55 protein-coding genes and 1 tRNA gene (1 of these 56 cut by a window edge) are annotated in these 56,599 nt (G+C 58.9%); 33 read left to right on the top strand and 23 right to left on the bottom strand.

What is annotated here, in order from left to right; all coding sequences use genetic code 11:
• The 3 genes from MHM86_RS06110 to MHM86_RS06100 all read left to right on the top strand — a co-directional run.
• Positions 1-10, top strand: the end of a protein-coding gene (locus MHM86_RS06110; RefSeq protein WP_239197047.1) for a hypothetical protein. The gene continues 194 nt to the left of window position 1, outside the view; only the last 10 of its 204 coding nucleotides appear in the window; the start codon falls outside the window, past its left edge; the stop codon is at positions 8-10.
• Positions 11-150: 140 nt separating this feature from the next.
• Complete coding sequence (locus tag MHM86_RS06105) at positions 151-2,199, top strand: acetyl/propionyl/methylcrotonyl-CoA carboxylase subunit alpha (protein WP_239197045.1); 2,049 nt, start codon at positions 151-153, stop codon at positions 2,197-2,199.
• 186 nt (positions 2,200-2,385) lie between these two features.
• The gene (locus tag MHM86_RS06100; RefSeq protein ID WP_239197043.1) at positions 2,386-3,642 is read left to right on the top strand and encodes a hypothetical protein; all 1,257 of its coding nucleotides are present in this window, start codon (positions 2,386-2,388) and stop codon (positions 3,640-3,642) included.
• 19 nt (positions 3,643-3,661) lie between these two features.
• Here the strand turns inward: MHM86_RS06100 and MHM86_RS06095 are convergent, their stop codons facing one another.
• The gene (locus MHM86_RS06095) at positions 3,662-4,114 is read right to left on the bottom strand and encodes a DUF4174 domain-containing protein (RefSeq protein WP_239197041.1); all 453 of its coding nucleotides are present in this window, start codon (positions 4,112-4,114) and stop codon (positions 3,662-3,664) included.
• Positions 4,115-4,269: 155 nt separating this feature from the next.
• Here MHM86_RS06095 and scpA point away from each other — a divergent pair, with 155 nt between their 5' ends.
• The gene (scpA, locus tag MHM86_RS06090) at positions 4,270-6,399 is read left to right on the top strand and encodes a methylmalonyl-CoA mutase (RefSeq protein ID WP_239197039.1); all 2,130 of its coding nucleotides are present in this window, start codon (positions 4,270-4,272) and stop codon (positions 6,397-6,399) included.
• 301 nt (positions 6,400-6,700) lie between these two features.
• Here the strand turns inward: scpA and nhaA are convergent, their stop codons facing one another.
• Positions 6,701-7,900, bottom strand: a complete 1,200-nt coding sequence (gene nhaA / locus MHM86_RS06085) for a Na+/H+ antiporter NhaA (RefSeq protein ID WP_239197037.1) — start codon at positions 7,898-7,900, stop codon at positions 6,701-6,703.
• A gap of 92 nt (positions 7,901-7,992) precedes the next feature.
• Between nhaA and MHM86_RS06080 the strand changes: the two genes are divergently transcribed.
• The 5 genes from MHM86_RS06080 to MHM86_RS06060 all read left to right on the top strand — a co-directional run bounded on the left by MHM86_RS06080 (position 7,993) and on the right by MHM86_RS06060 (position 11,394).
• A complete protein-coding gene (locus MHM86_RS06080; protein ID WP_239197035.1) occupies positions 7,993-8,604 on the top strand; it encodes a VOC family protein in 612 nt (203 codons plus the stop codon).
• Positions 8,601-9,095, top strand: coding sequence for an N-acetyltransferase family protein (locus tag MHM86_RS06075; protein ID WP_370644066.1), 495 nt, complete (start codon positions 8,601-8,603; stop codon positions 9,093-9,095). The genes MHM86_RS06080 and MHM86_RS06075 overlap by 4 nt, the downstream gene beginning before the upstream one ends.
• 112 nt (positions 9,096-9,207) lie before the next feature.
• A complete protein-coding gene (locus MHM86_RS06070) occupies positions 9,208-9,900 on the top strand; it encodes a molecular chaperone DjiA (RefSeq protein WP_239197033.1) in 693 nt (230 codons plus the stop codon).
• Positions 9,900-10,916 (top strand): endonuclease/exonuclease/phosphatase family protein, encoded by a 1,017-nt coding sequence (locus MHM86_RS06065; RefSeq protein WP_239197031.1) that lies wholly within the window; start codon positions 9,900-9,902, stop codon positions 10,914-10,916. The genes MHM86_RS06070 and MHM86_RS06065 overlap by 1 nt, the downstream gene beginning before the upstream one ends.
• Positions 10,917-11,001: 85 nt before the next feature.
• Positions 11,002-11,394 (top strand): hypothetical protein, encoded by a 393-nt coding sequence (locus MHM86_RS06060; RefSeq protein WP_239197029.1) that lies wholly within the window; start codon positions 11,002-11,004, stop codon positions 11,392-11,394.
• A 23-nt stretch (positions 11,395-11,417) separates the two neighbouring features.
• On the opposite strand, the gene MHM86_RS06055 is transcribed toward MHM86_RS06060, so the two are convergent.
• From MHM86_RS06055 to MHM86_RS06040, 4 genes are all read right to left on the bottom strand, one after another.
• Positions 11,418-12,950 carry a Ppx/GppA family phosphatase gene (locus MHM86_RS06055; protein WP_239197740.1) on the bottom strand — a complete coding sequence of 511 codons (1,533 nt, stop codon included), beginning with the start codon at positions 12,948-12,950 and terminating at the stop codon, positions 11,418-11,420.
• Positions 12,951-13,107: 157 nt separating this feature from the next.
• Positions 13,108-15,282 (bottom strand): RNA degradosome polyphosphate kinase, encoded by a 2,175-nt coding sequence (locus tag MHM86_RS06050; RefSeq protein WP_239197027.1) that lies wholly within the window; start codon positions 15,280-15,282, stop codon positions 13,108-13,110.
• Positions 15,283-15,415: 133 nt separating this feature from the next.
• Positions 15,416-16,117 (bottom strand): DnaA ATPase domain-containing protein, encoded by a 702-nt coding sequence (locus MHM86_RS06045; protein WP_239197025.1) that lies wholly within the window; start codon positions 16,115-16,117, stop codon positions 15,416-15,418.
• On the bottom strand, positions 16,114-17,181 hold the full coding sequence (locus tag MHM86_RS06040) for an AI-2E family transporter (protein ID WP_239197023.1): 1,068 nt from the start codon (positions 17,179-17,181) through the stop codon (positions 16,114-16,116). Before MHM86_RS06040 ends, MHM86_RS06045 begins: the two co-directional genes overlap by 4 nt.
• 200 nt (positions 17,182-17,381) lie before the next feature.
• Between MHM86_RS06040 and proS the strand changes: the two genes are divergently transcribed.
• From proS to MHM86_RS06015, 5 genes are all read left to right on the top strand, one after another.
• The gene (proS, locus tag MHM86_RS06035) at positions 17,382-18,734 is read left to right on the top strand and encodes a proline--tRNA ligase (protein WP_239197021.1); all 1,353 of its coding nucleotides are present in this window, start codon (positions 17,382-17,384) and stop codon (positions 18,732-18,734) included.
• Positions 18,735-19,007: 273 nt separating this feature from the next.
• Complete coding sequence (locus MHM86_RS06030) at positions 19,008-20,297, top strand: lipoprotein-releasing ABC transporter permease subunit (RefSeq protein ID WP_239197019.1); 1,290 nt, start codon at positions 19,008-19,010, stop codon at positions 20,295-20,297.
• Positions 20,290-20,982 (top strand): ABC transporter ATP-binding protein, encoded by a 693-nt coding sequence (locus tag MHM86_RS06025; RefSeq protein WP_239197017.1) that lies wholly within the window; start codon positions 20,290-20,292, stop codon positions 20,980-20,982. Before MHM86_RS06030 ends, MHM86_RS06025 begins: the two co-directional genes overlap by 8 nt.
• A 93-nt stretch (positions 20,983-21,075) precedes the next feature.
• Positions 21,076-21,618 (top strand): AAA family ATPase, encoded by a 543-nt coding sequence (locus MHM86_RS06020; RefSeq protein WP_239197015.1) that lies wholly within the window; start codon positions 21,076-21,078, stop codon positions 21,616-21,618.
• Positions 21,619-21,701: 83 nt separating this feature from the next.
• A complete protein-coding gene (locus tag MHM86_RS06015) occupies positions 21,702-22,160 on the top strand; it encodes a c-type cytochrome (protein ID WP_239197013.1) in 459 nt (152 codons plus the stop codon).
• 7 nt (positions 22,161-22,167) lie between these two features.
• On the opposite strand, the gene MHM86_RS06010 is transcribed toward MHM86_RS06015, so the two are convergent.
• Together MHM86_RS06010 and MHM86_RS17035 are read right to left on the bottom strand one after the other, a co-directional pair.
• Positions 22,168-22,926: a hypothetical protein gene (locus MHM86_RS06010; protein WP_239197011.1), complete on the bottom strand. Its 759-nt coding sequence runs from the start codon at positions 22,924-22,926 to the stop codon at positions 22,168-22,170.
• A 279-nt stretch (positions 22,927-23,205) separates the two neighbouring features.
• On the bottom strand, positions 23,206-23,328 hold the full coding sequence (locus tag MHM86_RS17035; protein ID WP_255723062.1) for a hypothetical protein: 123 nt from the start codon (positions 23,326-23,328) through the stop codon (positions 23,206-23,208).
• A 178-nt stretch (positions 23,329-23,506) separates the two neighbouring features.
• Here MHM86_RS17035 and MHM86_RS06005 point away from each other — a divergent pair, with 178 nt between their 5' ends.
• The 3 genes from MHM86_RS06005 to MHM86_RS05995 are packed head-to-tail and all read left to right on the top strand — an operon-like array spanning position 23,507 to position 26,371.
• Positions 23,507-24,406: a BadF/BadG/BcrA/BcrD ATPase family protein gene (locus MHM86_RS06005; RefSeq protein ID WP_239197009.1), complete on the top strand. Its 900-nt coding sequence runs from the start codon at positions 23,507-23,509 to the stop codon at positions 24,404-24,406.
• Positions 24,403-25,551 (top strand): N-acetylglucosamine-6-phosphate deacetylase, encoded by a 1,149-nt coding sequence (gene nagA / locus MHM86_RS06000; protein WP_239197007.1) that lies wholly within the window; start codon positions 24,403-24,405, stop codon positions 25,549-25,551. The genes MHM86_RS06005 and nagA overlap by 4 nt, the downstream gene beginning before the upstream one ends.
• A 43-nt stretch (positions 25,552-25,594) precedes the next feature.
• Positions 25,595-26,371, top strand: a complete 777-nt coding sequence (locus MHM86_RS05995) for a helix-turn-helix domain-containing protein (RefSeq protein WP_239197005.1) — start codon at positions 25,595-25,597, stop codon at positions 26,369-26,371.
• 5 nt (positions 26,372-26,376) lie between these two features.
• Here the strand turns inward: MHM86_RS05995 and glpK are convergent, their stop codons facing one another.
• Entirely contained in the window at positions 26,377-27,888 is a 1,512-nt protein-coding gene (glpK, locus tag MHM86_RS05990) for a glycerol kinase GlpK (protein ID WP_239197003.1), read from the bottom strand.
• Between the two features lie 270 nt (positions 27,889-28,158).
• On the opposite strand from glpK, the gene MHM86_RS05985 reads away from it, so the two are divergent.
• Together MHM86_RS05985 and MHM86_RS05980 are read left to right on the top strand one after the other, a co-directional pair.
• On the top strand, positions 28,159-28,485 hold the full coding sequence (locus MHM86_RS05985; RefSeq protein ID WP_239197001.1) for a hypothetical protein: 327 nt from the start codon (positions 28,159-28,161) through the stop codon (positions 28,483-28,485).
• Positions 28,485-29,807, top strand: coding sequence for a methyl-accepting chemotaxis protein (locus MHM86_RS05980; protein ID WP_239196999.1), 1,323 nt, complete (start codon positions 28,485-28,487; stop codon positions 29,805-29,807). Before MHM86_RS05985 ends, MHM86_RS05980 begins: the two co-directional genes overlap by 1 nt.
• Before the next feature lie 80 nt (positions 29,808-29,887).
• Here the strand turns inward: MHM86_RS05980 and MHM86_RS05975 are convergent, their stop codons facing one another.
• Together MHM86_RS05975 and MHM86_RS05970 are read right to left on the bottom strand one after the other, a co-directional pair.
• Positions 29,888-30,400 (bottom strand): flavin reductase family protein, encoded by a 513-nt coding sequence (locus MHM86_RS05975; protein ID WP_239196997.1) that lies wholly within the window; start codon positions 30,398-30,400, stop codon positions 29,888-29,890.
• A gap of 265 nt (positions 30,401-30,665) precedes the next feature.
• Entirely contained in the window at positions 30,666-33,680 is a 3,015-nt protein-coding gene (locus MHM86_RS05970) for an aminotransferase class III-fold pyridoxal phosphate-dependent enzyme (RefSeq protein WP_239196995.1), read from the bottom strand.
• 246 nt (positions 33,681-33,926) lie between these two features.
• On the opposite strand from MHM86_RS05970, the gene MHM86_RS05965 reads away from it, so the two are divergent.
• Positions 33,927-35,120 (top strand): lytic murein transglycosylase, encoded by a 1,194-nt coding sequence (locus MHM86_RS05965; protein ID WP_239196993.1) that lies wholly within the window; start codon positions 33,927-33,929, stop codon positions 35,118-35,120.
• Between the two features lie 164 nt (positions 35,121-35,284).
• Here MHM86_RS05965 and MHM86_RS05960 read toward each other — a convergent pair whose 3' ends face one another.
• On the bottom strand, positions 35,285-37,615 hold the full coding sequence (locus MHM86_RS05960) for a molybdopterin cofactor-binding domain-containing protein (RefSeq protein WP_239196991.1): 2,331 nt from the start codon (positions 37,613-37,615) through the stop codon (positions 35,285-35,287).
• 3 nt (positions 37,616-37,618) lie between these two features.
• Positions 37,619-38,083, bottom strand: a complete 465-nt coding sequence (locus MHM86_RS05955) for a (2Fe-2S)-binding protein (RefSeq protein ID WP_239196989.1) — start codon at positions 38,081-38,083, stop codon at positions 37,619-37,621.
• A 204-nt stretch (positions 38,084-38,287) separates the two neighbouring features.
• On the opposite strand from MHM86_RS05955, the gene MHM86_RS05950 reads away from it, so the two are divergent.
• On the top strand, positions 38,288-38,857 hold the full coding sequence (locus tag MHM86_RS05950; protein WP_239196987.1) for a TetR/AcrR family transcriptional regulator: 570 nt from the start codon (positions 38,288-38,290) through the stop codon (positions 38,855-38,857).
• Positions 38,858-38,874: 17 nt separating this feature from the next.
• Here the strand turns inward: MHM86_RS05950 and MHM86_RS05945 are convergent, their stop codons facing one another.
• Together MHM86_RS05945 and MHM86_RS05940 are read right to left on the bottom strand one after the other, a co-directional pair.
• The gene (locus tag MHM86_RS05945) at positions 38,875-39,531 is read right to left on the bottom strand and encodes a ChrR family anti-sigma-E factor (protein WP_239196985.1); all 657 of its coding nucleotides are present in this window, start codon (positions 39,529-39,531) and stop codon (positions 38,875-38,877) included.
• Position 39,532: 1 nt separating this feature from the next.
• Entirely contained in the window at positions 39,533-40,048 is a 516-nt protein-coding gene (locus tag MHM86_RS05940; RefSeq protein ID WP_239197738.1) for a sigma-70 family RNA polymerase sigma factor, read from the bottom strand.
• Positions 40,049-40,371: 323 nt separating this feature from the next.
• On the opposite strand from MHM86_RS05940, the gene MHM86_RS05935 reads away from it, so the two are divergent.
• From MHM86_RS05935 to MHM86_RS05900, 8 genes are all read left to right on the top strand, one after another.
• Positions 40,372-41,706, top strand: a complete 1,335-nt coding sequence (locus MHM86_RS05935) for an NAD(P)/FAD-dependent oxidoreductase (RefSeq protein WP_239196983.1) — start codon at positions 40,372-40,374, stop codon at positions 41,704-41,706.
• Entirely contained in the window at positions 41,703-42,458 is a 756-nt protein-coding gene (locus MHM86_RS05930) for a DUF1365 domain-containing protein (RefSeq protein WP_239196981.1), read from the top strand. Before MHM86_RS05935 ends, MHM86_RS05930 begins: the two co-directional genes overlap by 4 nt.
• Entirely contained in the window at positions 42,458-43,615 is a 1,158-nt protein-coding gene (locus MHM86_RS05925; protein ID WP_239196979.1) for a cyclopropane-fatty-acyl-phospholipid synthase family protein, read from the top strand. Before MHM86_RS05930 ends, MHM86_RS05925 begins: the two co-directional genes overlap by 1 nt.
• On the top strand, positions 43,608-44,357 hold the full coding sequence (locus MHM86_RS05920; RefSeq protein WP_239196977.1) for an SDR family oxidoreductase: 750 nt from the start codon (positions 43,608-43,610) through the stop codon (positions 44,355-44,357). Before MHM86_RS05925 ends, MHM86_RS05920 begins: the two co-directional genes overlap by 8 nt.
• Before the next feature lie 47 nt (positions 44,358-44,404).
• Positions 44,405-44,803, top strand: coding sequence for a DUF2177 family protein (locus tag MHM86_RS05915; RefSeq protein ID WP_239196975.1), 399 nt, complete (start codon positions 44,405-44,407; stop codon positions 44,801-44,803).
• A 340-nt stretch (positions 44,804-45,143) separates the two neighbouring features.
• Positions 45,144-46,151 (top strand): glycine betaine ABC transporter substrate-binding protein, encoded by a 1,008-nt coding sequence (locus MHM86_RS05910; protein ID WP_239196973.1) that lies wholly within the window; start codon positions 45,144-45,146, stop codon positions 46,149-46,151.
• Between the two features lie 148 nt (positions 46,152-46,299).
• The gene (locus MHM86_RS05905) at positions 46,300-47,190 is read left to right on the top strand and encodes a proline/glycine betaine ABC transporter permease (protein WP_239196971.1); all 891 of its coding nucleotides are present in this window, start codon (positions 46,300-46,302) and stop codon (positions 47,188-47,190) included.
• 22 nt (positions 47,191-47,212) lie between these two features.
• Positions 47,213-48,238: a glycine betaine/L-proline ABC transporter ATP-binding protein gene (locus MHM86_RS05900; RefSeq protein ID WP_239197736.1), complete on the top strand. Its 1,026-nt coding sequence runs from the start codon at positions 47,213-47,215 to the stop codon at positions 48,236-48,238.
• A 617-nt stretch (positions 48,239-48,855) separates the two neighbouring features.
• Here the strand turns inward: MHM86_RS05900 and MHM86_RS05895 are convergent.
• Positions 48,856-49,365, bottom strand: a complete 510-nt coding sequence (locus tag MHM86_RS05895; protein WP_239196969.1) for an acyloxyacyl hydrolase — start codon at positions 49,363-49,365, stop codon at positions 48,856-48,858.
• A 292-nt stretch (positions 49,366-49,657) separates the two neighbouring features.
• On the opposite strand from MHM86_RS05895, the gene MHM86_RS05890 reads away from it, so the two are divergent.
• Positions 49,658-49,732: transfer RNA gene (locus MHM86_RS05890), tRNA-Phe, on the top strand.
• 28 nt (positions 49,733-49,760) lie between these two features.
• On the opposite strand, the gene MHM86_RS05885 is transcribed toward MHM86_RS05890, so the two are convergent.
• Positions 49,761-50,435 (bottom strand): tyrosine-type recombinase/integrase, encoded by a 675-nt coding sequence (locus MHM86_RS05885; RefSeq protein ID WP_239196967.1) that lies wholly within the window; start codon positions 50,433-50,435, stop codon positions 49,761-49,763.
• 201 nt (positions 50,436-50,636) lie between these two features.
• Between MHM86_RS05885 and MHM86_RS05880 the strand changes: the two genes are divergently transcribed.
• From MHM86_RS05880 to MHM86_RS05870, 3 genes are all read left to right on the top strand, one after another.
• Positions 50,637-51,778, top strand: a protein-coding gene (locus MHM86_RS05880; RefSeq protein ID WP_239196965.1) for an IS3 family transposase whose coding sequence is annotated in 2 segments (ribosomal slippage) — positions 50,637-50,886 and positions 50,886-51,778 — 1,143 coding nt in all. Because the reading frame shifts where the segments join, the coding sequence is not laid out codon by codon here.
• Positions 51,779-52,004: 226 nt separating this feature from the next.
• Positions 52,005-52,496 carry a hypothetical protein gene (locus MHM86_RS05875; protein ID WP_239196963.1) on the top strand — a complete coding sequence of 164 codons (492 nt, stop codon included), beginning with the start codon at positions 52,005-52,007 and terminating at the stop codon, positions 52,494-52,496.
• Positions 52,493-53,062 carry a contact-dependent growth inhibition system immunity protein gene (locus tag MHM86_RS05870; RefSeq protein ID WP_239196961.1) on the top strand — a complete coding sequence of 190 codons (570 nt, stop codon included), beginning with the start codon at positions 52,493-52,495 and terminating at the stop codon, positions 53,060-53,062. Before MHM86_RS05875 ends, MHM86_RS05870 begins: the two co-directional genes overlap by 4 nt.
• 256 nt (positions 53,063-53,318) lie before the next feature.
• Here MHM86_RS05870 and MHM86_RS05865 read toward each other — a convergent pair whose 3' ends face one another.
• The 6 genes from MHM86_RS05865 to MHM86_RS05840 form a co-directional block, all read right to left on the bottom strand.
• A complete protein-coding gene (locus tag MHM86_RS05865; RefSeq protein WP_239196959.1) occupies positions 53,319-53,540 on the bottom strand; it encodes a hypothetical protein in 222 nt (73 codons plus the stop codon).
• Positions 53,541-53,543: 3 nt separating this feature from the next.
• Positions 53,544-54,107: a hypothetical protein gene (locus MHM86_RS05860; RefSeq protein ID WP_239196957.1), complete on the bottom strand. Its 564-nt coding sequence runs from the start codon at positions 54,105-54,107 to the stop codon at positions 53,544-53,546.
• A gap of 322 nt (positions 54,108-54,429) precedes the next feature.
• Positions 54,430-54,822 (bottom strand): relaxase/mobilization nuclease domain-containing protein, encoded by a 393-nt coding sequence (locus tag MHM86_RS05855; RefSeq protein ID WP_239196955.1) that lies wholly within the window; start codon positions 54,820-54,822, stop codon positions 54,430-54,432.
• A gap of 98 nt (positions 54,823-54,920) precedes the next feature.
• Complete coding sequence (locus tag MHM86_RS05850) at positions 54,921-55,277, bottom strand: plasmid mobilization relaxosome protein MobC (RefSeq protein ID WP_239196953.1); 357 nt, start codon at positions 55,275-55,277, stop codon at positions 54,921-54,923.
• Positions 55,278-55,390: 113 nt separating this feature from the next.
• Positions 55,391-56,086 (bottom strand): helix-turn-helix domain-containing protein, encoded by a 696-nt coding sequence (locus MHM86_RS05845; RefSeq protein WP_239196951.1) that lies wholly within the window; start codon positions 56,084-56,086, stop codon positions 55,391-55,393.
• A 13-nt stretch (positions 56,087-56,099) separates the two neighbouring features.
• Positions 56,100-56,453 (bottom strand): hypothetical protein, encoded by a 354-nt coding sequence (locus MHM86_RS05840; RefSeq protein ID WP_239196949.1) that lies wholly within the window; start codon positions 56,451-56,453, stop codon positions 56,100-56,102.
• Positions 56,454-56,599: the final 146 nt, after the last annotated feature.

Below are 56,599 nucleotides of genomic sequence, written 5' to 3'. Positions count from 1 at the left end.
ACGCTGCTGATGCGGCGCTGACTGCTGTGCGGGCCCGTCCTGCGCAGCCTGTTGAATTGAACCCCATCGTGGCCCTGCGCTGCGGTGGGGTTTTTGTTGCCATGTGCCCGGACGCGTTGTGTGCGGGTGCCAATTTGGAAGGGACGAGAAATGTTCAATAAGATCCTGATCGCGAACCGGGGCGAAATCGCCTGCCGCGTTATCAAGACGGCCCGCAAGATGGGCATTCAGACCGTGGCCATCTATTCGGACGCCGATAAACAGGCGCTGCACGTGCAGATGGCGGATGAAGCTATCCACATCGGCCCGCCGCCGGCGAACCAATCCTATATTGTTATCGACAAGGTGATGGAGGCGATCCGCCAGTCGGGGGCGCAGGCGGTCCACCCGGGCTACGGCTTCTTGTCTGAGAACTCCAAATTTGCCGAGGCGCTGGAAGCCGAAGGTGTTGCCTTCGTCGGCCCGCCCAAAGGCGCGATTGAGGCGATGGGTGACAAAATCACCTCGAAGAAGATCGCCCAAGAGGCAGGCGTGTCCACCGTTCCAGGCTACATGGGCCTGATTGAGGACGCCGAAGAAGCGGTGAAAATCTCGAACGAGGTTGGCTATCCGGTGATGATCAAAGCCTCCGCCGGTGGCGGCGGTAAAGGCATGCGGATCGCATGGAACGACGACGAAGCGCGCGAAGGTTTCCAGTCGTCCAAGAACGAAGCGGCCAACAGTTTTGGCGATGACCGGATCTTTATCGAAAAATTTGTGACCCAGCCGCGCCACATCGAAATTCAGGTGCTGTGCGATGCGCACGGTAACGGCATCTACCTGAACGAACGCGAATGTTCGATCCAGCGCCGGAACCAGAAGGTTGTCGAAGAGGCGCCGTCGCCCTTCCTTGATGAGGCGACCCGTAAGGCAATGGGCGAACAGTCCGTCGCACTGGCCAAAGCCGTGGGTTATGCCAGCGCCGGTACTGTGGAATTCATCGTTGATGGCGATCGCAACTTCTACTTCCTCGAAATGAACACCCGTCTGCAGGTGGAACACCCTGTGACTGAGCTGATCACTGGTGTCGATCTGGTGGAACAAATGATCCGCGTCGCCAATGGCGAAGCGCTGACCATCAAGCAAGAAGACGTGCAGATTAATGGCTGGGCGATCGAAAACCGCGTTTACGCCGAAGATCCCTACCGTAACTTCCTGCCCTCGATCGGTCGTCTGACCCGCTACCGTCCGCCGGCGGAAATTGCTGCGGGCCCGATGCAGGACAACGGCAAATGGGCCGATGACGCCACCGTCGGCGAAGGCTTTGCCGTACGGAACGACACCGGCGTCTATGAGGGCGGCGAAATCTCGATGTATTATGACCCGATGATCGCAAAACTCTGCACCTGGGCGCCGACCCGTGGGGAGGCGATCGAGGCTATGCGCAACGCGCTGGACGGGTTCGAGCTGGAAGGTATCGGTCACAACCTACCGTTTGTCAGCGCCGTGATGGACCATCCGAAATTCATCAGCGGTGATATGACCACCGCCTTCATCGCCGAAGAGTACCCCGAAGGTTTCGAAGGTGTGGATCTGCCGGATGATGCGCTGAAACGCATTGCGGCCGCCTGCTCTGCGATGCACCGTGTTGCCGAAATCCGCCGCACTCGGGTATCGGGCCGTATGGACAACCATGAACGTCGCGTTGGCTCTGACTGGGTTGTGACTCTGCAAGGTGCCGAGTTCCCGGTGACGGTTCAGGCAGATCATGATGGGTCCACCGTGACCTTTGCCGATGGCAGCAGTCACCGTGTGGCCTCTGAATGGACCCCGGGCGATCAACTGGCCACTATCATGGTCGATGGTGAGACGTTGGTGCTGAAAGTTGGCAAGGTTTCGGGCGGGTTCCGCATCCGCAGCCGTGGTGCGGATCTGAAAGTCCATGTGCGCACCCCGCGTCAGGCGGAACTGGCCAAACTGATGCCGGAAAAACTGCCGCCGGATACCTCGAAAATGCTGCTCTGCCCAATGCCGGGCCTGATCGTGAAGGTTGACGTGGAAGTGGGCGACGAAGTGCAGGAAGGTCAGGCACTGTGCACCGTTGAGGCGATGAAGATGGAAAACATCCTGCGCGCCGAAAAGAAAGCCGTGGTCAGCAAGATTAACGCGGCGCCGGGCGACAGCCTTGCCGTGGATGATGTGATCATCGAGTTCGAGTGAGCCAGACAGCCACATATCACGTTTATGCTCAGGCGGCGTCCATCGCGGTACCGCCTGACGCAGGGCGCCATGGCAGGTTTTCCTGTCGTGACGTCCTGAGCGATCATCCTGATGATTATCTGGGTGACTATTCGTTCTCTTTTTGTTCTAACTTGAGGCCCGTGAATCACACGAAGGCCTCTTGCGATGACATATCTTGTCGATGTGCTGTTCTTCGATATGAACAGCTATTTTGCTTCTGTGGCACAGCAGGAAGAACCGACACTGATCGGGCGACCTGTTGGCGTGCTGACGACCGACGCGCCGGGCGCGGCCTGTATTGCTGCCAGCACCGAAGCCAAGCGCTGCGGCGTCCGGATGGGCACCCGTCAGGCCGAAGCGCGCGTATTGTGTCCCGACATTGTCTTTCGTCCCGCACGCCACGACGTTTGCGTGCGCTATCATCATGCGATCCGTGCGGCCGCCGAAGAGATCCTGCCGATCGAGGCAGCGCATTCGGTGGACGAATTTTCCTGTCAGCTGCGCGGCCCCCAGCGCGAGTTGGCACAGGCGTTGGAGATTGCGCAGCAGTTGCAGACCAATATTCTGCACCGGGTTGGGCCTGCGATGCGCAGTTCGGTGGGCGTCGCGCCCTCGCGCCTACTGGCCAAGATCGCGGCGGAATTGCAAAAGCCGATGGGCATCAACTGGCTACACCCGGCGGTGCTGCCGGAAAAGATCGGCCATCTGCAACTGTCCGATCTGCCGGGGATTTCCAAGGGCATGCAGCCACGGTTACAGGCGGCGGGGATCGTGACGGTGGCCGACCTCTATGCGCTGCCGCCCAAACACGCCCGCGCGATCTGGGGCAATGTAAATGGCGAACGGTTTCTGCGCGAATTGCGCGGGGAACAGGTGGTCTGGCCACGTGCACAGGGGCATTCACTGGGCCATGGTCAGGTGCTGAGCGGCGCCAATGCGACCCGATTGGGCGCGCGTCTGGTGGCGCGGCGCCTGCTGGTCAAAGCGGCGGCGCGATTGCGGCGTACGGGCGATTTTTGCGCAGGTCTATCACTGGGCGTGCGGATGCACAGCGGGGCGCGGTTTGGCCGCAAGGCGCGCTTTCCCTCAACGCAGGACAGTCTGGTGCTGCTGGGTCATCTGGATGGCATGTGGCAGGATCTGCCATGGTCGCGGGCGGGTTTGCAGCCAGTGCGCTCTGTCTCGGTCACTTTGGTGGAGAGGGCCAGCGCGGCACAGCACACGGCGGATTTGTTCGAGGGGCGTCAGGGCCCGGGCAAACGCACCCCGCGCGAGGATCTGTGCCATATGATCGACCGGCTCAATCAAAAATACGGACGCGACACCATACGGTTTGGCGAATTGCCTCCCTTTCATGTGCCTTACACGGGGGCCAAGATTGCCTTTGGTCGGGTGCCGGACCCCGAAGATTTTCACGAGTGATCGCCCCCCTCGCGGGGGATCACTCCTTGCCCAGCTCCACCCGTATCTCTTGTTGTCGGGTCGGCCATTTGTCGATGGAGCGCGTGATTTCGCGCACGGTCCATGGGGCTGGTTTGCGCAATTTGATGCCGCCGTCCTTGTCGATCAGCGCCAGCATAAAACCGCGTGGGCGCAGCTTCTTACGTAGGGTGGATTTTGCCTTTGGATCTGTGTCCGTCAGGATCACCACATCGCGCAGCAGCAATTCCTCCACATCGGCTTCCAGAAATCGCATCTGTTCCACGAATCGCGGATCCGCAGTGGCGTCGGCAAAAACGACGATGGGCCTTTTGACCCACAGAAAATCGTCCAGCGCCACCTCAGCGCTGTCGACGATAGGTAACTCTGGCGTTGCGGTCGCCTCCTGTGCCAATCCGGCGCTGGCGCCGAAGGGCAGGGATAAAACCGCAAGAATTCCAAATACGTGTCGCATCAAAGAAAAGCCTCCTGTCGATCAAGATATAGGCATCTCAGCGCTGATTGCGACCACGAAGCGTATGAAAACACCTGTGGCCCCATCATCTGGGACCACCTGCCACAGCCACTCGCATAGAGCGCCCCTCCTGGCGCAGACGAAAGGACGATAGCATGACCAACAGCAACGACGATTGGCGCAAACTCGCTGAAAAGGAACTCCGTGGGCGCCCGCTGGAGGATCTGACCTGGAAAACGCTGGAAGGCATCGACATCAAGCCGCTCTACACGGCTGAGGATACCAAGGATCTGCCCCATGTCGGCACCACTCCGGGGTTTGCCCCGTTCACCCGTGGCGTGAAGGCAACGATGTATGCGGGCCGTCCCTGGACCATTCGTCAGTACGCCGGTTTTTCGACCGCCGAGGAATCGAATGCCTTTTACCGCAAGAACCTTGCAGCCGGTCAGCAAGGTGTTTCTGTCGCCTTCGATCTGGCCACGCACCGTGGCTACGACAGCGACCACGAACGCGTTGTGGGGGATGTGGGCAAGGCAGGCGTTGCGATTGACAGCGTTGAGGATATGAAAATCCTCTTTGATGGCATTCCGCTGGACAAGGTGTCCGTGTCGATGACCATGAACGGCGCGGTGATCCCGATCCTTGCCAGCTTCATCGTTGCGGGTGAGGAACAGGGCCATGATCGCAGTCTTCTGGCTGGCACCATTCAGAACGACATTCTGAAAGAGTTCATGGTGCGCAACACCTACATCTACCCGCCAGAGCCGTCGATGCGGATCATTTCCGACATTATCGAATACACCTCGAACGAGATGCCGAAGTTCAACTCCATCTCGATTTCCGGCTATCACATGCAAGAGGCGGGCGCGAACCTGGTGCAGGAACTGGCCTACACCATCGCCGATGGCCGCGAATATGTGCGTGCGGCGATCAACGCAGGTATGGACGTGGACAAATTCGCAGGCCGTCTGTCGTTCTTCTTTGCCATCGGCATGAACTTTTTCATGGAGGCAGCAAAACTGCGTGCAGCGCGGACGCTGTGGTTCCGCGTGATGGAAGAGTTCGGCGCAAAATCCGAGCGTTCCAAAATGCTGCGCACCCACTGCCAGACTTCTGGCGTGTCGCTGCAGGAACAAGACCCCTATAACAACGTGATCCGCACTGCCTATGAAGCGATGTCTGCGGTTCTGGGCGGCACCCAGTCTTTGCACACCAACGCGCTGGACGAGGCAATCGCGCTGCCGACCGAATTTTCGGCCCGTATCGCCCGGAACACCCAGATCATCCTGCAGGAAGAAACCGGTGTCACCAATGTGGTCGATCCGCTGGCAGGGTCCTATTATGTCGAAAGCCTGACCGAAGAGCTGATCGAAAAAGCCTGGGATCTGATCCAAGAGGTTGAAGCGATGGGTGGTATGACCAAAGCCGTGGCCTCTGGCATGCCGAAACTGCGGATCGAGGAATCGGCGGCCAAACGTCAGGCGATGATCGACCGTGGCGAAGAGGTGATTGTGGGCGTGAACAAATACCGCCTCACCGAAGAAGACCCGATCGACATTCTGGATGTGGACAACGTGGCGGTGCGCGAAAGTCAGATCGCCCGTCTGAACCAGATCCGCGAAACCCGTGATGAGGTGGTTTGCACCGCCGCACTGGAAGCACTTACCACAGGCGCCAAAGAGGGCGGTAACCTGCTGGCACTGGCTGTCGAAGCAGCCCGCGCCCGCGCAACTGTTGGGGAAATCAGCATGGCAATGGAGAAGGAATTCGGCCGTCACCGCGCCGAAGTGAAGACCCTCGCCGGTGTTTACGGCGCGGCCTATGAGGGCGACGAAGGGTTCGCCAACATTCAGAAATCCATCGAGGCCTTCGCCGAAGAAGAGGGCCGCCGCCCGCGTCTGTTGGTGGTGAAAATGGGTCAGGACGGCCATGACCGCGGTGCGAAGGTGATCGCCACCGCCTTTGCTGACATCGGTTTTGACGTCGACGTTGGCCCGCTGTTCCAGACCCCCGCAGAAGCGGCGCAAGATGCGGTGGATAACGATGTACACGTCGTCGGCATCTCGTCTCAGGCGGCAGGTCACAAAACGCTGGCCCCTCAGCTGATCGAGGCGCTGAAGGAAAAAGACGCAGAGGATATCATCGTCATCTGCGGCGGCGTGATTCCGCAGCAGGACTATGACTTCCTGAAAAATGCAGGCGTTAAGGCGATCTTTGGTCCCGGCACCAACATCCCCGAAGCGGCGCAGGACATCCTGAACATCATCCGCGAAGCCCGTGCCTGATCAGGACCAAGCGATCCGCTAAGGAATTAGAAAGCCCCGGCAGCTGCGCGCTGTCGGGGCTTTTTAGTGTCAGAGTGTTGGCGCACCCGGCAGTTCCTCTGAGAAGATACGAGAAGCGAACAAGTGTCGTAGTCGCGCCCGCCCCATCAAACCGCAGGTTTGTCTTCGACAAAACGGAGCGGTTCGGGCGCTGCCAAGTCTTCGATTTGGCATTGTTTTCTTGCTCACGAGCAGCACACAAAAAAGGCGCCCACCTGCATCAGGGGGCGCCTTCTCTTAGGTCTCGCGATTGCGTCGGGGGTTAGGCGTTGGCCGCTTCACCCGTGGCTTCGGTTGCGTCTTCCGCTTCCTTGTTGCTGGCCACCCACAGGGCTGCCGCACCAAGGATCGCAGAGATGGCAGAGCCGGACAGAACGCCCATGCGCACCTGGTTCATCATCGCCGCATCCGAGAAGGAGAGCGAGCCGATGAACAGCGACATGGTAAAGCCGATACCGGCCAGACAGGCGACGCCGTAGATGTGCAGCCAGTTCGCGCCATGCGGCATGCGTGCCATGCCCGCCTTGACCATCAGGAAGGTCACGCCAAAGACGCCCACCTGTTTGCCCAGGATCAGACCCAGCGCGATGCCCAGCGGCAGCGGTGCGAACAGATCGGCAAAGGTCATGCCCTGCAGCACCACACCGGCGTTGGCAAAGGCAAAGACGGGGATGATCAGGTAAAGCACATAAGGTGTCAGCGCGTGTTCCAGCGAATGCAGCGGGCTCTTACCCCATTTGTCCTTCATTGGGATGCAGAAAGCGGTGATCACACCGGCCAGCGTCGCGTGAACGCCAGATTTCAGCACGAAGAACCACATCACCACACCCAAGAGGATCATCGGCGCCATACGGTGTGCACCCTTGAGGTTCAGCCAGATCAGCGCACCCAGCGGGATGAGCGACAGGTAGAGGTAGTCGATTTTCAGTTCAGCTGTGTAGAACAGCGCAATGATGATGATCGCGCCAAGGTCGTCCAGAATGGCAAGCGTCAGCAGGAAGACCTTGAGCGACGCCGGCGCGCGGCTGCCCATCAGCGCCAGAATACCCAGCGCAAAGGCGATATCAGTGGCCGCAGGGATCGCCCAGCCGGTGACCGAAGGCAGGCCCCAGTTCAGCGCCACAAAGATCAGTGCTGGCATCACCATGCCGCCCACTGCCGCCATGCCGGGTAGCACGACATCGGCGGGGTTCTTTAGTTTGCCCTCCATCATCTCGCGCTTCAGTTCAAGACCAATGAGGAAGAAGAAGATTGCCATCAACCCGTCGTTGATCCAAAGGATCAGCGGTTTCTTCAGGCCAACACCATCCAGTGTCACGGCGAAATAGGCACCCAGGAAATCTTCGTAGAATACGGATAGGGCCGAGTTGGCCACGATCAGCGCAGCCACCGCAGAGAGCATCAGAAGGATACCCCCTGAAGCTTCATGCCTGAAAAACTTGTCAATTGCCCGTAGAAGCATTTCGTTTCCTTTACTCTCTATCCGCGTTACCAATCAAACTGGGTACAAAATTGCCCTGTTCAATACCAACGACTTGGGAAGATAACTGTTTAATGTTGGTTTTAGATCATCTGGCCGTAGCGGCAAAGAGCCTTGAGGCCGGTTCGGCGTTTGTGGCGGAAAAATTGGGGCTGGACATGCAGCCTGGTGGTCGTCACGCTCGATTTGGTACGCACAATATGCTGATTGGTCTGGCTGATGGGCTGTATCTGGAGGTGATTGCCATTGATCCAGAGGCCGTGCCGCCAGAGGACGCGCGCTGGTTTGATCTGGATTGTTTTACCGGTGCGCCACGGCTGCACAACTGGATTTGCCGGGCCGAGGATATGAATACAGCTCTGGCACGCATGCCGGTTGGGGCAGGGCGGGTCGTAGATTTGGCGCGGGGGGATCTGTCCTGGCAGATGGCGGTGCCAGAGGATGGTAAGCTGCCTTATGACGAAATATGTCCGGCCCTGATCCAGTGGCAGGGGGCGCATCCGGCGTCGCGTCTGGTACAATCGGGGGCGCGACTGAAACGGTTGGAGGTGCTCCACCCAGAAGGTGCTGTGCTGGCGGCGACTTTAGCGCCTATGCTGAATGATCCCCGTGTGATGATCCGCACTGGCGATGCGCCCGCCATGCGCGCTTGTTTCGATGTGGCCGGACAGGAGCGGTGGCTGTGAACATTACGATCAGACCAGCGGCACCGAAGGACGCAGCCGCGATTACAGCGATCTGGAATCGGATTATTACAGAGACCACAGTGACCTTCACCACGGATCTGAAAACCCCCGACGGCATTGCCGACGACATCAGCGCCCGGCAGGCTGCGGGGCAGGGGTATCTGGTGGCGGTTGAGGGGGATCAGCTAAGAGGCCTCGCCTGTTATGGCCCGTTTCGTGCGGGTCCGGGCTATGCGGACACGATGGAGCACACGATCTATCTGGCAGAGGGGGCGCAGGGACATGGTCTTGGCGCGCGGCTGCTGAGTGCGCTGGAGGATCACGCGCGCACGGCTCGCATCCGCTGCCTGATCGCTGCAATCAGTGGGGAAAACACCGGCGCGCAGCGGTTTCATGCGGCGCAGGGCTTCGCAGAGGTGGGCAGACTGCCACAGGTTGGGCAAAAATTCGGTCGCAGCCTTGATCTTGTGCTGATGCAGAAGCTTCTATAGGGCTGGCCCTCTTTTTGGTTCTGGCGCAGGGATTTTGCAGCTCAAGCAGTGTTGAGCATGCTGTGACAGAATTCCCCCTGACAGCCGCAGACCGGCAGGATAGACTGACCTCATGTCCATTTGGAAACGCATAGGCGACGCGCTCAGCGCATTGACCAGCGGCGAGCCGCTGAGTGAGATTTTCGACCGGCTGCGCACGCCGCCGGAACGCTCTGTCGCCTTTACCATTGCGGTGATTGCCCTGTCGGCGAAAATGGCAAAGGCCGATGGGCAGGTGACCCGTGATGAGGTCACTGCAATGCGGGAGGTGTTCCAGATCGCCCGCGAGGATGAGGCAGGGGCGGCGCGCGTTTTTAATCTGGCCCGCCGTGATGTGGCGGGGTTTGAGGATTACGCGCTACGGATCCGGCGGATGTTTGAAAACTCCGACGCTTGTCTGTGCGATCTGATGGAAGGGCTGTTTCATATTGCGATGGCAGATGGCACCTATCATCCGGCGGAAAACGATTTCCTTGAACAGGTGGCGCAGATTTTCGGGCTGGAAGATCATGATTTCCGCGCCCTGCGTGCCCGTTTTGTCCCTGATGCAGCGCCCGATCCCTACACGGTGCTGGGCGTGGCCCCTGATGCACCGGTGGCCGATATCCGCAAGGCATGGAAACAGCAGGTGCGTGACACCCATCCTGACGCGATGATGGCCCGCGGTGTGCCGCAGGAAATGATCCAGATGGCGGAAAAACGTCTGATTGACCTCAACAACGCCTGGGAAGAGATCACCCAACTGCGCGGTCCCGAAGCAGCCTGATGCGCATTGCCACCTATAATGTGGAATGGTTCAACGCCCTGTTTGACGACAAGGGTGCGCTGTTGGAGGACGGGCGTTGGTCCAAACGCCGCGATGTGACCCGTGCGCAGCAATTGCAGGCGCTGGGGCATGTGTTCGCGGCGATGGATGCCGATGCGATCATGGTGATCGAGGCACCGGATGACAGCCGCCACCGCAGCAGCGTGGTGGCTTTGCAGGCCTTTGCCGAACGGTTTGGGTTGCGGGCAGATCATGCGATCATCGGTTTTGCCAACCACACACAGCAGGAAATCGCGCTGCTTTATGATCCAAAAGTGTTGAGCGTGCGCCATGATCCACAGGCAACGCAGGATGCGCCGCGCTTTGATCAGACGCTGGCGATTGATCTGGATGTGGATGCCCGCGCTGATCAGGTGCAGTTTTCAAAACCACCGCTGGAACTGGCGCTGGAAACGGCAGGTGGTTTCGCCTTTCGCATGATCGGCGCCCATCTGAAATCCAAGGCCCCACATGGGGCAGTGGGGCGCGATGCGATCATGCGCGCGTCCATTGCCAATCGGCGCAAGCAGTTGGCGCAGGCGATCTGGTTGCGCCGTCGCGTGGAGGCCCTGCTAGCGGAAGGCACACCCTTGATGGTGATGGGGGATCTGAATGATGGCCCCGGGCTGGATGAGTATGAGGACCTTTTTGGTCGTTCCTCTGTCGAGATTGTGCTGGGGGCACAGGATCATGCCGGGGCTGAGATGTGTTTGTTTGACCCCCATGCCACTGGCGCGTTGCGCAATCGCTGGTCGCAGCCTGCCACATCACGCTTTTATCTGGCGCATGAAAAACGCTATCTGCAGGCGCTGCTGGATTATGTGATGATCTCGCCCGATCTGCGGGTCAAGCGACCTGAATGGCGGATTTGGCATCCGTTTGATGATGAGGCGTGCTTTGCCGATGTGCCCCTGAGGGAGGCGCTTTTGACGGCGTCCGATCACTTCCCTGTCGTGCTGGATATAGATCTGGCGTGATCTGACTAGGCAAATTTTGGCCCGTCTTGTCAGCCTAACCGCGCGAGGCCTCGGAATTATTCAGCGCAATCCTTATATTGGGCACATGCGACAGTTCCTGATCCCCACCGCCCTTTGCGCCCTGTTAACGGTTCCCGCCTTCGCTGAGGAGAGCGCAAAACCTGCGCCTGAAGAAGAAGACGGGTTCTCCCTGATGGAGGAAGGGGCGAAACTGTTCCTGAAAGGGATCATCGAAGAGATGGAACCGGCGATTGACGGCCTTAACGACCTGACCGCTGAAATGGAACCTGCATTGCGGCAAATGCTGGATGAAATGGGGCCTGCGTTGGCCGACTTGCTGGATCAGGTGGAGGATTTTACCCAATACCATCCGCCGGAAATCCTGCCCAATGGTGATATCATCTTGCGGCGCAAACTGCCTGAGGAGGCACCGGAAGCGGCGCCAGAGGCAGGCACAAATGAGGCGATCAACCTCTGATCTATACTTGGTTCTGGGTGTGCTTAGCGGATTTTCACCGTCACCTCAGTCTCCAATGCGCGGGCCAGTGAAGCAAGGCGCGACTGTGCCACTTCTCCGAACAGTGCTTCCGCATCGCGGCTGAGTTTCAGGTGCAGTTCTTTCTTTTTCGGGAACAGGGTCAATTCACCGATCTGCTGATCCGCGCGCGGCCACAACATCGCGCCCAGACGCATTGCTTTGCCCAGCACTTCGGCATCTTTGATGTCTTTCTCGCTCAGCAGCCCAAAAATATCCGGAAACCGGATGTCAGCGCCGCTGTTTTTGTAGCGGTTCATCAGTGCCAGCCCCAGAAACACCCGTTCCGAATGGCGCAACCCGCCAAGGTTGGCACGGGTCACGTTGTCAAAGCACAGTTCGGCCCGATAATCGGGATGGGCACGCCAGCTGACGTCATGCAAAAGGCACGCGGCCTTCACCAGACGTTTGCGTTCCCATTTCGCCGACTTAAACAGGGGCGAGACAAATTCATACAGCGTCTTGCCAAACCCCGGCAGGCGGGCATCCTTGGCCTCTGAAAAACGGGCCGCTTCGATCAGGGGATCACGGTCGCGCAGCTCATCCGACATTTGCTCATACAGCATGCCTTCGCGGATCCCGTAAGACGACACCGCGATGTCATGGGGTTTGAAGGTGCGGATCAGCCGTTTCAGCACCTCGCAGGCGATGGGAACCAGAATGATCCGCGCCTCGGAAATACCGCAGGAACGGCGCAGATCGTCAATGCTGTGCGCTTCGATATAGGCGATGGTGTCGCGCACGGATTTGGCAGTCATCCTATATTCATGCAGCACATGCAGCGGGTAGCCGCGCCGGACCATGTCAATCTTTGCGATCGCGCGCCATGAGCCGCCGACCAGAAACAGGCGGTTGGGTTGGGGGCCCATTTCCTGCGCCAGACCCTCCATCACCGCAGCAATATGAGCCTTGCGCCCTTTCTTACCCCCTTTCACATCGCGCAGTTTCAGCGGCCCGAGGGATGAGGTGACACGCTTGCCGACCTTGCCGTCGTTGATTTCCGCTAGCTCTAGGGACGAACCACCGATGTCACAAATCAGGCCATAGGCACCGGGCCAGCCCAGCAAAACGCCCTGCGCGGACAGACGCGCCTCTTCTTCACCATCAATCACGTGTACGGTGATGCCGGTCTCGCGCAGCACGTCGGCGACGAAATCGGGGCCATCGCTGGCCTCGCGCACTGCGGCGGTGGCGACGGCGGTCAGGGTGGAGGCGTTCATGCCTTCGGCCAGTTTCTGAAACCGGCGCATGGCGGCTAGGGCGCGTGTGCGCCCTTCGGGGTTCAGCTTGCCGGTTTCGGCCAGTCCTGCGCCGAGGGCGCACATGATTTTTTCGTTGTAAAAATAGGCAGGCGAGCGCGCCGCGCCGTCAAAAACAACCATCCGGACGGAGTTAGAACCAACGTCGATGACCCCAACACGGCTAAGTGCGCGGGACGAGGGATCATTGAACAACGGTCGGCCAAAAGGCCCCCAATCCTCACCAGCATCCCCGTGCATTTGCAGCGGGATGTTCCCGTTCTCGGCTGTCAGATCGGCGGGTGCTACCATGGCGATGTTCCTTCTTTCCAATACCTTGATGCCCCGCCAAGGCGGCGGGGTCAATCATTGGCTGCGGGGCAGGGAGCTGCGATCAATTGCCGCTCTCGCGACCGGATCAGTCGTCGGTATGGGTCAGTTTTGGCACATCTTTGGCACCGGCAGACCCACGGCCAGACAGCGACGGGTTTTCCATAAAGAACCGGTGGCAGTTAAAGTTGAATGCGCCCTCGAGACGTTCGGCGCGGGTGAAACTGCCGTCGGGCGCCATCACCCAGCTTTGTGCCACGTCGGCAAGGTTTGCCGCCATCACCTGACTGACAATCTGCGCCTTTACGGTGGGGTTGGTGATTTCCACCAGTGTTTCCACGCGGCGGTTCAGGTTGCGACCCATCCAATCGGCGGAGGACATGTAGACCTTGGCTTTTTTCGAGGGCAATCCGTAGCCATTGCCGAAACAGGCAATGCGCGAATGTTCAAGGAATCGGCCCACCACCGATTTCACCCGAATATTGTCGCTGAGGCCCTTGATGCCTGGACGCAGCCCGCAGATGCCACGGATGACGAGGGAGATTTTAACCCCTGCCTGACTGGCGCTGTAGAGCGCATCAATAATCTCTGGATCAATCAGCGAATTCATCTTCGCCCAAATTTCAGCCGGACGGCCTGCGCGGGCGTGTTCTGCCTCTTTCTCAAAACTCTCCAGCAGGCGCTGTTTCAGGCCTTTGGGCGAAATCGCGAGGTTCTCAAGCCCCTGGGGTTCCACATAACCCGACAGGTAGTTGAACACCTTTGTTGCATCACGGCCCAGATCCTCGTCACAGGTGAACAGGCTGAGGTCGGTGTAAATCCGCGCGGTGATGGGGTGGTAGTTGCCGGTGCCATAATGGGTGTAGGTGACCAGCTTGTCCCCCTCACGGCGTACCACGGTCGAGATTTTGGCGTGGGTTTTCAGGTCAACGAACCCATAGACCACGTGGGCGCCGGAGCGTTCCAGACGGCGGGATTGGTGGATGTTCGCCGCTTCGTCAAAACGCGCTTTCAACTCTACCAGTGCGGTGACGGATTTCCCATCCTCCGCCGCCTCGCACAGGGCCTCGACGATGGGGGAACGTTTGGACGTCCGGTAGAGCGTTTGTTTGATCGCTACCACATTGGGATCAGCGGCCGCCTGTTTCAGAAACCGTACCACCATATCGAAGGTTTCATAGGGATGGTGCAGCAGCATGTCCTTCTGCTTGATTGCGGCAAACATGTCGCCGTCGAAATCCTGCACCCGTTCGGGCACGCGCGGGGCAAAGCCTGACCATAACAGATCCGGGCGCTGATCCAGCACCAGTTCCTTGACATCGGCAATGCCGATCATGCCGTCAACTTCGACAATCTCGTCCGCATCGATGTGCAGCTCCTGCGTGATCACTGATTTCAGCATGGCAGGCGCACCGGAGGAGATTTTCATCCGCACCACTTCACCCCGGCGGCGGCGTTTCAGGGCGACCTCAAATTCGCGCACCAGATCTTCGGCCTCTTCCTCGACCTCCAGATCGCTGTCGCGCAGCACGCGGAAGGTGCAGTGGCCCTTGATTGTGTAACCGGGGAACAGTTTGTCAGCGAAGAGAAGCAGCAATTCCTCCAAAGGCAGGAAGCGATGCACGCCCTTGGCGCTGGGCAATTCCACAAACCGGCTGATCTGCGCGGGGATGGGCAAGAGGGTGATCCGCTGGCGTTTGTTAGGGCGGCGCTCCAACTGTAGCGCCAGCGAAAAGCCGGTGTTGGGAATAAAAGGAAACGGGTGTGCTGGATCCACCGCTAGCGGCGACAGCACGGGGAACACTTGGTTCAGGAACACATCCTCAAGGTATGTCATATCCGCGGCAGGCACGCCGGACTGGTCGAGGATGTGGATACCCTCATCTGCCAATTGTTGGCGCAGATCGTCAAAGATGCGCTGCTGGCTCATCATCAGGTTGCGGGCGTCCTCGTTGATCAGTTCCAGCTGTTGCCAGGGCGCCAAACCGTCGGCGGCAGGGGTGGTGTGGCCTTCGCGCTTCAACTCACGCAGGCCCGCGACACGCACGGTGTAAAATTCATCCAAGTTCGTGGCCGAGATCGACAGGAAGCGCACCCGCTCCAGCAGCGGGACCTTGGGATTGTCCGCCTCTTCCAGCACCCGCCAGTTAAAGCCCAGCCAGCTGAGTTCACGGTTATGGAACCGTTCGGGACCTGTGAGGTCCAGATCAGGCAGGGCGACAGGCGCGGCGAAGGGGGCATTGAGGAAATCGGCGTTCGACATGGGGTTCCGGCGGGCTCTTTTTGGGGGTGCCATGGGGCAGGGGATCTGACGCGCGCTTATGCGCCAGCTATGTAAAGGAATGGTGACGCTTGCGGGTGTTGCCACAGATGCGCGTTGGGGTAGGATCGCGTGATTAGGCGGAATTGTCCAGCAAATCAGGCAGTTCGCTTTCGCCCAGCACCTCTGCCGCCAGTTTGCGCGTCACTGGACGTTTGCGCTCCAATGCGGCGCGGTCCAGGGCCGCGACCAGATCGCGGGCGGCGTCAAAACTGCGGTCCATGCGGGCAACCAGATAGGTGATCACGTCAGGCGCTGGCATCAATTGGCGATCAGCAAACAGTTTGGTGATCACGGCGGCCAGCAATTGGTCATCGGGTTGATCCAGCGTCACGGACTGGGTGCCCTGCATTCGGCTTTGCAGATCGGGCAGGGTCAGCCCCCACAGATGCGCTGGTTTATCGGTGGTGACCAGTAGCGGAAACCCCTCGGCCAGTACCAGATTATGCAAGTGAAACAGTGCCTCTTCCAGCTCGCGGTCGCCAGCGATGTCCTGCACATCCTCAACCACCACAGGGCCCATGGCGACGGCGGGAATGGGGACATCGCCCAGATCAGTGGCCTTGAGGATCAGCGCGCCGGAGGTGGCGGCCCAGACGTGGCTCAGGTGTGTCTTGCCCGCGCCCTTGGGGCCGATGAGCGCCAGTTTGTGACCCGCCCAATCCTGCCAGCGTTCCAGTAGAACAACCGCCATCGCATTGGCGGGGGACACAAAAAAGTCCCCGCGCCCCAGTGCAGGACGCACGGGTAGATCAAAACTCAGCTGGCGATGGTTCACTCGTTATGCTTTCCGGCATGTCCTTGGTAGAGTCGCCCGCCTTTGTAATTGCCGATGGCAAAACGGGCAACCACACCAATGGCGGCGGCGACAGGAACCGCCACCAGCATACCGACAAACCCAAACAGCGTGCCAAAGACCGACAGGGCAAAAATCAGCCAGACCGGATGTAGACCCACGGATTGGCCGACAAGGTTCGGTGTGAGGATATTGCCCTCAATCACCTGGCCCAGAACGAAGATGCCGGCCACCAGACCAATGACCACCCAGTCGCCCCAGAACTGAAACAGCGCCAGACCGATGGCCAGAATGCCGCCGAACAGCGCACCGATATAGGGGATAAAGGTCAGACCACCAGCGACGAAGCCGACAACAAGACCGAACTGTAGCCCCACCACCATCAGCGCGATGGCGTAATAGGCGCCAAGGATCAGGCAGACAGTGCCCATGCCGCGAATGAAAGAGGCCAGCGTTTTGTCGATCTGACCGGCCAGCGTGCGAATGACCGGCGCATGATCGCGTGGCAGCATATCGTCAATCTTGGCCACCATATTGTCCCAATCCAGCAGCAGGTAAAACGCCACCACTGGCACGATGACCAAGAGCATCACCACATTGATGATCGACATCGCAGAGGAGAAGACAGCGTTCAGCAACTCACCGCCTCGGGCCTCAATCGTTTGACCGACCTGCATCAGCGACTGGTTCAGGGTGGAGTTTTCATCTAGCAGCTGCGGGAACCGTCCGGTGAGGAAGGCCCAGAGATCGTTAAACGCCTGCGGCGCCGCCTCAAACAGGGCCAGCGACTGATTGATCAGCGTTGGAACCACCAGAAATACCGACAGAACAAAGACCAACACCCCCACCAGCGAGATTAACACTGTCGCTAGGACACGGCTGGCGCCCAGATCCTCCAGCTTGTCGGCGACAGGGTCTAGGAAATAGGCAATCGCGCCCCCCAGCACAAACGGCAGGATCACATCCCCCAGGTACCAAAGTGCCAGCGCTGAAATGGCGGTGGCAACAGTCCAGTAACCAACTTGTTCTTTCACGGGCAGTGCCATCGGTGTCCCCTAATGTGGATATGCGGTGTAATCGCGTAAAATTCTGCCTTCCTATGTCGTTTGTTCGACGCCTTAGATCAAGGGGCTAGCGCCATTGTAGAGGTGGCACGGGGGTATAGGGCAAAGCAGGAATTGCAATTGTGCGGGTCCCATCCTAAACCCGTCCGCAAAACACGTTCTCTAATCCCAAGGGGTCGCCCATGCGTTTGTCGCGCTATTTCCTGCCCGTTCTGAAAGAAAACCCGTCCGAGGCGCAGATTGTCAGCCATCGCCTGATGCTGCGTGCCGGTATGATCAAACAGCAATCCGCCGGGATCTATTCCTGGCTGCCGCTTGGCTTCAAAGTGCTGCGTAAGATCGAAAATATCGTGCATCAGGAACAGGCCCGCGCGGGTCATATTCCGATGCAGATGCCGACGCTGCAATCCGCTGACCTGTGGCGCGAGTCGGGCCGCTATGACGGCTACGGCGAGGAAATGCTGCGCATGCAGGACCGCCATGGCCGCGACATGCTGTTTTCGCCCACCGCTGAGGAGTTGTTCACCGACGTGTTCCGCGCCCATGTGAACAGCTACAAGGATCTGCCGCTGACCCTGTATCAGATCCAGTGGAAATTCCGCGATGAGATCCGTCCGCGTTTCGGCGTGATGCGGGGGCGTGAGTTCTACATGAAAGACGGCTACACCTTCGACCTGACCAAGGAAGACGCGCTGCACGCCTATAACCGTCACCTTGTCAGCTACCTGCGCACCTATGAGCGTATGGGCCTGCAGGCGATCCCGATGCGTGCTGACAGCGGTCCGATCGGTGGTGACAACACACATGAATTCCTTGTTCTGGCTGAAACGGGCGAATCCGAGGTTTTCTATGACCGTGAAATCACCGATCTGAAATTCGGTGACCGCGCAATTGATTATGACAACGTCGACCAGTGTCAGGCGGTTCTGGAAGAGTTCACCTCGCGCTACGCCCGCACGGATGAAACCCACGACGAAGCCCTGTTCAACGAGGTGCCCGAAGAGCGCCGCCGTGTGGCCCGTGGGATCGAAGTTGGCCAGATCTTCTACTTCGGCACCAAGTATTCCGAGGCAATGGGCGCCACTGTGCAAGGTCCCGATGGCAAACCGGGTGAGGTGCACATGGGCAGCCACGGTATCGGTGTGTCGCGCCTGCTGGGGGCGATCATCGAGGCGAGCCATGATGAAAACGGCATCATCTGGCCCGAAGGCGTGACGCCGTTCCACGTGGGCATCGTCAACCTGAAACAAGGTGATGACGAGGCAGACGCCGCCTGTGACGCGCTTTATCAAAGCTTCACCGCCGCTGGTCTGGAACCGCTCTATGATGATCGCAAAGAACGCGCGGGTGGCAAGTTCGCCACCATGGATCTGATCGGCCTGCCCTGGCGCATCACCGTTGGCCCGCGTGGTCTGAAAAACGGTGTTGTGGAACTGACCTGCCGTCGCACTGGCAACAGCGAGGAACTGCCGCCTGAACAGGCCGTGCAGAAGATCATTGAGATCTACGCGCCCCATCGCGTGCACGTCTTCTGATCTGCGCCTCTGCGAAAGGTGAGAAAGGCCACCCTGCGGGGTGGCCTTTTGCGTTTGCGGTAGGCGGCGCGGTGTTGTCCGGTCGCTTTGCCAAATCTGTATGCGGCTTATGCGGGAATGTTGGGGTCGTGCTGTGGCCTTTGAAAATCAGGGTGTTGGCGCGGTGCAGGACTGGCACAGTGTCGCCTGTTACTGCTCTGCGATGCGCGAAGACCTTGACCGCGTGCCAAGGCTGCGTCACCTCTGTGCCCGAACAACCCGATGAGGTCCGACATGGCAGGCACGCCCGCCCCGTTTGCACGATTTGAATGGATGATTGCCTGGCGCTACCTGCGCGCACGTCGTGCGGAGGGCGGGGTCAGCGTGATGACCTGGATCTCGCTCATCGGGATTACGCTGGCGGTTTTTGCGCTGATTGCCACGCTGGCGGTGCGGGCAGGGTTCCGCGCTGAATTTGTGGATACCATTCTGGGTGCCAACGCCCATGTCACAGTTTACAGCATCGGCCATGTGAACGCTCAGACTGGCCGTGTTGATCGCACTATTCCCGATTATCAGCAGATGGCCGCCCGCGTCCGTGAAGTGGACGGCGTGACCCGTGTGGCGCCACTGATCAAGGGGCAGGTGATGGCCAACCGTGGCACCTATAATGCGGGGATTGAGGTTTATGGCATTGCAGCCGAGGATCTGAAAACCATTCCCCGTATTGTGAACCCTGAAACCGGGCGGGGCGATATCAGCCGTTTTGGCGATGGCATCGCCATCGGATCCGGCGTGGCGCGCGAACTGGGCGTCACTGTGGGCGACAAGATCAAGGTGATTTCCCCCAATGGCGTCAAAACCGCCTTTGGCACCTCACCACGGGTGAAGGCCTATGAGGTGGTCTATGTCTTTTCCGCGGGACGTTATGACATTGACCGGGTGCGGGTCTACATGCCGTTTGTTGAGGCGCAGCAGTACTTTAACCGCGATGACACCGCTGATGAGCTGGAGGTGATGGTCAAAGTACCAGAGGCGATTGATACCATGCAGCTGGACCTGTTGCAGGCAGGCGGCAAGGGCACTCAGCTGTGGACGTGGCGCGATGCCTCCGGTGGTTTCCTGCGGGCGTTGGACATTGAAGACAACGTGATGTTTGTGATCATGGCTATTCTGGTGCTGATCGCAGCAATGAACATCGTGTCGGGCCTGATCATGCTGGTCAAAAACAAGGGTCGCGATATTGGTATTTTACGCACGATGGGTCTGACCGAAGGCGCGGTTTTGCGCGTCTTCTTCATCTGCGGATCGCTGACCGGCATGGTGGGCACCGCAGCGGGTGTGCTGCTCGGCTGCCTCTTTGCCTACTACATTGATCCGATCTTTGGCCTCGTGAACTGGATGTCCGGCGGGCAGGCGTGGGATCCGTCAATCCGCGGTATCTACCACTTGCCAGCCAAGTTGCAGATCGGCGATGTGACCACCGCGATTGCGCTGTCATTGGGACTGTCGTTCGTGGTCACAATCTTCCCGGCCCGTCGCGCGGCCCGCATGAACCCGGTGGAGGCCCTGCGTTATGAGTAATCCAGTTCTGAGCAAGCCGGTTTTGGCCCTTACAGGTATTACCAAGACCTACGCCAAAGGCAGCGCAAATCCGGTTGCTGTGTTGCAGGGTGTGGATCTGTCTATCGCCGCTGGCGAGGTTGTGGCACTGGTCGCACCCTCTGGCGCTGGGAAGTCCACGCTTTTGCATATAGCGGGCCTGCTGGACACGCCCGATGCTGGTACGGTGACGCTGAACGGGCAGCAAATGACCGACGAAAGCGATCGCCGCCGCACCCAGGCGCGGCGCGAGGATGTAGGCTTCATCTATCAGTTTCACCATCTGTTGCCGGAATTTACCGCGCTGGAAAACGTGGTGCTGCCGCAATTGGCCAATGGGGTGGCCAAGGCACAGGCGCAGACACGCGCTGCTGACCTTTTGGCCCGTGTGGGTGTTGGCGAACGTGCCGATCACCGCCCTGCGGCCCTGTCGGGCGGCGAACAGCAGCGGGTGGCCTTCTGTCGTGCGCTGGCGAATGAACCGCGTCTGTTGTTGGCGGATGAGCCGACCGGCAATCTGGACCCCGGCACATCGGATCAGGTGTTTGACGCGCTGATGGCGCTGGTGCGTTCCACTGGCATGTCTGCATTGATCGCCACTCACAACTTGGAACTGGCCGCGCGGATGGATCGCGTCCTACGGCTGGAGGCAGGGCGGCTGGCGTAACCCCCCTTATGTCGCAGAGTACATTACGCTTGACACTTCAGGGCGGTTTTGAAATCACCGCGCTCTTTTCTTGCGGGAATGGAGGAGGTCGCAATGCAACGTGTGATGATTGTTGGTCAGCCGGGATCGGGTAAATCGACGTTGGCGCGCCAGATTGGTCAGATCACCGGCCTGCCAGTTGTGCATATCGACAAGATCCATTGGATGCCCGGCTGGCAGGAACGGGACCGGCAGGCCAAAACCGATATGTGCGAAGAGGTCCATGCCCGCGATCAATGGGTGTTTGAGGGCGGCCATTCCGCCACATGGGACGAAAGACTGGCGCGCTGCGATACCTTTGTCTGGATCGATCTGCCGTATCCCTTGCGGATGTGGCGCGTGCTGACACGCTCCGCTCGCTATTTTGGCCAGAGCCGCCCCGATTTGCCAGCGGACTGTCCTGAGCAGTTCTCTTGGGAGTTTTATCGCTGGATCTGGGACACTCGTCATACCGGCCGTCGTAAGCCGGAGAAATACCTGCAAGCCGCCGCCCGCGCGGACAAAGAGGCGCATTACCTGCGCACCACGGCGGAGGTAGCGCAGTTCCTCTCCGATCTGGCGCGACGCTATGATACCGGGGTGCCTGCGCGAGGGTGAAGGTGCCCAACTGACAGGGATCAAGGTCACGCCTGCGCCCGCCGCTTAGGCTGCTGGTGGATGAAACATGAGGAGGCAGCGCAATGTATGCGACCCGAACCGTGGCAGCCCTTGGTCTGGTGGCCGGATTATTGACCCTTGCGGCCTGTGCGCCGTCACAGGATGACGCGATGCCAGAGGCGGGCGAGGGCGCGGCCTTGTTTGTCGACAACTGCGCCATCTGTCACGGCGCTGACGGGCGCGGGGCCGACGGCAGCGGGGCAATGCCTGCGAAAGGCCTGTCACCTGCGGCGGATCTGACGCGATTGTCCGCTGGCAATCAAGGTGTGTTTCCGCGTGTGCATGTGTTGTCCGTGATTGACGGCTACAACCGGGGCGCACTGGGGGCGTCGCGGATGCCGGAATTTGGCGGTTTCCTTGGTGGGGAGACGGTGCCGGTGGCGCTGACTGTGGCGGCGGAGGGAGATGAGATGCAGCTGACCCCTGTGCCCCGCAATCTGGCAGCGCTTGTGGCCTATCTGGAAACCATTCAGGTCCCGTGAGGGAGTGTTAATCGCAAATGCCCGTTACCTCGGCGCCTTCCCACGGCACAGTGGCAAGCGTGTCGATGCGTGACTGCAGCAGTTGCACCGGCATCACCTGTGCCAGCATATCATGCAGTCGCTTGGTCCGCGCTGCCTTGGGGGCAAGGGCGCGGCAGCAGGTAAACTCCTCCACAATTGCAGCTTGCTGTTCGTAAGGGAAGCTGAGGAAATCCGGCTGGCTGTTGAGGTCAAACAGATAGGGGTCACGCCCCTGCCCATGTTCGCCCGCTGCGCGCCATGGGGTGTAACCGGTTTGTGCGCGGTTTTGCCATTGCCAGACATGGGTCATCTCATGGGCGAAAATCATCAGGTCATAAAGGTTCGTCGCCTCACGGCGCTGCCCGTCCCGCCGGTCCTGAACGCGGCCGCTGATTTGGGCGCTGTAGCTTTGGGTGAAGTCGTCGCGGTATAGATCGCGGCGGTAAAACACCCGTTGATAAAGCGCCACGGCCCCCGGAGCGGTTTCCAGAACATCGCCCGTCACAGGTGGAAATATCCGTTCCTGACAGGTCACCCGCGGGCGCGGCTGAAACTGCCAGCGAACACTGCCGGCAAAATGCCCCTCGACAAAGCGCACCCGATCCAGATCTACACTGTCGCCATAAAAAGTCTGTGCATAGCGGCGTTCGCTATCGGTCAGCGGACGGCTGCACGCAGCAAGGCAGAGGCCAAGGCACAGCCACAGAAGCGGGCGCAGACAGGATGGGGGACGCAGGTGGACCATGCCCGCATCACGCCATGTTTTGCGGGCAAAATCCAGTGAGGTTTTTGTGTATTGCGCTTCGTCTTGGGGACTCAATAGGCGACAATATTGGGAACAACCTTTTCAGGGGTCGCGGCAGAGGTGGCCATGAGGGAAAATGCGGTGATGCATACGGCAGAACTCAGAACCAAGGTGATAAAGCGCATTCGTCAAAAACTCCTTCGACGGGTTACAGAACAATTTGCAGAAACAGGTTTCTGCGGCCTCTGGCCCGGAACATCCCCGACCAGAGCAGGGGATTTATCCCGCCTTGATGACGGCAGGAATTTCTGAGATGTCCTGCGGCGCGCCTGGCAGAGACGCGATGGCAGACAGGGCTGTGGCAGCAATTGCCCAGCCCAACACGATTGGCAGAAATCGCATTGATGTGGCCTTTCTTTTCATGAACAGGGTCAGCGCAGCAGATCGCATAAACCTTGCTAATTACTTAAGTTAACGGGCGTTACCCTCTAGGTTTTACCCGGTTTCTGTGGATAACTCGTGGATAGTTTTCATGGCTCTAAGGCGCGGCCATTCAGACGTTTCAACAGAAGGAAGAAAGATGACCAACAGCCAAGCAAAAGCCAGCGCGCTGGGCGTGGATGGCGGCGGCAGCCGTTGTCGTTTGTTGCTGGAGCGCGGTGATGGCGCGCGCTTTGCGGCAGAGGTGGGGTCTGCCAATGCCTCCAGTGATTTTGCTGGCGCCTGCGCGGAGCTGAGCACAGGGCTGACTGAGGTGGCGCAGGCCGCAGGGTTGACGGTGGCGGATCTGGCCGGGGTCCCGGCCTTTCTGGGGCTGGCGGGCGTTAATTCCGCCGCACTGGCGGCGAAGGTGGCGGCCCAGCTACCTCTCAACGCTGTTCATGTCGAAGAAGACACGCGCATCGCCCTGCGCGCCGCTATTGGTGCGGCGGACGGTGTGGTGGCCCATTGCGGCACTGGATCGTTCCTTGGCCTGCAGCGGGCGGGCAGGATGCGATTTGTGGGCGGATGGGGCCTGACCCTTGGCGATGAAGCCTCCGCCGGATGGCTTGGGCGACGCGCGTTGAGCGTCAGTCTGCAGGCGGCAGATGGGTTGGTTGCGGTCAGCGGGTTGAGTGATCAGATCCTTGCAGAGTTTGAGGACGCAGCGGGGGTGATGGCCTGGGCGGTGGAGGCAAGGCCTGCGGACTTCGGCCGTTTTGCCCCCTTTGTCACCACGGCTGCGGCGGCAGGAGACGCACTGGCGTTGGGATTGATGCAGGAGGGAGCAGATTATATCGCCAAAACCACCTACGCTCTTGGCTGGCGGGTGGGGCAGGCATTGTGCCTGACTGGAGGGATCGGGCCGCACTATGCGGCGTTGTTGCCTGACGATATGCAGGCGGCTTTGCAGCCTGCGGTCAGCACCCCGTTGGAGGCGGCGCTGGATATGGCCCAGGCGCTGGGGCGGGACGGATTTGCCAGAGGGGCGCTGCTATGACAGTAGTAACATATTACGGCGGCAGAATTTTTGATGGCACGCGCCTGCATGAGGCGTCGGCGTTACGCCTGCGGGATGGGGTGGTCGAGGCGTTTGGATCTGAGGCCGCGCTGCGCGCAGAGGGCGGGGTCGATCAGGGTACTTGGGCCTATCTTGACGGTGCGATCCTCAGCCCCGGTTTTGTCGATCTGCAGCTGAATGGTGGCGACGGCGTGATGTTGAACGACGCGCCCTCAGCCTCTGTACTGGCCCGTATGGTTGCTGCCCATCGCCGTCTTGGTGCAACGCATATTCTGCCGACGCTGATCACCGCAGCACCTGCAAGGACCACCGCAGCGATCAACGCGGTGAAAGAGGCCTTGGCGGCGGGTCAAACTGGTATTCTTGGCCTGCATCTGGAGGGGCCGCATCTGTCCGTGCCGCGCAAAGGTGCCCATGACGCCGCACTGATCCGCCCGATGACGGATGCCGATCTGGCAGAGCTGATTGCTGCGGCACGGGATCTGCCTGCGTTGATGGTCACCGTTGCACCAGAAAATGTATGTCCTGATCAGGTCGCCGCGCTGGCAGAGGCGGGGGTGGTTGTGGCCCTTGGCCATACGGATGCACCTTATGAGCAGTGCTGCGACTACTTCGCCGCCGGTGCGCGTTGTGCCACCCATCTGTTCAACGCGATGAGCCAACTGGGCAGTCGTGCTCCCGGCCTGGTTGGCGCGGCGCTGGACACTGAACATGTGCATGTGGGCATCATTGCCGACGGCGTGCATGTGCACCCGACCAGCCTGCGGTTGGCGTGGCGGCTGAAGGGGGCGGGCAAGCTGGTGTTGGTTTCGGATGCGATGGCACCTGCTGGCACAGATATGGCGGCATTTGCCCTCGACGGGCGGCAGATCCTTCGCGAGGCAGGGCGGCTGACGCGCGCCGATGGGACGTTGGCGGGGGCGGATCTGGATCTGTTGCGCGCGGTGGAGGTGATGCATCATCAGGTGGGGGTTACGCTGGCCGCGGCTTTGGCCGCGGCCACCTCGGTACCGGCGGATTTAATCGGCGCAACGGGTGCTGGGCGTTTGCAGGTGGGACAACGGGCTGAGGTGATCCGCATCACGCCGGACTTGCGCGCGGTTACGGTCTTGGCCACTGTTTAATCAGTGCCTAAATCGTTTAGGACGCCAGACGAGAAAGCCCCCGATGTATGACGAATTCCGCCTCACCCCACCACTGCCTGATCTGCAGGTATCACTGACGCAGATTACGCCCTTGATGGGCGCGATCGGCCAGTCGGGGTTCGTTGAGGCGGCGCTGCGCTTTGCGCATGGGCTGACGGACGCGGATTTCCTGTCATTATACTGTCAGGGGGACCGCGATACGCCTTTGTTGATGGGGACCACATCGACGCTGGGGCAAAGGCGGGCCGCACGGGCGGCGGAGGGGTATCGCCGTCATTGGGCGCAGGATCGCGATGCGGCGCTGCTGCTGGGGGCGGAAGGCGAGGGGGATTTTTTCACCCATCATGAGGCGGCGGACCTGCAATCCTTTCTTTACCGGCGCGATTGTTATGATCTGCCGGGGATCACCAGCCGGGTGTCATTGGTGCGGCGCAGGCCAGGATTTGGGCTGGTGGTCAGCCTTTATAGCGCGACTGAATTTGGCACCTTTCCGATCACCGCGCGTGACGGGTTGATTGCCACCATGTCCGCGCTGATGGTCGCGGTAGAACGGCACGTGGGCCTGATGGTGAAAGAGTCAGAGGCCCATGATCAGGACGTGCAAGCGCGGCTGGCGTTGAACCACCCCAACCTGACCAAGCGGGAACGCGAGGTGGCCGCGATGACCATTAAGGGGCGCACCGCAGCAGAGATTGCCGCGATCCTTGGTGTTGCTGAAACCACGGTAATCACCCACCGCAAGAAGGCATACAAGCGGATGAACGTCGCCTCTATGCGGGAATTGCTAACGCGGGTCTGAGTGGATCAGACCGCAAGCGTTGCTTGCACCGCACGTTGCCATGCTGCGTATTTTTGCTCCCGCGTCTCTGCGTCCATTTGCGGTGCGAAATGGCTGTCGCGCGCCCATGTGTCGGCAAAGCCCTGCATGTCCGGATAAATCCCAACCTGCATGCCTGCCAGCCACGCAGCGCCTAGGGCCGTGGTTTCCAACACCTCGGGGCGATCAACAGGGGCGTTCAGGATGTCGGCGAGAAACTGCATCGCGAAGGCAGAGGCCGCCATGCCCCCGTCCACCCGCAGGACCTGAGTGTCAGATCCTGACGCGCCTGTCTCGGCTGCTGCAGTCGTGGTTGTCCAGTCCGCTTGCATCGCCTGCCACAGGTCGCGGGTCTGGTAACCGACGCTTTCCAATGCGGCACGGGCAAATTCCGCCGGGCCGGAGTTGCGGGTCAGCCCGTAGACCGCACCGCGGCATTCCGCGTTCCAATAGGGCGCACCGAGGCCGGTGAAGGCAGGCACGATGATGACGTTCTGTTCCGGATCTGCGGCCTCGGCCAGCGCCTGCGTATCGCTTGCCTGCTGAATGACGCCCAAGCCATCGCGCAGCCATTGTACCACTGCACCGGCGATAAAAATCGACCCTTCAAGGGCGTATGTTGTCTGACCGCCCAACTGATAGGCAATGGTGGTGAGCAGCCGGTTCTGTGACAGAACCGGTGTGGCGCCGGTGTTCAGCAGGGCAAAACATCCGGTGCCGTATGTGGACTTCATCATCCCCGGACGGAAACAGGCCTGCCCGATGGTGGCGGCCTGCTGATCGCCAGCGACACCGGTGATTGGGACCGCCACGCCGAAATGCGCCGGATCGGTCAGGCCGAAATCAGCCGCGCAATCTTTCACCTCCGGCAGCATGGTCTGCGGTATGTTGAGGAGGGCGCAGATCTCCTCACTCCAACAGCCAGTATGGATATCATACAGCAGGGTCCGCGCGGCATTGGTGGCGTCGGTTGCATGCACCTTGCCGCCCGTCAGGTGCCAGATCAGATAACTGTCGACAGTGCCAAACAATAGATCGCCTGCCTCTGCGGCTGCGCGGGCGCCTGCAACATTGTCCAAAATCCACGCCAGCTTCGTGCCGGAAAAATAAGGATCGAGCAGCAATCCGGTGGTCTGACGGATCAACACCTCGTGGCCTGCGTCACGCAGGGTGGCGCAGGTATCCGCAGTGCGGCGGTCCTGCCAGACGATGGCGTTATAGACGGGCTGGCCTGTGTGACGGTTCCAGACCACGGTGGTTTCACGCTGGTTGGTGATGCCAATGGCGCTCACCGTAGCGGTGGGTGCGGCTGCCAGTGCAGCACGGCAGGTCGATAGCGTTGTGGCCCAGAGGTCGGCCGGATCATGTTCCACCCAGCCAGAGGTGGGAAAATGCTGCGCAAACTCTTCCTGATGGGAGGCCACAGTTTTCAGCGCATGATCAAACAGGATCGCCCGTGTGGATGTGGTGCCCTGATCAATGGCCAGTACGTGTGTCATATGCTCCCCCGAAATAGTCTGTAAGCTGCTGTGCCACAGCGAATATCATCGGCATGCCCAATGCTGCAACCTGTCTGGCGTCAAGACAGGGGGCGGCAGACTGCCCGGATGGAATGTGTTGATTAGCTTATCATTCGACCACTATTTGTCTGGCCTTATCCGGTCGCCCTGCCAATGCCCGCCAGACGAATCCATACCTTAGGAGGGCGTCCCAGACGCATCCGTAGGGGACGTCTGCAAGGTTACTATTATTGCGCTACCCTGCCTTTCATGAAGAATCTATCTGCGTATTGTCTGATGATCGGCGGCTGCGCCGTTGTGCTGGGACTTGAGGTGGCATCGGTTGCGATGGCCGCCCAGGCGCCTGGCGTGGACGGAGTGTTCGATACCCCCGTTCTGGTCGTTGCACCGCCGTGGTCCGGTGGGGCTGAGGCCGTGGTGGCTGCCGCAGGCGGCGCTGTTGTGGGGCCGACGCAGGCGCCATTGTCAGTGCTGGCCACAGGGGCCAGTGCAGATGGGTTCCGCCAGAGCGGTGCTTGGTTCCTGTTGGATCCCGGCGCTCTTAGCTATTTTTGTGTAACGAAGGAAATGGTTTAATGTCGGTGAAACAACTCGACGGTACAAAAGACTTCTCTGGCACAGCCAGATGGGTCGCATTGGGGATGATGCCCTTGGGGCCGATTGCGGCGCTGATTGTGGGCGGGCCTTTGACTACGGTAATGGCTGGGGCTTTGGTTTTTGCCATTATGACGCTGCTGGCAGGGCGCGTGGATGCGAAACTGCGACCGATCATGAACGCGGTGGCACTGGTGGGGCATTGCGTTGTCTTTACCTCTGCGTTTTCTGGTCATGCTTGGCAGATCGACACGCATATGCTGTTCTTTGCGGTGCTGGCGATTATCGCCACCATGCGTTCGTTGCCAGCGCTGATTGCCGGTGTTGCGGTGACAGCTGTGCATCACCTTAGCTTTGGTTTGCTGCTGCCCAGTCTGGTCTTCCCTGAAATGTCGGTTGTCGAAACGCTGGGCCGTGTTGTGCTGCATGCGGTGATCGTGCTGTTTGAGGCCGGTGTTTTGGCCTGGTCGATGATCCAGACCGCCGCCGCTGACGCCGAAATTCGCAAAGCCCGCGAACAGTTGGCCGCCACCGTTGGCCGTGCCGAAGCGGCCAAGCAAGAGGCCGAGGCCGCCCGTATTGCCGCCGTTGAAACCGCCGAACGCACTCGCAGCGAAGGTCAGCGCGCCGCCACGGCCATTGAACAGGTGGCCTCTGCGGCCGAAACTGCGGCCGATCATGCCAGCAACGCTCAGACCGTCATGTCCAATACCCGGGAACAGGCGGAGCGGTCCTCTGATGTGGTGAACCGCGCCCATGATGCAATGGATGCGATCAAAGAAAGCTCTGAAAAGATCACCACCATCGTCAGCGTGATTGATGAGATCGCCCGCCAGACCGACCTGCTGGCGCTGAACGCGGCGGTGGAATCGGCCCGTGCAGGTGAGGCTGGCCGTGGCTTTGCTGTGGTCGCCGCCGAGGTGCGCAAGCTGGCGCAGCGCTCTGCCGATGCCAGCAAAGAGATCCGTGGTCTGGTGACCACCTCCTCGCAGCAGGTGGACAACGGTGTGGCACTGGTGGCTGAAACCGGCGATGCCCTGACCCGTATTGCAGGCGCGGTGGCAGAATTGAACGATGTTCTGGCCGAGATCGCGACCGGTGCGGCGGATCAGTCCGAAGGTCTGGCACAAGTCAGCGTTGCGATTTCGCGTATCGACACCATGCGTGATGAATGCGGCACAGATTGCGATGCGGAACCAAAGGTCACGACCTCTGCACCGCGTCCCCCGATGACGGCTGGCATTGATCTGTCGCTGGAGGATGAGGGCGACGAGGTGGATTTCACCGTGTCCAAAGCCGCGTAAGAGCAGCGTCACTATACGTAAAACGCCCTGCGCTGATGCGTGGGGCGTTTTTGTTTGCGGCTAAGGGAATGGCGGTGGCGTCAGGACTGGCAGGGCAGTGATGACATTTTTCCACCGTAAAAGCTCAGCGCGTCACCCGTTGCGCCAATCTCTGCACGCAGCACTTCGCCAAGGATGATCTGGTGATCGCCGCCCGGATAGCGCGCGGCCTGACGGCATTCAAACCGCGCCAGACATCCCGGCAGCAGCGGCACGCCATGATCATTCGTCGTCAGATCCAGACCGTTCAGCGCCGCGCCATCGCGGACCACCGTCCACGCCAGTTCCTGTTGATCTGCGCGCAGGATGTGGATCGCGTAATGCTGCGCGTCCTTGAAATCATCATAGCGGTTGGAGTTTTCTGCCAGTGCCCACAGCACCATAGGCGGGTCCAGCGATACCGACGAAAAGCTGTTTGCGGTGATCGCCACTTTGCCTGCCGCAGACGGAGCGGTCACAATGGTTACGCCGGTGGCAAACCGGCCAAAGGCATCGCGCAGCGCGCGGGTGTTTTCCGCGTCGGGCACAAATTCATGAGGCAGGGCGGTGTCCATCGCAGGCTCCTGTTGGGGCGGTGAACCTGTCAGAGACAGGCGGGTTCGCTTTATTCAGATCTTGTGCCCCTCTCTGCCCATTTGTGCAAGCATGGAGATGGTCAAAGGCGGCACACGGCCTGACGTCTGCGTCGAAGCGCAGTTAGTGCCGCAAATTTGCAGGACAAGTCTATGAGGGCAAAGAAAAAGCTGCAGGTATGTAAGTGCAGGTAAACAAGGCCGCTCTGCGCGGGGCAGGCGGCCTTTTGTGTGCGATGGCTGCGGCTTAGACTTCGGCCAGAATTTGGTCCAATGCATCCAGGATCATGTCAATCCCTTCGGCGTCCACGGTCAGTGGCTGGCGGATTTTCAGGATGTTGTCCTGCGGCCCCTCACTGCCCAACAGGATCCGGTGTGCCCGCATCCGGTTTTTGACATAGGATGCAATGGCTGTGCCTTCGGTGCGGGTGCCTGAATCGGTGATCAGCTCTACCCCCACAAAAAGACCCATGCCGCGCACGTCGCCCACGACCTCATACTTTGCCTCCAGCGCTTTGAGGCCGGTCATCAATCGATCCCCCATCGCCTTGGCATTGGCTTGCAGGCCTTCATCATCAACAATGTCCAGTACCTCTTTGCCGATACGGCACGACAGGGTGGACCCGCCGAAGGTCGAGAAAAACTCTGGCCCCTGCGCGAAGCTTTCGGCAATCGCTTTGGTGGTGACCAGTACGCCCAAGGGGTGGCCGTTTCCGATCGGTTTGCCCATCACCACAATGTCGGGCAGGGCGCCCTGATGTTCAAAGCCGAAGTAGTAATCGCCCAGACGTCCCAGACCTGTCTGCACCTCATCTGCGATGCAGACACCACCCGCAGCGCGGATTTTTTCATATACCGCAGGAAGGTAGCCCTTGGGCGGGATGATCTGACCGCCGACAGAGGGGAAGGTTTCCGCGATGAAACCGGCAACGCCATGCCCCTTGTTCTGCAAGGCGGCAATGGCGGGATCGACCAGATCGGCGTATTTTTGTGCGCGGTCCGCGTCGTCACGGCCAAAACGGCCGCGATAATCATCGGCGACCTCAACCAGTTCGACCCAATCAGATTGACCCACGCCGCCTTTGGCGTTGAATTTATAGGCCGAAATGTCGATCGCGCCGGTGGTATTGCCGTGATAGCCGTGATCGGGCGTCACCATCCCCTTCGCGCCTGTATGGGCGCGGGCCAGTCGCAGGGCCAGCTCATTTGCCTCGGTCCCTGAGTTGACGAAGAAACAGACCTCCAGAGGGTCGGGCATCTTCGACAGAACCTTATCGGCAAAGGCGGTTTGAGCGGGGTGGAGGTAGCGGGTGTTCGAATTCATCCGCTTCAGCTGATCGGCGGCCACTGCCTGAATGCGAGGATGGGCGTGGCCGACGTGTGGCACGTTGTTGTAGGCGTCCAGATAGGGGCGGCCCCATTCGTCAAACAGGTGGTGTTTCCACCCCCGCACCAGCATGACCGGATCGCTATAGGTCAGGCTGAGGTTGCCGCCGAAGTGTGCCCGTCGCCCGGCCAGAACTTGCGCCTTGTCGGTGGGGGCATAGCGCACCGTTTCTGCGGGCAGGTTTAACAGGGCTGCGGGATTTGGACAGACTGCCTCCCACAGGTACATCTCATCCGGATCTGCAACACCGGGCCAGTCGTGGCCCATGCCATCCGTGGTCATCGCCAGCTGAAAATGCACATGTGGCGCCCAGCCACCGTTCTGACTGGGATCGCCGAGGCGGGCAAAGACCTCCCCTTTCGCCAGGTCCTGACCGACACTAAGGTTATCGACCACATCAGCGGCCAGATGGCCGTAGAGGGTGTAGAAGGTATCGCCATCCGGGGTGTCATGGCTGAGGATCACCACACCGCCATAATCCAGATGATCGGTGCGGTTTTCCACCACATGGACCTTTGCGGCCATCGGCGTTGCGACGGGCGTATCTGTGGGGGCAAAGACATCGACAGCCAGATGCACGGTGCGACGGTTCGATGCCTTCCACGGACCCTTGCGGAAGGCATCGGCGGTGTAGATCAAGCGGGGTTCATTGTAATAGCCCAGCCACCAGCCGTCCTGATCGCCATATTGGGAGCCGATCTGCGCGGCCTCTTCAATCGGCAGATCGAAAGGGTTCTGCGGTTCGGCACTGTTTTCAACAGACAGTGATCCCATCGGGAGTCGGCTGAGGTCACGGCCCATAACGGGGGCAAAATTGCCGGTTTCTTTGGCGAGGAAGGCATGGATCCGCGCCGCCGCGTTGGTTACGGGCAGGCCGCAGGCCGCGCGCAGACGGGCGCGCAGCAGGCCTGCATCTTCGCCCGTGCGCTCCAGATAGCGCCATGCGGGTGCTTGCGAAATGGTGATATAGGGGTCGTCAGGGTTCTCTGCTGCCTCGATGGTCGAGTTTACGACAGACACCGCCAGCCGCAGCCGCAACAGGGGAAGGATCATATCCACCTCTGCTGCACTCAGCGGGTTCTGGACGTGATAGCCTGCCACCAGATGGGCCAGTGCGGTTTCAGGCTCTGGGTGATCCAGCACCATATAGGCAGCGGCGATGGCCAGATTGCAGATGCGCGGCGCGGCGCACATGTCGCCGAAATCAATCACGCCTGAGATCTGGTGCGGCTGATACGCGCCACCAGTGACCAAAACGTTGTAATCGTTCACATCATTGTGGATCGCTTGTTTGGGGAGCATCATCAGATGCGGCCAGATCTGCGCCACCTCTGCCAGAATACCGTGGATGATCGCCTGACGGTTCAGATCGGCGATCACCTGTGTGTGGCCACCGATCCACTGACCCTGCATCAGGTCCCATTTGAAATCCGCCTGTTGTGCGGGATCAAGAGCGGGATGATGGAAATCCGCCAGCGCCACATCAGTAGCGCCAAGGATTTGACCCAGTTCCTCGATCAGCTCTGGCGATTTGGGAGCGTGTTCGGCGTAGCATTTACCGGGCAGTTTCTCCAGCAGCCAGCACAGCCGTTCGGTGCCATCCTCATCCCGCAGCGTCTGGATCGCAGCGCCATTTTGACCGGCAATCACCCGTGGGTAAGGCAAGTCGTCTGAGCGACCAGCGATATGCGCCATCGCTTTGACCTGCATATCAATCAGGTCGCTTGCGCAGCCCGCCCGCATTACCTTTAGGACATAGTCGCCCTGATCGCCGGCCTCTGCCAGTAGGTTCAGGTCATATTCCCCGTCCAGCCGTTTCAGCGTCGCGTCGATGCCCCAAGCCGCCTGCAATGCGGTTTGCCAATGTGCTGTCATGCCATCCCTCCTGACAGTGCCCGCTTGCTTGCGCGAGTATACGCCAGCGTAGGGCGTTGATTTGGGCAGATTTCTTTTGGGTCTTGGTAGACCGTTTTTCCTGTGCGCCCAAGGAGGAATGCGGAAAATTTTTGTCAGGCTTTGTGCGTTTTGATCAAAGCTTGGCCGCCTGCGGGCAAGGCATGCTGGCGTCTGGCGCAGCGATGGTGCAGGTTGGGCGGAGAATGTGTTGATTGGATGTTTAAGATGTTTCGCACCGCCCTCGCGTCCCTGATGATCGTGACCCAACTGGCCAGCCCCGCCGTCGCCCAAAGCACCAAGGAGGTGCGGCAGTTTCAACAGTGGGTGCAACAGGACCTGTGGCCAGAGGCGCGCCGCGCCGGTGTCTCGCGGCGGGTGTTTGATGCGGCGCTGAACGGAAAGGTGCTGCTGGCGCCAACGAAGCCAAATGCGCAGGCCGAATTTGGACGCCCTGCGCGGTATTTTGGGGCAAACACCCTGAACTACACCAGCCGTGAAGGGCAGGCGTTGCTGAAGAAACACAGCGCGCTGCTGACACGATTGGAGAAGGAGACAGGCGTGCCCGGCCAGATCCTGCTGTCGATCTGGGGCCGTGAAAGCGGCTTTGGCCGGGTGAAGATCCCGCAGGATGCGTTTCAGGTGCTGGCCAGCAAGGCTTTTCGTGGCGAGCGCGTCGTTGATTTCCGTGCCGAACTGATCGCCGCATTGACGCTGGTGGAACAGGGGCGTGCGCCCAAAGCGTTGAAATCCAGCTGGGCGGGCGCTTTGGGCCAGCCGCAGTTCATGCCGACGAATGTTGCGAAGTTTGGCCGTGATGGCGACAGCGACGGGCGTGTGGATATCTGGTGGTCAGAGGCGGACACATTGGCATCAATCGCGCATTACCTTGCCAAACATGGCTGGCAGCGCGGGCGCGACTGGGGGTTTGAGGTGTCGGTGCCAGTAGATGTGTCCTGTGCGCTAGAGGGACCGGATCAGGGGCGACGCATTTCTGAATGGTCCAAAATGGGAGTGACCCGCGTCAATGGGCGCGCGTTCCCGGCGAAGGAAGCGCGGGGCGAAGGGTATCTGATGATGCCTGCAGGGCGGCATGGCCCGGCCTTTCTTGTGACGCCGAATTTCTATGCGCTGAAAGAATATAACGAGAGTGATCTTTATGCGCTGTTCGTGGGGCATGTGGGGGACCGCATACGCTACCGTATGGGTGATTTCAGCGCTGGGTGGGCCAAAACAGATACGCTGTTGCGCGCCGATGTGGCGGCCATGCAGCGCGGGCTGGAACGGCTGGGTCATGACGTGGGTGGCGCGGATGGTCTGGCAGGATTTCGCACACGGCGGTCTATCGGTCGCTGGCAAGAGGCCACGGGGCAGAAGGCGACATGCTGGCCCAGCAAGGCAATTGTGCAGCGGTTGAAGTGACTTTTAGCTTCGAGAAGAGACCCGCCAACAGGCACTGTTGGGCCGCGCCGTTCCGCCCCCACGGGGCGGCGCTAGGTCGTAGGGGGCAAGTATCGTGTTGCGTAAAAAAGGCCCCGCAGCTCTGCTACGGGGCCTTTTTTGTCATTCACCTCTCTGTCTGAACCTCAGACGAAATCAACGAAGTTGGCGAAGGGCATTTCCCGCAGGCGGGTGCCGGTCGCGGCAAAGATCGCGTTGGCCAGCGCAGGCGCGGCAGGGGGCACGGGCGGCTCACCGATGCCACGGATCGCGTCGCCATTTTCCAACCCGCGCACGATGATTTCGGGGCATTGGTAGAGGCGCATTGCCTCATGGCTGTCGAAGTTGGACTGTTCCGCCATACCGTCGGAATAGGTAATCTCGCAGTTCATTGCGTGACCCAGACCCCAGACAACGCCGCCCTGCATCAGGTTTTCAAAGTTGATGGGGTCGATGATTTGCCCCACATCCGCCGCGACATAAACCTTGTCGATCTTGATGCCGTCTTCGGTTGCGGTGACCTCAACCACCTCTGCGGTCGGCACGCCGAAGCTTTCGACCATGGCGATACCACGGCCTCGGTTCGGGCCCAGATCGCTGCCCCAGTTGGACATTTCGGCAACCGCCTCCAGCACCTTGCGGTGCACTGACTTGTTGACCAGACGCAGGCGTTCCTCCATCGGGTCGGCACCAGCGGCGTGGCACAATTCGTCAAAGAAACCTTCGGCGAAGAAACCATGCGACGACGCCCCGACCGACCGCCAAGAACTGATCGGCGCCAGTTCCGGCGCACGGTAGCCGCGCACCCGCAGGTTCGGGATGTCAAAGGGCATGTTGAAAGCGCCCGCGACGATCTGGTTGTCGGGGCCGATCGCCGGCTGGCCGGCGCGCGACATCTGCGAGGTGACCACAGAGGGCATGGCGATCTGTAGGTCAAAGGCGTCCACCTTGCCTGCTTTGACCGCGCCGCGTGACCGTGCCATGGCGATCTGGCGGGGGAAGTCGTGGGCAAAATCCTCTTCACGCGAAAAGGTCAGCTTGACCGGAACGCCGGGCATCTGACGGGCGATTTCAGCGGCGGTGGTGATGTTTTCAAACTCCAGCCTATGACCAAAGCTGCCGCCGATAAATTGGTTGTGCAGGGTGACCTTTTCTGGATCATCAAGGCCCAGCACCTCTGCCACTTTCATCTGGGCAAAACGCTGAATCTGGTGGCCTGCCCAAACCTCGGCACCGTCTTTGTCGGCGCGGATAATGGCGCTGATCGGTTCCAGTGGGGCGTGGGCCACGTAGGGCGTCCGGTATTCTGCCTGCAAAATCTCAGCGCCCTTTAGGGCCGTCTCAACATCGCCGTCGGTGCGCCATTCGCTGTCCAGCCTGTCCTCGGTGAAGCTGTCGCTGAGGGTCTGCCAATGGCTGTTCATCTCCGCCGGATAGGGCGCACTGCCCCAGGTGATGTCGATGGCGTCCAGCGCCTGAAAAGCGCGCCAGGTGTTGTTGGCAATAACTGCAACACCCACTTGGGTGCGGCGGCGGGTGAGGCTGCCGTCCGGTTCAGGGTCTAGCATCTCGCCCTGTAGAACCAGAACCTTCTGCACGCCCGGCATGTCCAGCGCGGCAGCAGCATCATAGCTGATCATAGCGCCGCCCTGACGTGGGTTCACTTTGGCAGCGGCATGGACCATGCCGTCGATTTTCACGTCAATGCCATAGGTCATGGTGCCAGTGGATTTGGCAACCACATCCACACGCTGCATCGGTTTGCCGATCATCCGCCATTGCGAGGGATCGCGCAGGGCAACGTCCGTCACCGGCTCCATCTCTGCTGCGGAGCCAGCCAGACCGGTGTAGGGCAGTTCTGTGCCGTCGGGCAGGATCACCATGCCGCGTTCGGTCTTCAGCTGCGCCACGGGCACGCCGGTTTCTTTCGCCGCCGCTGCCTTCAGCGTTTCACGCGCGACAGCGCCAGCACTGCGCAGTTTCTCATATTGGTCCGGCATAGAGCTGGAACCACCGGTGACCATCAGGCCAATGACCTTGCCTAAAGAGGAAATCGCGCCGCGCGTCGCGCGTGCGGCCAGGCTTTCATCGAAGGCGGAAAAGGGCACGGCGTCATTGGCAAGGCCGGTGTTCCAATAGGCAGGCGCTGGTTTGCCGAAGCTGATCTCAACCTGATCAAGCTCGACGTCCAGTTCCTCGGCGATCAGCACGGCCTGCGAATGGTGCACGCCCTGACCTTTGTCGGTGTGGGTGGCGATCAGGGTGATCTTGTCGCCGGTGATTTTCACATAGGGGTTAAAGGCCGCTTCGCCGTGTTTCAGGTCGGCCAGTAGCGGGTTGTCATGCGGGCGTTTGACGACATAGGTGCCAAAGGCCACGCCGCCAGCCACTGCCGTGGCGCCGATCAGGAAGGCACGACGGGAATATTTGCGCAGGCGGGATTTGGGGTGGCGGGATTTGGGTTTTGTGTCAGACATAGATCACACCTCCTGCAGGTTTTTGGCCGCGGTTTTCACCGCCGCACGGATGCGCGGGTAGGTGCCACAGCGGCAGAGGTTGCCACTCATCGCGTCATCGATGTCTTCATCGGTTGGGTTCGGGGTTTCGGCCAAAAGGGCGGCAGCCTGCATGATCTGGCCGGACTGGCAGTAGCCACATTGCGCCACCTGATGTTCGACCCATGCCGCCTGCACCACGTGCAGGGCGGGCGGCGTGCCCAAACCTTCGATCGTGGTGATCTGGTCGCCTTCTTGCAGACTGTCGGCGGTCACCTGACAGCTGCGCATTGCTTCGCCGTTTATATGCACGGTGCAGGCGCCACAGGCAGAGATGCCGCAGCCGTATTTCACACCGGTGATGTTCAGTTCATCCCGCAGAATCCACAAAAGAGGCATGTCATCTTCGACCTCCACCTGTTGCGGCTGCCCGTTAACAATCAGTTTCATGCGCGTTCTCCTTGGGCCCATGCGCTGTTGCGCGGGGTGCCTTGGTGCTGAGAGGGTGTAGCGACTCGCCCTGTACTGAAAGGGCTATGCTGGTATTCGGATCGGTAAGTCGGTCGGGATTCGAATCTGCATTTGGGCAAGTGTACAATATTCGTTTGTGTGTCCAATATTGACACAGGATCGAATTTTGTCAATATGTCCAACATGTCCGAACAGAAGACCGAAATCCTAGATGCAGCAATGCGGGTCATCACCCGTTTCGGCCTGCGGAAAACCACCATGCGTGACATCGCAGAAGAGGCGGGCGTGGCCCGTCAAACGGTTTATAACGCCTTCGCCAATAAGGATGATCTGCTGTGTGACCTGATCCGTCACGCTGGGGCGCAGATGGATCGCGACACCCGCACGGCACTGGCACTGGCGCCTGATCTGCCGGCACGGCTGGAGGCGTTTTATGAACACGCGCTGTTGGTGGGATTCCGCGCTATTCAGGGATCACGGCAGGGAGAATCAGTCGAAGACAGTCTGAGCGCCAGTGGTCTTGCCGCTGCCAATGAGGTGGAAGGGATCAAAGCTGCCCTTCTGCACGACATCTTTGCCGATCAGTCAGCGGCGCTGAGTGAGTTCGGGTTGAGCGTCGCGGAAATGTCGGAATGGGTGCGTTTCACCTGTATGGGCTACAAATACAAGGCAGAAGATGAGGCACAGCTGCGCAAACTGCTGCAGGTGCTGACGCGGATGATTTTGATGGTGTGCAACCGCCCCGCCGGATAAGGCGCGACGTCCCCAGATCAGATGCGGAACAGCGGCTGGAACAGGCGCGGCATCAGGCTGTTGAACCGCAGCGGCGCATCCGTGGCAGCCAGGCAGATACAGACCTCCCCGCCATCAGCGACAGGGGTATGTTCTAATTCTTCATCTGCCACTTCCAGATCACCACGGGCGAAATGACCTGTCTCATCACTGAAACTGCCCTGCAGAACCAGCGTCAGTTCCATTCCGTTGTGGCCGTGATCCGGCACCGCCTGTCCCGGCGGGATGTGCAAGAGGCGCAGGGATCCGCCCTCGTCGGCGTTGAGGATTGCCTGCTTCATGCCAAGGCCCAAAGAGCGCCAGCGCGGCGGTTTGTTCTTCAACACTTCCATCAAGGGGGCAGGGTAGATGCCTTTTGCCTTCGCCGTTGGTTGCGGGGCGGGGCGGGTGATCACCTGATCCATTGGCAGATCTAGCTGCGCCATCAGGTTCGATTTGAACCCATCGCTCAACGTGGCCTCTGACGCGCTGTCCAGGAGGGCGCCGCCCACCGCTTGATGGCTTTCATACGCCGCACGGCATTCAGCGCACATGGAAATATGCGTTGCCACCACCAGCGCAAAGACAGGCGGCAGGGTGCCTGCCGCGTAAGCCGCCAGGAGGGCATCGGGAGTATGTTGGGTAATTGCGGTCATCTTAGCGCATTCCCTTGAGGTCGTGGCGCAGGCGTTCCAGCCCCAGCCGGATGCGGGATTTGATCGTGCCCAGTGGCAGGCCGGTCTGGGTTGAAATGGCCTGATGGCTCAATTCACCCAAGTAAGCTTTTTCGATCATGTCACGCTGGTTGGGGGCCAGACGGCTTAGCGCGTCTTTCAACTGTTGTGTTTCCTGCTGAACGGCGATGATCTGGCTGGCGTCGGGTTCCTGCCCTGGCTCTTCCTTCAACTCTTCAGGAAGGGGGCGGCCCAGTTTGCGGTGCAGGTCAATCTGACGGTTGCGGGCAATCTGGTAGATCCAGGCTGAGACCTGCGCACGGTGCGGGTCGAACTGTTCGGCCTTGTGCCAAACCGTCAGCATCACATCCTGTACGATTTCTTCGGCCTGCGCACCGGCGCTGCCGGAGCGGATGATGAACCCTTTGAGACGTGGCGCAAAGTGGTCGAACAGGCTGGCAAAGGCTGCTTTGTCCCGTTGATCGCGCACGGCGAGCATCCAACGTGTTTCCGGCGCCAGATCGGCCCCGTTCGGGGGGGGACTATCGGTGGGCTGTGGCGACACTGGTGGGCGCTCCTTCACGACATCTGTGTCAGAGGATAGGGCAGGCACGGGGCGCTTGAGGGCAGTGTTCTGCCCTGTGGTGCCGGAATGGCCTGAGATATCATAACTGTCGATCAGCATAGAGGCGTTACGCGGCAGCGGAAGGGGTGGATCACTTTTTTCAGACAAAATTCACCAATCCATCCAAATGAGTGATCCGATTGTCTTTTCCGCCCGTAGACCCTTTGATTAATGCAGGTATAACCGCAGGAGGTTCCATGTCCTTTGACGCCCAGCCGAGCGCACCACAGCGCATCGCCATCATCGGCGCCGGTATATCCGGTCTCGCCTCCGCCTACCTTCTTTCGGGGCGTCATGATGTCACCGTTTACGAGGCAGCGCCGCGTTTGGGCGGGCATGCGCGGACCGTGATGGCTGGGCGCAATGGAACTCAGCCGGTGGACACCGGTTTCATCGTTTTCAACTACGCCAACTATCCGCATCTGACCCGCATGTTCCGCGATCTGGACGTGCCGGTGATCAAAAGCGATATGAGCTTCGGTGCCTCGATTAACGACGGTTCGGTGGAATACGGGCTGCGCAACCTCACTGCGTTGACGGCGCAGAAATCGAACCTGCTGCGCCCCGGTTTCCTGCGGATGATTCGCGACGTCTTGCGCTTTAATGCGCGGGCAGAGGCGTTGGCAGATAATGACGACAGCACCATTGCCGATCTGATGGATGATCTGAACCTTGGCGAGTGGTTTCAGACCTACTACCTGCTGCCGCTTTGTGGGGCGATCTGGTCCACTCCGCCGCAGGAAATTCGCAGCTTCCCCGCCCGCGCGCTGGTGCAGTTTTTCCGCAACCACGCGCTCCTGTCCGCCAGTGGACAGCATCAGTGGTGGACCGTTGAAGGCGGCAGCATTGAATACGTGACCCGATTGGCGGGGTATCTGCAAACTAAAGGCGCTGATTTGCGTACCAACGCGCCGGTGCAGTCCGTGGCCCGCGACGCGCTGGGTGTGACCGTGACCGCCACAGGTGGTGAACCGGAGCGATATGATCAGGTGATCTTTGCCTGCCATTCAGACGACGCGCTGGCGATGATTGCCAATCCTTCTGCAAAAGAGCAGTCGGTTCTGAGCGATATGCGGTTTCAGGACAATGAGATGTTTCTGCACCGCGATGCAACTCAGATGCCGCAGCGCCGGTCGGTCTGGTCGTCCTGGGTCTACAAGGCTGACACCCGCCGGCCCGAACCTGCCATTGGCGTCACCTATTGGATGAACCGCTTGCAGGGCATTCCAGAGAGCGATCCACTGTTTGTGTCCCTCAACCCCTCTGTGCCGGTGCAGGAAGAGGCGATTTATGACCAGACCTCTTTCCGCCATCCGGTATTTGACCGTGCCGCGCTGCGGGCGCAGGTGAGCATGCGGACCATGCAGGGCGAGAACCGCAGTTGGTTTGCCGGTGCCTACACACGGCACGGCTTCCATGAGGATGGATTTGCCAGCGCGGTGCGCATTGTGCGCGAGCTGGAGGCGCAGAGCGTAGCCGCACTGACCATGCCCGCAGTGGCCACGCCCGAACTGACACGTCGCAGCGCATGAAGGATCAGGTCACTTATATCGCTGGCGTGACCACCCATACCCGACGCGGCGCGATCAAGAACGCCTTTCGCTATAGTGTGGACTACGTGTTGCTGGACCCAGAGGCGGAGCTGGATACGCCCATGCTGTTCGGACGCAATCGCCGTGCCTTGGCTGCGGTGCATGACCGCGACCATGGTGGGGTGATCGGGCAGGGGCAGGGCGCGCCTTGGGCGCGTCAGGTGCTGGCTGATCACGGCCTGCCTGCGGATGACATCACGCTGCGCCTGCTGACGCAGCCGCGCTGGCTGCATTACGGATTCAATCCGGTCAGTTTCTGGCTGGCCTACCGCGATGCGGACCTGTTGGCGGTCATTGCAGAGGTGTCGACGCCGTTTCACGACCGCCATTCCTATATCTGCTTTGCCGAGGGTTTCGCGCCGATTACGCGGGATACTAAACTTAACAAAGCCAAGCAGTTACATGTTTCCCCATTCCAAGAGATCGCCGGAGGCTATGATTTCCGCTATGATATTCGTGACGATCAGGTTGCCATTCAGATCCTGCACCGGAATGGCGAAGAGGGGCTGATGGCCACATTGTCCGGTCCCTGCCTGCCGCTGACCAACGCGGCGCTGATCCGCGCCAGCCTGCGCCGCCCCCTCGGCGGCCTGCGCACAATGGCGCTGATCCACTGGCAGGCCTTGGTGCTGAAACTCAAGGGCGCGCGCTATCGCACGCGGCCCACCCCACCGAAAGAGGAGGTGTCGTAATGCTGTTCCTGAGCAAACGCGTAAAACAAGATTTTCTGGCTACATGTGAACGCATGCGCCACGGCACTCTGCATCTGTCGACGCCCGAAGGCGAACGCTACACTTTCGGCGCGGGCGACCCCGTCGCGGAAATGCGGCTGCGTGATTGGTCCGTTGTGACCACACTGGCCAGCCGTGGCGATATCGGCTTGGGCGAGGCCTATGTTGCCGGCCTGTGGGATACGCCATCGATTGAAGCACTCTCGCAGGTGGCGCTGCTAAATCTGGAGGAGTTTGCAGGCTATGCCTACGCAGGTTTCTGGGCGACGCTGAAATTCCGCGTTGTGGATCGGCTGATGCGGGCGAACTCCCGTCGAGGTGCGGCCCGCAATATCCGCGCCCATTATGATGTGGGTAACGAATTTTACCAGCTGTGGCTGGATGACACGATGACCTATTCCTCTGCCATCTATGCGGCAGGCGATAATGATCTGGCCCGCGCGCAAAACCGCAAATACGATCGCATTTTGGATCGCCTCAGCGACGGTGAACAGGTGCTGGAAATCGGCTGCGGCTGGGGTGGCTTTGCCGAACGCGCCGCGGATCAAGGACGTCATGTCACCGGCGTGACTATTTCCCCCAGCCAGAAGGGCTACGCCGATGCCCGCCTTGATGGCCGCGCTGACATCCGGCTGCAGGATTATCGTGCCATCAAAGGCCAGTTTGACAATATCGTCTCGATCGAGATGATTGAGGCGGTGGGCGAACGCTACTGGCCGGTCTATTTCAACACGCTGAAACAGCGCCTGTCCGAAGGTGGCCGGGCTGTCATTCAGGCGATCACCGTACCTGATGACTATTTCCCCATCTATCGCAAAGGATCCGACTATATCCGCCAATACACCTTTCCCGGTGGGATGCTGCTGAGCAATCAGGTGATCCGCGATCAGGCCGCGCAAGCGGGGTTGAAGGTGGTGGGCAGTCATGGGTTCGGCCGCGACTATGGCCGCACCTGTGCCACGTGGGATCAGCGGCTGGAAGAGCAGGCCGACCGTGTGCGCCGTCTGGGCTATGGGGAGGAGTTCATTCGCAACTGGCGCTTCTACCTGGGGATCTGCGCGGCTTCGTTCAATGTAGCACAGACCGATGTGGTGCAGGTGGAACTGGCCCATGCCTGATCCCGGCACCTTCACGCGCGTCTGGATCATCGGTGCCTCTGACGGGATCGGCGCGGCGCTGGCGCGCGCCTGTGTCGCGCGCGGGGATCGGGTGGTGTTGTCCGCGCGGTCGGCTGACCGGCTTCAGGCCCTCGCCGAAGAGATGCCGAACGGCGTGGCAGAGGTGGTGGCGATGGATATCTCCGACGCTGCCGATGTGGCGGCTGCAACCCTGCGGGTGCAGGCAGGCGGGTCGGTCGACCGGGTGATCAACATGGCTGCGCTGTATGATCCCGGTCAGGTTGAGGATATTGACCTGATCAAAGCCGCCCAAATCGTGCAGGTCAATCTGACTGGCAGTCTGCTGGTGGCGCGTGCCGCGCTGGAGGTGCTGCGCCCGCAGGGTCAGATCGCGCTCTGTGGCAGTGTGGCGGGCTACTTTGGTCTGCCGCAGGGGCAGATCTATTCCGCGACCAAGGCAGGGGTGGCCAATCTGGCCGAAACCCTGCGCAATGAGGTGGGCGGACGGTTTGATGTGCGGCTGATCTCACCGGGGTTTGTCGACACACGGCTGACCCAGAAAAACGATTTCACCATGCCGGGTTTGCTGACGGCTGACCGTGCGGCAGCGGAAATACTGCAAGGACTGGATACGCGCCGGTTCGAGGTGCATTTTCCCCGCCGCCTGACCTGGCCGCTGAAACTCTTGCGGCGACTGCCTTATGCGTTGTCGCTGCCCTTGACCCGCCGGCTGGTGCGCTAGTTCACCTGCAGGGACCACCGAAATAACCGAATTTGAAAGAGCCTTCCATGAGTGTTGTTTTTCTCTATCTTGCCACTGCTGCAATCTTCCTGATCGTCGACATGATCGGGTTGCGGCTGCTGATCAAGCCGGTGTTTGAACAGCACGTCGGCCATCTCTTTGCCGAAGAGTTCCGGATGGGGGCGGCGGGCCTGTTCTATCTTGGCTATGTGGCGGGGATCCTTTGGTTTGTGTCGCTGCCTGCGCTGCGCGACGATAATGCGATGCAGGCGCTAATCGGTGGCGTGGTGCTGGGCTTGATGGCCTATGGCACCTATGAGTTCACCAACTACGCCACACTGCGCGACTGGACCCTGCAACAGGTGGTATTGGACACGATTTGGGGCGGGGCGCTGACCGGTTTGGCTGCTTGGGGTGGGGTCACTGTCATGCGCAGCCTGGGCTGATGTTTGTCTGATGCCGTATTTCTACGTAAATGCACCCATCTGGGTGCATTTTTTTTGCGTGTGGTGAGCGTTTTTTGAAACTTTGGAAAAAATATGGGCGTCCGGCCATCACGTTGGTGTCGGTTTTGGGCGCTTGAACGGCGGGTTTCTCTGTTTACATCCGGCAGGCTGTGTGGTCTGTTTGCGACATAGGTTTAGCTAAATGTCGCTTTTGGCTCGCATTGATATGGCATTTCTACGGGACTGCCGCGCTGAGCAAATCGCCTGTGACAGGCGGTGCCGGACCGCACCGGAGTGTGCGGGCGGACCACACTATGAAGTCTTTGGGAGACTTAAAATCATGAAAAAAACGACCACGTTTGGTGCGATCACTTTGGGTGCATCGCTGATGATGGGGACTGCTGCGTTCGCCGATTGCGGTGATGTTGTGATCGCCGAGATGAACTGGGCCTCGGCCGAGCTGATGGCCAATGTGGATGCCATCATCCTCGAAGAGGGCTATGGCTGTAACGTTGATCTGGTGCCTGGCGCCACAAACACCACCTTTGCGTCGATGAATGAAAAAGCCGAACCCGATATCGCGGGCGAGTTGTGGATCAACGCGGTGCGCGAACCGCTGGAAAAAGCCACTGCCGAAGGCCGCCTGCATTCCGTCATCGAAGGCCCGATCACTGGTCTGGGTGAGGGTTGGTGGGTCTCCCCCGCGTTCGTCGAAGCGCATCCCGAACTGGACACCGTGGAAAAAGTACTGGCGCGTCCTGACCTGTTCCCCGATGCCGAAGACCCCAGCAAAGGCGCCTTCCTTGGCTGTCCGGCGGGCTGGGGCTGTCAGCTGTCCAATTCCAACCTGTTCCGCGCTTTTGACATGGAGGCAAAGGGCTGGACGCTGGTCGATCCGGGGTCTGCTGCAGGTCTGGACGGATCGATCGCCAAAGCGGTTGAGCGTGGTGAAAACTGGTTTGGCTACTATTGGGCCCCGACCGCGATCATCGGTAAATATGAGCTGACCATGCTCGATTGGGAAACCCCGTGGGGTGGGTCGGAAAACTGGGACGGCTGCATCGTGAAGCCCGAGCAGGAATGCCTGGAACCCCAGATGACATCCTACACCGAATCCGAGGTGCACTCCGTTGTCACCGACCGCTTCCTGAAAGAGGGCGGCGTGGCTGTTGATTACCTGAAAACCCGCGTTTTCCCCGGTGAGGTGATGAACGCGATGCTGGTTTACATGAACGACAATCAGGCCACCGGCGGCGATGCGGCTTGGCACTTCCTTGAGACTTACCCTGAAATTTGGGGCGCATGGGTCAGCGAGGACGCGGCCACCGCAATCAAGAAAGAGCTGTAATTACCTCACGTGACAGGGCAGGGGGCGTCCAGATGGATACCCCCTGTTCTTTGGGCGCCTGACCGCGTCCCGCCTTGCGCCCGAGGGGTTTGATCCCGCCCCGCACCGGCGCACCAAGATCAAGGGACAGATCAAATAAGGAGGAACCATGTGGGAGTTCCTGACCGAGTTTCCGTCGCTGGGGCGACGCGACCTCGCTGATTTTAAAAACACCATCGACGGCGCCTTTCGCGAGTTTTCGCGCGCCTACGGTGAATCGCTCGAACTGTTCTTTTCGCCGCTGCTGAAGTTTCTGGTCTGGTTTGAAAAGCTGCTCTTGGCCACGCCCTGGCCGCTGATCATTGCCATCATTGCCGCCCTGGCTTGGCTGGGTGCGCGCAGCTGGAAGATCACCGCAGGCTCTATTGGGGCGTTTTTGCTGATCGGCTTCATGGGCATGTGGGAAGATACGATGGCGACGCTTGCCATCATTTCGGTCGCGACCTTCCTGTGTATTTTGATCGGCATTCCAATTGGTATCTTGATGTCCCGGTCTGACCGGATGCAGGCGCTGATTACGCCGGTGCTGGATGTGATGCAGACAATCCCGTCGTTTGTGTACCTGATCCCTGTTGTGATGCTCTTGGGTATTGGCAAGGTGCCGGGTCTCTTGGCCGTTTTGATCTACGCCATTCCGCCCATCGTGCGCCTGACCAATTTGGGTATTCGTCTGGTGGACAAGGATGTTTTGGAGGCCGCCGATGCGTTCGGTGCTTCGCCACGGCAAAAATTGTGGGGCGTTCAGGTGCCACTGGCGCTGCCCAACATCTTTGCCGGCGTGAATCAGACCATCATGATGGCTCTGTCGATGGTTGTGATCGCCTCGATGATCGGGGTCAAAGGTCTGGGTGTTCCCGTGTTGCGGGCGATTTCCAATCAGTACCTTGCGCTGGGTTTGATGAACGGTCTGGCCATTGTGGCGCTGGCGATCATCTTTGACCGTATTTCGCAGAGTTATGGCAAACGCCTGCAGGCACATCGGGGGCAGGGACATGGCTAAGGATATGGCGGACGCAAAAGAGATGACCGAACCGAAGATCAAGATCGAAAACCTCTACAAAATCTTTGGCTCCAACCCGAAGAAACACCTGCCAAAGGTTCAGCATGGCATGTCCAAGGACGACCTCTTGGACACGCACAACCATGTGCTTGGGGTGCATAACGTGTCGCTTGACATCATGCCGCGCCAAATTCAGGTGGTGATGGGGCTGTCAGGATCGGGCAAGTCTACCCTGATCCGTCACATCAACCGGCTGATCGAACCCACGGGCGGCGAGATCTTTATCGACGGTGAAGACGTACTGGCCATGAACGCGGACCAGCTGCGCGACTTGCGCCGTCATAAGATGTCGATGGTTTTTCAGAAGTTTGGACTGCTGCCGCACCGTTCTGTGCGGGAAAACGTGGCCTATGGCTTAGCTGTGCAAGGTATCGATGAGGTAGAGCGGAACAAGCGCAGTGCCCATTGGATCGATCGCGTGGGCCTGTCGGGGTATGAGGATCACTATCCCGGTCAGTTGTCCGGCGGGATGCAGCAACGTGTGGGTCTGGCCCGTGGTCTGGCGACAGATGCGGATATCCTCCTGATGGACGAGGCGTTTTCTGCACTGGATCCGCTGATCCGGTATGACATGCAATCGATCCTGCTGGAGCTGCAGGAAGAGCTGCACAAAACCATCGTCTTCATCACCCACGACCTTGATGAGGCGCTGCGCCTTGGCGACAACATTGCCATTTTGCGCGACGGTGCGATGGTCCAGGAGGGCAACGCGCAACAGATCGTGCTGAACCCCGCTGATGACTACATCCGCGACTTTATCAAGGATATCAATCGCGGTCGGGTGATCCAGCTGCACGCCATTGCGAACGCTGCGGCGCTGACCTCTGCACCGGAGGATGCACCGCAGCTGGCGGGCAACACGGTGCTGGAGGATGCACTGCCAGTGATGGCAGAGGCGGCCGACCAGACGGTGAAGGTGACCGCTTCTGACGGTCGCGTTGTTGGTGCGGTGTCCCTGACCAGCGCTATTCAGGCCCTGCACAGCTAAACGGGCCACATGACGAACAGAAAGGGCCGCCTTGTTGAGGGCGGCCCTTTTGCATTCGGCGGGTTTTGCCTGTTTATGTTCAACACTTGTTCAGCGTCCTTTGGCCCGAGTGGGGCAGGCAATGGTTTTGCACGGTGTCGGACGTTTCCGTTGCGTAGTTTATGCAGGTTACGACGATGCATATCGATTGGGTTGAATGTTGCAGTCTACCCGGGATCGGGAGAAGTAGTGCACAATCACGTGCATGATGAAAATGGACATCGGCGTTTGCGCCTTCCAGAAAAAGCGCCTCACCACGTGCTGAAAGACGGTGACCTGCATGGATGACCTGCATGGATGGTCTGCATGCTGGACAGGCTCTACTACGACATTCGACGACAAATGAAGACAGGGCGGGAGCATTCCAACTTTTGTTTCAGGGGGCACCATATAGGGGGCTGCCAGGTCAGACGGCGTTCCCAAGGAGGTACGATCGATTTTGGCAGACCCTTGGTAAACTGGAGCTTTGGGAAGGCTTCACATGTCTTTACGATAGACGCTTGTGGCGGGCGTTTTGCGCGGCGAGATTTTTGACAGCGCCTTGCCCGCTTACACTCTGCTTATGTGGGCCATTTGGGCTACTGCAAGGGAATGCTATAGCGGACCTGCAATGTCTCTAACCCCGGGTTCGTCGCCTTGATGTCTGCGTTAGAGCGGTGGTCATAGCTGATCCCCAACCGCGCCCCATTGGAAAAGGCATAGCCCAATTCGACACCCGCGCGAAATTCAATCGGGAAGCCCAGATCCGGCCCGTCACCCTGCACATAGATCCCCGGCATCGCATGCAGCTGCACATAGGCGCCACTGGTGAACTCTTTGGTCCATAGCTGGCCGAAGCCAAGCCAAGCATCGCCAGTGTCGGTTACCGACAGCCCGATGGCATTCTGATAAGGACCCAGCTTGTGATCCAGCTCGTAGCGCGCATAAATCTCTTCGCCAATGAAATTATCCTGAAACTGCGTCTGTCCCGCCGAAATGCTGATCCGAGCCGCCTCAGGGCTGTGGGCAAGACAGCCAGTGGGGCAGTGATTTTGCGCCATGTCAGTTAGACTGACCACAGCAAACAACAGTGCAAATGTTCCGTTCATAGTAATTTCCCTGCAAGGACGCGGCTCGACAAAACTATGTGCCTGACAGAAGCATAGGTTGCGCCCAGATACAAAGGATTTACGTAGCGGTATCAGTGACGAGATCGTGAAACGCATACTCTTGTAGCGGCTTATATGTGGGAGGCTTTGCGGGGGCTGCTCTGTGAAACTGACGTCTGATCAGGGCCTTACGAAAAAAACCATAATTTCCCGATGTTTTTTAAAAATGCCTCTGGACACCCCCCGAACCCTCGCATAAAACGCCCCCACCCGAACGGAGACGTTCACCCAGGCCCGGGTAGCTCAGGGGTAGAGCAGTGGATTGAAAATCCTCGTGTCGGTGGTTCGATTCCGCCCCCGGGCACCATTCAACTCAATGAAATATATGAGATAATTTATTCACCCGACTCCTTTTGATTGTTGGGTTTGACACTTTTTGGCGAAGGTTTGACTACTTTTGCCAGAGCTTGTTCGCGTTTCAGTATTGATTTCATGGTTTTCTTGTTCTTCTTGGCTAGCGCTGCATTACGAGAATAGTGTCGCGCCATAGCCGGTGTCTTCTGACCTAGTACGTCGGCAATTGATCTTTCATCGATGCCTTCTTCACGGAGGCTTGTAGCCAGCGTGTGCCTTAAAGCTTTCAATGTCAGCGGTTTGACTGGATGCCCCGCCTCAACCATCCGTTGCCTGAACGTGTGCCAACTGGCAGCAACACCACTATATGTCCACGATGCACCTCGTGAGTTAGCCAAGAGTGTTGGAGCCTCATGGGGTTCGATGCCTTGGATGATGGCTTCAAGTAACGGGCCAACCGGGACGGCTTGTTCGTGGCTTGTCTTGTTTCGCCAATCCCAGACAACGCCATCCTGAATAGCTTCTTTGGGCAACTCCAAGGCATCCGAGGGATCCAAGCCAGTCGCAAGCATCACCCCCAATGCAGAACGAATATGCGTCGGAGCCTTCTCAAAAACAATTTTCACTTGATCTAGCGTCCACGGAGGGTTTGCATCCGGTTTGCTCTTGGGGCGCTTCTTGTTGATAACGCCACTAGCGTAGTTTTTGTCGATCAAACCTTCGGGGATGGCGTATTTAAAGACCTCGCTCAGGAATGTTTTGACGTAATTTGCCCGCCTATAACCGTGCTTCTTATGCGCAATGTTGTGAAAGCCGGCGATTAAAGGTGTGTCTATGGCGTGAACAGGTGTATTGACCCAGCCCCCTGAAATCAGGCCATTGAGGTGTTAGTCATCCGTCCAAGCAAAGTATGGACTATGAAACGTAGATTTTCAGACGAGCAGATCATTGGAATGATCAAAGAATATGAGGCTGGAGTTAAGGCGCAGGAACTGTGCCGCCGATATGGCATCAGTGATGCGACCTTCTACAAGTACAAGGCTAAATTTGGCGGAATGAATGTGTCGGATGCCAAGAAACTGCGGGCTTTGGAAGACGAGAACAACAAGCTGAAGCGCATGTTGGCAGATGCGATGCTCGATAATGCTGCGCTTAAGGATCTTGCCACAAAAAACTACTGACGCCTGATGTGAAACGACGAGCTGTGCGTGATGTGATGGATCAGCACGGTTTGTCTGAACGTCGGGCGTGTGAATTGGCTGACTTGCATAGGTCTGTCTTTCAGTATCGGAAGCAAGAACAGGGCGATGACGCACTGCGAAAGCGGTTGCGCGAGTTGGCGAATGAACGTCGTCGGTTCGGCTATCGTCGTTTGGGTATCCTGCTGGCCAGAGAGGGCTTTGAAGTGAACCACAAGAAGCTCTTCCGTTTGTATCGTGAAGAGGGTTTGGCCGTGCGTCGCAGACGTTCGAGAAAACGAGCTTTAGGTACACGTCGGCCTATATTGGTGCCTGATCGCGCTAATCAGCGATGGTCGTTGGACTTCGTTTCTGATGCCTTTGAAGACGGCCAAAGGTTCCGTGTGCTGTGTATCGTGGATGATTGCACTCGTGAGGCACTGGCAACGGTTGTAGATCGCTCTTTGTCTGGAGTGCGGCTGACCCGCGAGTTGGGCGAACTGATCCGTCGGCGTGGAAAGCCCGACATGGTTGTCTCCGATAATGGAACGGAGATGACCTCTCATGCGGTTCTGAAGTGGTGCCAGGACACTGGCGTGAATTGGCATTACATCGCGCCTGGGAAACCCATGCAAAATGCCTTCGTGGAAAGCTTCAATGGAAGATTGCGGGACGAATGCCTGAATGAGCACATCTTCGGCAATCTTGCTGAAGCAAGGAAGATCATTGGAAACTGGAGAATTGATTACAACACACAACGACCACACACCTCACTTGGCGGGCTGGCTCCAGCCGTTTACGCCAATCTCAACCGTACCACCCGGCCTACTTCGCTAGAGCTACGCAAAGGCTCCGCTCAGCAGGCCTTGACCGCAACCTAATCACGAGAAAGAAACAGGAACGGATCCTACATCCAAACGGCCCGGATCAAGGGGCTGGGTCAACGAGTATGCCCAGTGCCGTGCGACCTTGGCTCAGGTGGAAGAGGCCGCGCGGGAACGGGCTTATCTGAATACGTTGATCGCTTTGAACGTGGCCCCTGCGGGGCTGGCCGCGAAGTTGTTGCGCCGCAGAGGGAGGGGCGGTGATACGAATGACCCAGACCGATTGCGTGACGAGCTTTTGGCAGAGGCCGAAAATGCCCGTCGCCTTCCATCTGATCCTAACTGGGACACAATCGACAACCCCGGCATCCGCTGGGGCGGGCCGATCAAGGAACAGGGCGGACCTTGGGAAGATCACCTTGAGCGATTGGGCGGTCTGGGAGAGCGTACACCTGACAACTTCAAGACGTTCGATTTCTGGGACAGCGATGCAGGCATTGCGACAAGCGCAAAGACGCTGGACACCCGCACGCCGGGATACATGGATCGGCCCAGTCGTATCTACGGGGCATTGAAGCGATACATTGACCAGATCGACGGCTTTGATGGATCCAATCTCAATACCCTCCCATTGCGTCCTGATCAAATCGACCTGAAACGCCTTGAACTTGCTATTCCTAATGACACAACACCTGAACAGTTTACTCAAATTCAACGGGCGATAGACTACGCTGAGAGTTTGGGGATCGACGTCAGAGTAAGGCGAATCCAATGAGAAAAGTGCTAACCATCGAAGAACAAAGAGCGAAAGCGCTTGCGGAAGCGGCTGAGCGGAAAAAACGTGCCAAGCCTCCCAAGGTGTCCAAGGACGCAATAATTAATGCGCATCGCGCTTTCACGAAGATTGTCTCATTTGCGGTCTACCGTTCGGGATACCCCGATCCCAAGGGGTACAATGAATACCTCGCGCCAAACATGAATGCGGAAGACATTGGACGTGAAGCGCGTGCGGCGCTCATGGCGAGCCGTTTCATAGCGCCCGATCACCCAGAATGGGAGTCGGTGATGCGGTTTCCGACGAAAGAAGAACTCAAGGCGTTAGATGAAGCCGACAAGGCGCACGCGGGTGTCAAAACCCTGAAAGCGCTGTACAACGGAGCAGGGAGCGTGACTCTGACCCTGCAGGACGCAAAGATCAGGCTCAAGCCATGGCGCTATCGCGGGCGTTCCAGTTGGGAGGGCATTCGCGGCAATGAAGATATGGTCTTGCCGGAAGACGTGTCGGATGAAACGTTTGGCAAGGCCATTCTGCAGGCGTTGGAGGTGAGCCGTTCAGCATAGGTTCTGAAAGGGAGACGCCAGGTGAAGCAGACCTTGGCGCAACCGCAGCGAATTAACACTTAGTCCGCACCTCGTAATTTCGTCTCTTTGGAGTCGCTGCGCACTGCGCGAATGGAACAAATGTCAGCTGTTTTCATTTCAGGTGCGAAGCTCAACAAGTTCAGTCACAATCCTGGACCTGATGAAACACTGACAGATGCGACCGTGTTCTTTGGCCGTTTTTCGAGTTTCTGAGTTTGTTGGCCAAGACGATCACTCATCCACTCCCCAAAATCTGCCGCAATTCGTCCTGCTGTTTCTGCAAGTCGTTCAAGCGCGCCTCCAACTCGTCTGCGAACTGACCGAATTCGCGCCTCAAATTCGCGAACTCGGTCGGTGAAGCGCTGGCGTTCTTCAAACCAGTTTCGAAGGTGGTGTTCAGTTCTTCGACAGCGCGCAACAACGCGGTCTCGAAGGGCGTCAGTTGGGGATGGCTCATGGTTTACCTCGTCACGCGCGTTTCGATACAGATCGTTCCGCCGCCGCGATTTGGCACCGGACAATCGGCGAGCTCGACGCCCTTCGGCAGGCTCAGAACTCGCCCCAGGCCGCCAAGGCCACGGGATACCCTCGTTCCCTCCAGTCCGAATGTCGCAAGGTTGATTTGCGGGGATGCCGCCTCTGGCTCCGGAAACGTCATTTGCACCGCCATCAAAAGAATCCACGAGGTCAACAAGACCCCCGCAAGGTAAGCCGGTAGCATCGTCTTCCAAGTGACCGTCCGCCATTCGGTCCGGCTCGCGTCTAGATCGCTCATTGCCTCCTGTATTTTCTCGGCCTGATCCTCGATTTGCGCCGCTGTCCGCCTGTGGATTTGGGCGCTCAGCTTTTCGAGGCTTTGCAAATCTTGCGCGATTTTTCGCTGCGCGGCGTTCAACGCTTGCATCAAATGCTGTTCGAAGTCGTGCAACATCTGCTGCGTCTGTTCTTCGGTTGTTTGGGATTGGCTCTCGACCTTCGCTTGCAGGTTTTGCAGCAAAGTATTCATCTGCGGTCCAGTCTTCATGGAATATGCGATCCTCTAGTCGGAATGTGTGCTGGCTGCCTGATGTACCCGCGATCCGCATGGTGATCCGGGTGTCGCGCCGTCTGGGTTTGCCGCCCGTGGCCTCAATGGTGTCAGCCTTACGGCGTTTTTCGAGCTGTTTCGCTGTCAGGGGTTTGAATTCGAAGTCGTCCAATTCGGCCAGGGCAGCACGAACATCAGTGTGGTTGCGGATTTCACCCGCTTAGATTTTCTGGGCGATCAAGACCTGAATGGCTTCTTTAATCTGTTTTCGGTCATCGAGGTCAAACACCGGTTTGATCATCCGTTTGCGTCCAGGCTCCTACGGGCTGACCCAGTCTTCGCGTGCATTCCAGTAATCACGGAGGGCGTTGAAGTAGGGTTCTGATCCGGGTGGAGCGGGATTGAATGATCGGTTGCCATAAAGTTCCACGCGCGGGATCAGGAAGTGCAGTTCGACATTGCCCATATGCTGATGGCGGACCCAAAGGATGTTTGCCTGATCCCCTTCCAATCCTGCAAAGGCGGCTTTTTCGAAATCCTGCATGACGGCCGCCTGCTGGTTGTCGTAGGGATCATCATCCACATGGAACGCCACCACGCCGGACGTGTAGCGCCATTTGCGGGTGTTGCTGTCGATCAGATGGCAGGTCAGGTTGGGATCACCGGCGATCACCTCGGGCAACACCTGGCGCTTGACGGTTCGATCGAGCAAACGCCTACGATCTTCGGTATAGGCCGCGACCTCTTCAGCTAGAAGCTACTCCACCGCCGCAGCGCCCGATCCGTCACCGTGATCAAAGAAACGCACCATCATCGGCTATGCTCCGCGATGATGTCAGCGAGCTGGCGATCAAGCGTCACCAACAAAACCCGAACGGCGATTAGGTCAAGGGCACGACCAGCCTTGCGGTCAGTGTTCAACGCGCGGGAAATCTGGTTGAGGTTACTGCCTGCGCGTCCGACCGCAGCCAACAGCTCGGGAGCGACCTCAGGAGGGCGTGCCCGACGCCGCATGGGCTCGCTCGATAGCAGATGACGGGTGTAATCAGATAACGAGCGTTCCTCGGCGCGTGCCTTGTGAAGCCAGCTATCGCGCTCCTCTTCGCTGCATCGGACGCGCAGGACAAGCTGACGTTTAGTGGGTTTCGAGTGCCCACGTTTAGCCATGATAGCCACCTTCAGCGCGCTTGCGCGCCGGGTTTGGGGTGAAGGGGAAAGGGCTTGCCCATTCCCTTCCAAGGTGCATGTCGCGTAGCCACATGCGTAACCTTGCTCTCTGCTCATACGGCACACCGATACCCCCGTTCGGAGTATTCCGAAATGAGCCAACCATCCGATACCATCTCATCGCGAAACTCCCGCCATCGCGCTGTGTCGGTCGGTGGAAAACGACCCGGAAGCCAGAACCCCGGTTGTCCATTTTCATGAACCAAAGGAAACAAACGCTCGATTCTTGACCCCAGTATTTCCTCAGAGAACGTTTCCCAAATACGGCAGCCATAAGTCAGTCGTGATACGAACACAGCCTGAGGGACTAGCCCGAGCGCCGAGCCGGATAGCCTACCATCCGGCAAATTCGGCTCAAGCGAAGGGTTTTGTTCTTTAGATTGTTTATCCTTTATATGGGAAAGCTCACCGGTGAGCCTCTTTTCAGTCGCGGATGAACCCTTTTCACCATTCGAAAAGCTCACCGATGCGCCCTTTTTCTTCTGGCGAAAGGGGATGATCTTGCAGGGTGCGCGAAGGTCATATTCGGTGCAATTTCCGGCTCCGCGCCCCTCAGTGCGAAACAGCCAGCCGAGCTCGACAAGCTGCCGAAGGCACCGTTTGATAGTGGCTAAGGACATGCCCGCCAAAAACTCATCCAGTGTTTTTAGAGAGGGGTTGAGCTGGCCGGTTTCATGATTTGCGAACTGAACCGAGAGTGCCGCAGCAACCGCTTTTGTCGATGAGTTGAGATCGGCACGTTGCAGCACGGCTTTCAGTCATTCAAAACGATTGAGCTTGGGCATGTGCGCCTCCTGCGATTGCAGTCAGATCATCTTTTTGATACGCTGTGTGGGCAGAAAGATTTGCAATGCCGTTGAGGTGAGTGGCCGCCCCCTCAGCGGTTTTTCTTTGGCTGGATTGTCGAATGGAAAGGTTTGACAAACAGCGGCTAAACCTTTGATGTTTGGTAGCCGATTTGACAGCCTGCCGGGAGCTAACCGGCTGTAAATGCAGAATTAGTTCTGGATTGAAAATCCTCGTGTCGGTGGTTCGATTCCGCCCCTGGTCGCCATTTAAATCAAGATTATAATTACTTATCAGGCGATTAGCTGTCGGCTCATAAATTTTATCCACCCCAGTATCCACCTTCTCTGGTAATCCCCCCATTTTTAATGGGGCTCAGCCATAGAATTCATGCGGCTGTTTTCAGTTTCATAGCTGGAGTGATCCCGCCGATGGCCATGTTGGGCCGGTCGTTTTTGTAAGTCCAGAGCCAGTTT

The organism is Thalassobius sp. Cn5-15 (assembly GCF_022347685.1).
In the GTDB taxonomy this organism is placed as follows: domain Bacteria; phylum Pseudomonadota; class Alphaproteobacteria; order Rhodobacterales; family Rhodobacteraceae; genus Thalassobius.
This window is presented reverse-complemented; position numbering and strand designations above follow the sequence as displayed.

Bases quoted from the DNA above. Each gene is read 5' to 3' on its own strand.
- MHM86_RS06080 (WP_239197035.1), top strand. From the start codon at position 7,993: ATGTTGGTTTTAGATCATCTGGCCGTAGCGGCAAAGAGCCTTGAGGCC.
- MHM86_RS05995 (WP_239197005.1), top strand. From the start codon at position 25,595: ATGTATGACGAATTCCGCCTCACCCCACCACTGCCTGATCTGCAGGTA.
- MHM86_RS06055 (WP_239197740.1), bottom strand. From the start codon at position 12,950: ATGCACGGGGATGCTGGTGAGGATTGGGGGCCTTTTGGCCGACCGTTG.
- nhaA (WP_239197037.1), bottom strand. From the start codon at position 7,900: ATGCTTCTACGGGCAATTGACAAGTTTTTCAGGCATGAAGCTTCAGGG.
- MHM86_RS05930 (WP_239196981.1), top strand. From the start codon at position 41,703: ATGAAGGATCAGGTCACTTATATCGCTGGCGTGACCACCCATACCCGA.
- MHM86_RS05980 (WP_239196999.1), top strand. From the start codon at position 28,485: ATGTCGGTGAAACAACTCGACGGTACAAAAGACTTCTCTGGCACAGCC.
- MHM86_RS05895 (WP_239196969.1), bottom strand. From the start codon at position 49,365: ATGAACGGAACATTTGCACTGTTGTTTGCTGTGGTCAGTCTAACTGAC.
- MHM86_RS06025 (WP_239197017.1), top strand. From the start codon at position 20,290: ATGAGTAATCCAGTTCTGAGCAAGCCGGTTTTGGCCCTTACAGGTATT.
- MHM86_RS05925 (WP_239196979.1), top strand. From the start codon at position 42,458: ATGCTGTTCCTGAGCAAACGCGTAAAACAAGATTTTCTGGCTACATGT.
- MHM86_RS05870 (WP_239196961.1), top strand. From the start codon at position 52,493: ATGAGAAAAGTGCTAACCATCGAAGAACAAAGAGCGAAAGCGCTTGCG.
- MHM86_RS06095 (WP_239197041.1), bottom strand. From the start codon at position 4,114: ATGCGACACGTATTTGGAATTCTTGCGGTTTTATCCCTGCCCTTCGGC.
- MHM86_RS06020 (WP_239197015.1), top strand. From the start codon at position 21,076: ATGCAACGTGTGATGATTGTTGGTCAGCCGGGATCGGGTAAATCGACG.
- MHM86_RS06105 (WP_239197045.1), top strand. From the start codon at position 151: ATGTTCAATAAGATCCTGATCGCGAACCGGGGCGAAATCGCCTGCCGC.
- MHM86_RS06015 (WP_239197013.1), top strand. From the start codon at position 21,702: ATGTATGCGACCCGAACCGTGGCAGCCCTTGGTCTGGTGGCCGGATTA.
- MHM86_RS05970 (WP_239196995.1), bottom strand. From the start codon at position 33,680: ATGACAGCACATTGGCAAACCGCATTGCAGGCGGCTTGGGGCATCGAC.
- MHM86_RS05940 (WP_239197738.1), bottom strand. From the start codon at position 40,048: ATGCTCGCCGTGCGCGATCAACGGGACAAAGCAGCCTTTGCCAGCCTG.
- scpA (WP_239197039.1), top strand. From the start codon at position 4,270: ATGACCAACAGCAACGACGATTGGCGCAAACTCGCTGAAAAGGAACTC.
- glpK (WP_239197003.1), bottom strand. From the start codon at position 27,888: ATGACACACGTACTGGCCATTGATCAGGGCACCACATCCACACGGGCG.
- MHM86_RS05935 (WP_239196983.1), top strand. From the start codon at position 40,372: ATGTCCTTTGACGCCCAGCCGAGCGCACCACAGCGCATCGCCATCATC.
- MHM86_RS06050 (WP_239197027.1), bottom strand. From the start codon at position 15,282: ATGTCGAACGCCGATTTCCTCAATGCCCCCTTCGCCGCGCCTGTCGCC.
- MHM86_RS05965 (WP_239196993.1), top strand. From the start codon at position 33,927: ATGTTTCGCACCGCCCTCGCGTCCCTGATGATCGTGACCCAACTGGCC.
- MHM86_RS05850 (WP_239196953.1), bottom strand. From the start codon at position 55,277: ATGGCTAAACGTGGGCACTCGAAACCCACTAAACGTCAGCTTGTCCTG.
- MHM86_RS05860 (WP_239196957.1), bottom strand. From the start codon at position 54,107: ATGAAGACTGGACCGCAGATGAATACTTTGCTGCAAAACCTGCAAGCG.
- MHM86_RS06060 (WP_239197029.1), top strand. From the start codon at position 11,002: ATGCGACAGTTCCTGATCCCCACCGCCCTTTGCGCCCTGTTAACGGTT.
- MHM86_RS05865 (WP_239196959.1), bottom strand. From the start codon at position 53,540: ATGAGCCATCCCCAACTGACGCCCTTCGAGACCGCGTTGTTGCGCGCT.
- MHM86_RS05960 (WP_239196991.1), bottom strand. From the start codon at position 37,615: ATGTCTGACACAAAACCCAAATCCCGCCACCCCAAATCCCGCCTGCGC.
- MHM86_RS05955 (WP_239196989.1), bottom strand. From the start codon at position 38,083: ATGAAACTGATTGTTAACGGGCAGCCGCAACAGGTGGAGGTCGAAGAT.
- MHM86_RS06040 (WP_239197023.1), bottom strand. From the start codon at position 17,181: ATGGCACTGCCCGTGAAAGAACAAGTTGGTTACTGGACTGTTGCCACC.
- MHM86_RS06100 (WP_239197043.1), top strand. From the start codon at position 2,386: ATGACATATCTTGTCGATGTGCTGTTCTTCGATATGAACAGCTATTTT.
- MHM86_RS05915 (WP_239196975.1), top strand. From the start codon at position 44,405: ATGAGTGTTGTTTTTCTCTATCTTGCCACTGCTGCAATCTTCCTGATC.
- MHM86_RS06065 (WP_239197031.1), top strand. From the start codon at position 9,900: ATGCGCATTGCCACCTATAATGTGGAATGGTTCAACGCCCTGTTTGAC.
- MHM86_RS05975 (WP_239196997.1), bottom strand. From the start codon at position 30,400: ATGGACACCGCCCTGCCTCATGAATTTGTGCCCGACGCGGAAAACACC.
- MHM86_RS05945 (WP_239196985.1), bottom strand. From the start codon at position 39,531: ATGACCGCAATTACCCAACATACTCCCGATGCCCTCCTGGCGGCTTAC.
- MHM86_RS06030 (WP_239197019.1), top strand. From the start codon at position 19,008: ATGGCAGGCACGCCCGCCCCGTTTGCACGATTTGAATGGATGATTGCC.
- MHM86_RS06070 (WP_239197033.1), top strand. From the start codon at position 9,208: ATGTCCATTTGGAAACGCATAGGCGACGCGCTCAGCGCATTGACCAGC.
- MHM86_RS05900 (WP_239197736.1), top strand. From the start codon at position 47,213: ATGACCGAACCGAAGATCAAGATCGAAAACCTCTACAAAATCTTTGGC.
- MHM86_RS06010 (WP_239197011.1), bottom strand. From the start codon at position 22,926: ATGGTCCACCTGCGTCCCCCATCCTGTCTGCGCCCGCTTCTGTGGCTG.
- MHM86_RS05920 (WP_239196977.1), top strand. From the start codon at position 43,608: ATGCCTGATCCCGGCACCTTCACGCGCGTCTGGATCATCGGTGCCTCT.
- MHM86_RS05905 (WP_239196971.1), top strand. From the start codon at position 46,300: ATGTGGGAGTTCCTGACCGAGTTTCCGTCGCTGGGGCGACGCGACCTC.
- nagA (WP_239197007.1), top strand. From the start codon at position 24,403: ATGACAGTAGTAACATATTACGGCGGCAGAATTTTTGATGGCACGCGC.
- MHM86_RS05910 (WP_239196973.1), top strand. From the start codon at position 45,144: ATGAAAAAAACGACCACGTTTGGTGCGATCACTTTGGGTGCATCGCTG.
- MHM86_RS17035 (WP_255723062.1), bottom strand. From the start codon at position 23,328: ATGCGATTTCTGCCAATCGTGTTGGGCTGGGCAATTGCTGCCACAGCC.
- proS (WP_239197021.1), top strand. From the start codon at position 17,382: ATGCGTTTGTCGCGCTATTTCCTGCCCGTTCTGAAAGAAAACCCGTCC.
- MHM86_RS05985 (WP_239197001.1), top strand. From the start codon at position 28,159: ATGAAGAATCTATCTGCGTATTGTCTGATGATCGGCGGCTGCGCCGTT.
- MHM86_RS06005 (WP_239197009.1), top strand. From the start codon at position 23,507: ATGACCAACAGCCAAGCAAAAGCCAGCGCGCTGGGCGTGGATGGCGGC.
- MHM86_RS05950 (WP_239196987.1), top strand. From the start codon at position 38,288: ATGTCCGAACAGAAGACCGAAATCCTAGATGCAGCAATGCGGGTCATC.